Raw genomic sequence first — 57671 nt, 5'->3', positions numbered from 1 at the left:
GAGTTGGCGCCATGCTTCGTAGCTGATAATGGCCACCGCATTAGAAAGGTTCAAACTACGACTCGTTGCCGCCATGGGAATACGCAATCTTTGCTCGGTCGGAATTGACTCGATAATCGCCATCGGCAAACCACGGGTCTCAGGGCCAAATAACAGCACATCATCCTTGGCAAAACTCAGCTCAGTATGCGGGCGACTCCCCTTAGTGGTACAGGCCATAATGCGCTTGCCTGTCATCGCTTCAAGAAAGGCATCGAAATCTTTATGGCGAGTCACATTGGTTAAGTCTGCATAGTCCAAACCCGCGCGGCGTAGCTTTTTCTCTTCTAGATCAAAACCTAATGGCTCAATCAAATGGAGCTGGCAGCCATTGTTTGCGCAAAGGCGAATGATATTACCTGTGTTAGGTGCGATTTCTGGCTCATAGAGTGCGATATGGAACATACTGGCTCGCCTGTAAAAAATGACGCCCGATTATACGGCAAACGGCGCACAAACGCAGTGTCTGTTGTGAGTGGATTTGGCTCAGGTCATACAATAGAGGTTGTAAATAGGTGGAATTGTTATCTCAAGGCTTGCCTGCTTTATTATCTCAAAGTAACATATCTCAATATCAAGATACTTTTTAAGAAGCCATTATGCCCTTTGTGATTGCGTTACTCGCTCCTGTATTTTGGGGGACTACCTATGCGTTAGTGAGTCTCTACTTACATGATATGTCGCCCTACTGGGTGGCCGTGTGGCGCGCCTTGCCTGCGGGGATATTAATGTTAATGCTGCGTCCTCGTTTGCCAACGCTGGTGTGGTCAAAGCTTGGTTTGCTCGCTTTTTGTAATATCGGCGCTTTCTTCGCTTTGCTATTTATCGGAGCTTATCGTTTGCCGGGCGCAGTGGCGGGAACCTTAGGGGCGACGCTGCCACTCATCTTCTTAATGCTGGCTTGGCTTATTGATAAAAAAAGGCCAGGAATAAAGTGGTTACTATTAGGTTTGATGGGGCTCGGTGGAGTCATTTTACTGCTTAACCCGTCGGCGGATCTCGATCCTATCGGTGTACTTTGCATGCTGAGTGCCACCACTTTAATCGCTTTTTCTTCTCGCTGGATGCAAAAGTGGGATGTGGGTGACTTTTTAGTACTGACCGCGTGGCAGCTATTATTGGGCGGCTTGATGCTGATCCCACTGGCTTGGTTTATGGCAGGGCCACCGCAGCTACCGAGTATGACTTTGGTGCCGTCGCTGATATGGTTAGTGATTGCTAACACCGCCGTTGCCTATTGGGCTTGGCTGTGGTCGATGCGAAACTTAGGTCCAGAAATCATGGGCATGATGGCTTTAGTCAATCCAGTAGTTGCCGTATCATTAGGCGTATTAATTGTGGGTGAAACTTTAGATATGCGTCAATGGATGGGAATAGCGGTGATTTTATTGTCACTGTTATTGATGAAGTTGCCGCAGAATTTAAGGTTAAATCCATTTAAAAAAGTGCAACCCTAGCAACCCTAGCAACCCTAGCAACCCTAGTCATTATTTTGGTACGAATGAGGCATAGATGCTAAAACGTTTGGATCTGAATTTATTGCCCGTACTCGAAATCCTACTTGAGGAACAAAGCGTGACCGCCGCTGCTGCTCGGTTGCATTTGAGCCAATCGGCGGTGAGTAAGCAGCTCACACGTCTGAGGGAAGTGTTTGACGATCCTTTATTTGAGCGTACCGCCTATGGCCTAAAACCGACGCCCAAGGCCTTGTCACTCGCGCCTGAGTTGCGCCAATGCTTACAGCAGCTGGCGCAATTTACTCGCCCCAACACCTTTGAACCCGCCTTGAGCCAACGTCAATTTAGAATGCATTTGGTCGAAACCACCTATTCGCTGACCTTTCCCCATTTTATGCCCATGTTGCTTACCCAAGCGCCCGGTGTGAGTCTCAATTGCCAAACATGGCGACTCGATACTATGGACAAATTACTGCGCTGCGACATCGACTTAGCCATAGGTTGCCGCGAGTGGGATGAGCGTTCGCCCATGCATGTGAATAATATTCCCGATGACTTATGCCATGTTGAGTTAGTGCAGGATTATCCCGTGTGTTTGATGCGCCGTGATCATCCGGCGTTAACACAAGAATGGAATTTAGACACCTTCTTGAGTTATCGCCATCTGCAAGTGGCTTTTGGTGGTTTAGAGCATTGGTTGCTGGATGATGTGTTGCAACTCGAGGGCCGTAAACGGGATATTGCCGTGAATATGACCGACTTTCAGAGTGCTCTCACCCTGTGTGAACAGAGCGATTTGATCCTCTGTGCACCTTCGCGGTATGCCTTGGCTGTGATGAAGTCTTTTGAGCTTCAGTCTTTACCATCACCCATCAAGCTGATCCCCGGTGCGTATTTATTGATGTGGCACAAACACTTCGAACACGACTTAAGCCATAAATGGCTGCGAGAGTTGATTATCAATCGAGTGCATCAATCACACTCGCCTCAAACTTAGCCACCTTCAGGCTTCACTAGCCAAGTGAGCAAGGTGGGCAGAATAGCATTCCCATCGGTAAGCCCTTGCTGATAAACAGCGGTCACTTTATCAATATTACGATCAAGTCTTGATAAATTAAGTGGCTTGTCGGGACGGATCACAAAGGCTTTACCCGCGATAACGGCTTGGTCGATATCGAGTAACGCGCGGTTGTAAACTCGATGGCGCTCGCTTAATGCATGGGCAACTGCGGGATAGCGTTTATAGGTTTTGCGCGCTAACCAATTCATTTTCATGGGTGATTTTTGGTAGTGCTGATCTTGAGTCAAGATCACTACTTGGCGAGAATAACCGTCTTTTTGAGCCTGCAGCACAGGTATAGGTTCAGCAATCCCACCATCAAGGTAAGGATTGTGGTTGATTACGCAGGGTTTAGACATAAAAGGCAGGCTAGAGGAGGCAATAAGTACATCCAATAATTTATCATGGCAGCTAAAATCTACTCTGCTAAAGTAATCCGTTTTGCCTGTGTTGCAGTTAAAAGCCCCTACTTTAAATTCAGTGTCACTCTTTAAAAATGTCTTAAAATCAAATGGCAGCAACTCATAAGCCATACGACGGTAGGTAAAGTCAGTGTTGACATAGTTGCCTGTCGCCAGCCAATGACGAACGCCCATATAGCGTTTGTCATTAAGATATTGCTGCTGGATTTGGAGATTACGGCCAAATTGACGTGACACATAGGATGCAGGATAAATCGCCCCCGCCGACACACCAATCACATAACTAAAGTTGAGTGACTGCTGTAGAAACGCGTCTAATACACCTGCGGTATAAATGGCTCTGAGGCCGCCACCTTCTAATACTAAGGCCACATCTTTCATCTATTGGGTACATCTTTTTATTGATTCATATCAGCAGAATACCCCAGCTTGAGTAAGAAATGAATGTGCAAACTCTACACCTTCGCTGGCAACATAGTGACAAAACTTACACTCTCATCATAACGAATAGGCTAAGCGACTAACCTGTGCTCTTTACCACTTTTAATATGCTCTGTTTGATAACTCCCACCTTTCAATTGATCGGCATGGTTAAAATCAGTTTGACTAAAATATTGGCTGAGCGCGTTTAAGGCTTCTTTGACTTTAGCAGGCTGCCTATCCCGTGCAGATGTCACACTGTAAACACTGTAAGTATTGAATGACCATTCGGGTAACAAGGGGACTAATACACCTTTATCAAGATAATCAAGCACTTCAGGTTCGGGTAAGGCGGCATATCCTAACCCATCAAGCGTAAGCTGGATTAAGGTCTGCATATTGTTAACGCTGATCCGCTGCCCCGTGAGCTCAAAACACTCAAGACTAGGATGATGGGTTAAAAGTTCGCCTTTAGTGTAATTGTGATTGATTCGATTAAATGCCGCTAATTCAGATGGATGCTTGATATTATGATGCATAGGCAAGTAATCAGGTGAGGTACAGAGCAACATACGCCAATCGGCTAAGTGACGGGCAATTAAGTTTGAGTCTGAGAGTGGACCAATGCAAATCGCCAGATCGATACCGTCGTTGACTATATCTATGGGCCCATCCTGCATAACGAGGTTCAAACTTATTTGTGGATGAGTTGCAAGTAAATACTGAAAAGGTTCACTTAATAAACCACCACCAAATCCTACAGGCGCCGCAATCTTCAATTCTCCAGAAGGAATACCTTTTAAGTTATTAAGTTTTTGCTCTGTGCTATCAACGATACTGATCACTTTGCGGCAATTCTCATAGAACAAACTGCCTGCCTCGGTGAGCGTGAGGTTGCGGGTATTTCGGTGAAATAGACTTATCCCCATATCCATTTCGAGCTTGGTCACTTGCTGACTTACCGCAGACGAGCTGAGATTTAATTGCTGCGCAGCGGCACTCATCGATCCCTTTTCCGCAATAGTCGCAAAAACGATCATCCCCTTGATCATGTTTTTATTCATTCTTAAGTAACTCTTAAAAGTGATTACCCAAATTCTAACTTGAGTCAATTGTAACATAGGAATACATTTCCGTATTGAAAATTGTTCTCATTTGCAAAATGTTCTCTATGGAGACTTGTTGGTTATGTTGTTGAGTCGTAAGAAGTATCTCGCCCAAGTAATTAGTGTTTTATGTTTGTTACCCACAATACCTGTGACAAATGCCCTTGCGGATACCGCGCCTGATAAAGAAAAGATGATGGAAAGAATCGTGGTGACCGCCTCGGGATTTGAACAGCAAATTCGCGATGCGCCAGCTTCTATCAGCGTGATCACCCGTGAGGATCTGGATAACCGCTTCTACCGCGACTTAACCGATGCCATGTTAGAAGTGCCTGGCGTGGTAATTACGGGCGGTGCGGATCGTCAGGATATCAGTCTGCGTGGCATGGGTAGTCAATACACGTTAATTTTAGTGGATGGTAAACGTCAATCCTCGCGCGAGACACGGACTAACAGCGATGGTCCTGGTGTCGAAGGCGCTTGGACACCACCATTGGCTGCTATTGATAGAATTGAAATTGTCCGCGGCCCTATGTCATCACTTTATGGTTCGGATGCCATTGGTGGTGTGATCAACATTATCACCCGCAAAGTGCCGAACGAGTGGCAAGGTGAACTGCGACTTGACACAACTCTGCAGGAAAAATCAGACTCGGGAAATGTGTATCAAGGTAACTTTTTTGTTAACGGTGGCTTGATCAAAGATCTGCTAGGGATGCAACTTTATGGTCAATATACTCAGCGTGAAGAAGATAATATTTACGGAGGTTATCGTGGCCGCGATGCGACTAACTTGACCGCGAGATTTGCGCTCACGCCCAATGAAAATCACGATATCATGTTCGAAGTTGGTACCTCTAACCAAGAACTCGACAGTAGCTTAGGCAAAACCGTTGCACCTTTAGCACCAGGTGCAAGCTGTGGCCGTAATGGTTGCCCAGCCTCCTCTACCACTGAATATGAAAATAGCACTTTCTCACTTTCCCATACTGGTCGTTGGGACTTTGGTACTTCCGATACTTATATAAAGCATGAGGAATATGACAATAAATCCCGTAAGATGAAAATCACTAACACGGATGCGCAATCTAGCCTAATCACAACCTTAGGCCAAAGTCATACAGCGACCTTTGGCGCAGCATTCAATCATCAAGATCTCACTGACGAAACAGGTAACCAAGTGAGTGACTTAACCGATATTAGTCGCAAACAGTGGTCGGTATTTTCTGAGGATGAATGGCGCATTGTCGATAACTTTGCTCTGACCATGGGTCTGCGTTTGGATGACGATGAAAACTTTGGTAATCATGTCAGTCCGCGCGTTTATGGGGTGTGGGGATTAACCGACAGCACCACCTTAAAGGGCGGTGTGCCAACGGGCTTTAGGGCGCCGAGTTTGCGCCAGACAGTACCCGACTGGGGACAAGTCAGCCGTGGCGGCAATATGTACGGTAATCCGGATCTTGAACCAGAGACCTCCGTCAACTATGAGCTTGGTTTATATTCAGATCTGACCGAAAGCATTACCGCCAGTGCAGGTGTATTCTATAACGAGTTTAAGGACAAAATAACCCGCGTAGCCTGCCCTGCGACTCAATGCACTGAAGGCCCAAATCAATTTGGTTCCGATCCTACAACCTATGTGAATATTGACGAAGCAGTGACCCAAGGGATTGAACTGAGTATCGACTATCGCATTCGCTCAAACTTGAGTTTGACGGGGAACTATACCTATACGGACTCAGAGCAAAAGACAGGTGCTTATAAAGGTAGCCCATTGAATCAATTGCCTAAGCATTTGATCCAAGCGTCTTTCAACTACGAACCTATTGATAATTTAAGCACTTGGCTGAGAGTGAACTACCGTGGCGAAGAGAGCCAACCGACGACAGGCCCCTCATCGAGCAGTTTAATCGCACCTTCTTACACTCTGCTGGATTTGGGGGCTAACTATCAGTTGAACGATAGCCTGAAATTTAGCGCGGGTATCTATAACGCCTTCGATAAGGAAATTACCCAAGAAGAATACGGTTATATTGAAGATGGCCGCCGTTATTGGTTAGGTATGACCTATAGTTTTTAAATTGAAAATAGTGAGTTATAAAGAAGCCAGCTACATGCTGGCTTCTTTTTTGATTATTCAAAATTCGGTTTACGAATAAACAGGATGCTAAGATCTTGCTTTGGCGTGAACTGTTTTTGCTGGAATTCAAAGGTGAGTGGATCGGTTTTTTTGAGCTCGCCATCAAAACACAAGCTAATGAGATTTGTGGGCTGGGATTTTTTTAGGATGAGTTTGAAGTCCTTAATCGGCCCTTGCCAGTTATTAGCCGTGACCAAAATATAGCTAAGGTGGCTCCATTCCACGCCAATCTCCTGATCTTCACCGTCTTGTTTAACGATAAGGTTGCGCTTCCTAATGCCTTGCTTTGCACTTTCATCTAAACAGGCCAGTTCAGTGTAAGTATCAATAATACTACTGGCAGTATCGGGGATACCTGTTGAGAGGCTTGGCGTGTAGCTATGGCTGATAGCGACAGATTTACCCGCGGGAAAAGTTTGTTCCCACACAAAGTAATCACTTAGGGTAAAGGCGATTTGTTGGTTCTCATCCAACCATTGCTTGGGGAGCGCGGATTTACCCTTGGGGACTTCGGCATATTCGGCAAAGTAAGCGACTTCATCTACACCCCAGCCAAGCTGTTTCAACTCGGTTGAAATATCGGTTTTATCGGCGAGTTGGGCAACCAGCCTGTGCTGAGTTGGCTGGGTTTTGCCATTCACTTTAAGGGTGAAGTTATCAATGCTGCTGTGATCGGCGGAGCCAAAAAACATCGGTGGCATGGGGAAGGCGATGGGAACGATAAGATCATGCGAACTGGTGTTGGTAAACACATAATCGACCCTGACTTCGGTCTCGCTGATGAAGAGGGACTCTTTATCCATACTGATATTAGGCTGATATTTCAAGGTAATAGAGCCATTAGCATCGCCAAAACTGCTATCGTTGGCAGAGGCTGTTTCTCCGTAGACGAGTAAAACTATAGCAAAAAGGGGTATGGCTAAGTGTGCTGACATGAACTTCTTAACTCTAGTTGGATGTTTTAGTATCAATGGGAAACGATTATTGCGCGCGGGCGAGGTCGATGGCCGCACTTATCGCATTTCGCGCTTGTGGGCTATTTTTCCAGCAAGTAGTGCGCAGCATGCTGGCGACTAAGTTAGCAATATCATCCACTTCGTGTTGGGCGAGCTGATGCCAATTTCTTCGAAGCGTTTAATTACTGTCGGGCCAACGCCTTTGAGTGCCAATAAGGCTTGTTTTTCTTGTTCATTAAAACCCATAACGAATACTCCTTTATTACTGGGTAAGTGGCTCATGCGAGAGTTGTGGCAAGAATAAACTGAAATCACACTAACAAAAAGGCCCATAAAGGGCCTTTAGTGGTTAACTGTGCTTACATATCGCAAGGTTTGAGTGGTTTACGCAATTGAGCGCGTACGTTATCCATACCTGCGTAGAACTCTTTCATCATCAATAGCCCCATCATCTTGCCGTTATCGGTTACGATCAGATTGTCGGGATCCGTTGGGTCATTTTTAATCGCACCAATGAGTTTCATTGACGTCATTTCTTTAAATAAGGCAGTATCTAAATTGACGCCAAAGGTTTCGCGGAAATATTTACGCGATAAACGGCCAGAGAACATACCCAGCAAAAAGCGATATTGCATCACGTCTTTTTTACTGTAGTTCTTTTGTTGCTCGACACCCATTTGACCCGCTGCAATACGCTCTTGGTACTTACGTAGCGAGAAAGTGTTCACATAAAGCGTGTCATTCAAAAAGCTAAATGAACCTGAGCCGACCCCTAAATACTCATCGTAGTCGATCACATACTCATCAAAACCTTCGTCATTCGCTTTACCAAATGCCCATGCAGATAACTGATTATATTGACCATTGAGGCTGTTTAAGATCTGGCGATATTGGTTTGCCATATCCGCTTGCGGCGCCGCTAATTTGCCTTTAACGCTCTTACGGGTTTGATGAGTGATCATCAGCGGATAGGTGGTAATTTGTCTTGGATCTAAGCGCGATGCCATGTCGAGATCGTGTTGGATCACTTCATCAGTTTGGCCGCGGAAACCAAAAATCAGGTCGACGTTGATAATAGGGAACAACTCTTTGGCGCCCATGATCTTGTCGAAGGTTTGCTGACCCGTACCGAATTTATCGAGTCGGTCGGTCATTTTTAAAATATCGTCATTAAAGCTTTGCACGCCGATAGACATGCGATCCACTAAGCCTTTGAGTTGCTTAAAGCCTGGGCTGTCTAAATGCTGCGGATCGGACTCACATGAGACTTCTTTAATGCTAGGAAATAGGGTTTTAGCGTGTTCTATGGTGCAGGCTAATTCGTCTTCTAATACTGTGGTGGTTCCGCCACCAATGTACATAGATTCAAAGTCATAGCCGAGGGCTTTGACCATTTCCATCTCTTTCCGTAATGAGATGAAGTAAGCACGCGCCTTGTCTTCCTTAAACATAAAACGGTGGAAGGTACAGTAAGAGCACAGGGTATGGCAAAATGGAACATGAGCATACAACATGTATTTTTTGCCCTCAACAGGTGCAGGCATCATCTCTGCCGACAAGGTATCTAAGCGAAGATTCTTATCGACATAGTACTGCATGACCCGTTCCATCGAGCCGAGCATCCAGTTAGGGACGGTAATATTCGCTTGATAAGGCGTTGCGATAGCGCCGTTGAGCGTTTGAATAACTGATGACATAACGATTCCTATCTGAGAGTGCTAACCGTAAACACCGAAATAGCTTTAGGTAATTCACGACCACCTAGCGCAATTAGACTACCCTGTATGAAAAAGATAAAACGTGAACTGGTTATAAGTTACGGTTTCCTAACAAGGAAATCACGGTTTTTTTGTTAAGCAGCTCATGTTTTAGTAATCTTAAATACATTTATCGCAAAGCCGCTTTCACAAAATTGGTAGAAGTTTTGAATAGTTAAAACCAGACGTCAGTCGAAATACTGAAAATAATTTATTCAACCATATATCCGTATCTGATTTGCCCTTGTCTATCGGTAAGTGGACTGTCATTATCCAGCACAATAAAAATAACTTATTATTTTTAAAGGCTTACTATGCTATCTAATATGAACAGATTCTTCCCACTACTTGCACTATTAGGGGCATTCGTGGCATATCTGATGCCACATTGGTTTACTGATCTTAGATCCTCCATAGTTCCCCTGCTGATGATGATTATGTTATCTATGGGGCTTACCCTAAATCTGCAGGATTTTACTAATGCATTCAAACAGAAACGTGCCGTAGTCACGGGGCTTATATTACAATTCTCTGTGATGCCACTAAGTGCACTACTGATAAGTTTTTTATTAGGATTAGACAGAGATCTCACCATAGGCATGGTGTTAGTAGGTAGCGTTGCAGGTGGCACCGCCTCTAATGTGGTCTGTTACTTAGCAAAAGGGGATGTGGCTTTATCGATAACCATGACGGCATTGTCAACATTAGCGGGCGTGGTGTTAACACCACTGATTATTAAGCTGTTGGTTGGCGAAATGATCGATATACCCTTCGCAGATATGCTGCTGAGTTTAGTGAAAATGGTGCTAATCCCTGTCAGCGTTGGCGTGATTATCAATCATTTTTTTAAATCGCTGGTGGCTAAAGTCGCTCCTGCATTGCCATTGATTTCTATCTTGGCAATTGTGATGGCGATAACCATTATCGTAGCGTTAAATGCCAATCAGTTTGATAAAGTTGGCCCGTTTATTCTACTGGCCGTGTTCTTACATAATGGCCTTGGTCTCGCCTTAGGCTATTTCTGTTGCCGTTTATTAGGCTTTAACCACACTGTTTGTAAAACTATCTCCATCGAAGTTGGCCTACAAAACTCCGGTCTCGCCACTGCTTTATGTATCAAATTCTTTAGCCCAATCTCAGCCATCCCCAGCGCTATTTTTTCTATATGGCATAACCTGTCAGGCGCTATTCTGGCAAGTTATTGGGCCAATTTAAAAGAGAGCACAAAATCAAATCTATAGCCCGTAACCTATTGAGAAATTAGTGTTATACCAATCTAGAAGCGTAGATCGCTGGACGCTTACAGATAACTCGCGAATTGAGAGCAAACTAGACGTAATCTAACAAATCACAGACGCAAAAAAGCCAGCTTATTCAGCTAGCTTTGTTACATCTTTACAAGATAATTAGGCGCTTGGCGATGACCTACTCTCACATGGGGAGACCCCACACTACCATCGGCGCGATTGCGTTTCACTTCTGAGTTCGGGATGGGATCAGGTGGTTCCACAATGCTATTGTCACCAAGCATATTCGGTTTAAACAAGGTATCAGGGCGCGCTTTGCGCTTCTAGGAACTAGAACCTAGGACCTGCTGTACCTTATTTAATAATTCGGAAAGCTGATTGTTTTTTGAGTTCAAGTACACGGATGTACTGTGTGTCATAAATGCAGGAGCATTTTATGACCACACTTTATTAAGTGTTTATATTCTGTCTAAGGCTTCTTTGTAAAACCCATCTGGGTTGTATGGTTAAGCCTCTCGAGTCATTAGTACATGTTAGCTCAACGCCTCACAACGCTTACACACCATGCCTATCAACGTCCTAGTCTCGAACGGCTCTTTAGTGGACTTATAGTCCAAGGGATGACTCATCTTGGGGCTCGCTTCCCGCTTAGATGCTTTCAGCGGTTATCGATTCCGAACGTAGCTACCGGGCAATGCCATTGGCATGACAACCCGAACACCAGCGGTTCGTTCACTCCGGTCCTCTCGTACTAGGAGCAACTCCCCTCAATCATCCAACGCCCACGGCAGATAGGGACCGAACTGTCTCACGACGTTCTGAACCCAGCTCGCGTACCACTTTAAATGGCGAACAGCCATACCCTTGGGACCGACTTCAGCCCCAGGATGTGATGAGCCGACATCGAGGTGCCAAACACCGCCGTCGATATGAACTCTTGGGCGGTATCAGCCTGTTATCCCCGGAGTACCTTTTATCCGTTGAGCGATGGCCCTTCCATTCAGAACCACCGGATCACTATGACCTACTTTCGTACCTGCTCGACGTGTATGTCTCGCAGTTAAGCTGGCTTATGCCATTGCACTAACCGTACGATGTCCGACCGTACTTAGCCAACCTTCGTGCTCCTCCGTTACTCTTTGGGAGGAGACCGCCCCAGTCAAACTACCCACCAGGCACTGTCCCTAACCCCGATTAGGGGTCTAGGTTAGAACATCAAAACTACAAGGGTGGTATTTCAAGGACGACTCCATCAGGACTAGCGTCCCAACTTCATAGTCTCCCACCTATCCTACACATGTAGGTTCAATGTTCAGTGCCAAGCTATAGTAAAGGTTCACGGGGTCTTTCCGTCTAGCCGCGGGTATACGGCATCTTCACCGCAATTTCAACTTCACTGAGTCTCGGCTGGAGACAGCGTGGCCATCATTACGCCATTCGTGCAGGTCGGAACTTACCCGACAAGGAATTTCGCTACCTTAGGACCGTTATAGTTACGGCCGCCGTTTACCGGGGCTTCGATCATGAGCTTCTCTTGCGATAACCCAATCAATTAACCTTCCGGCACCGGGCAGGCGTCACACCGTATACTTCCTCTTGCGAGTTTGCACAGTGCTGTGTTTTTGATAAACAGTTGCAGCCACCTGGTATCTGCGACTCCCGTCAGCTTAGAGAGCAAGTCTCATCACCAACAGGAGCGTACCTTCTCCCGAAGTTACGGTACCATTTTGCCTAGTTCCTTCAGCCGAGTTCTCTCAAGCGCCTTGGTATTCTCTACCCGACCACCTGTGTCGGTTTGGGGTACGATTCCCGCTAACCTGAAGCTTAGAAGATTTTCCTGGAAGCATGGCATCAACTACTTCAGTCCCTTAGGACCTCGTCATCAGCTCTCAGTGTATAGCAACCCGGATTTGCCTAAGTCACCCACCTACCACCTTAAACGCGGACTACCAACGCCGCGCTAGCCTAGCCTTCTCCGTCTCTCCATCGCAGTTAGCGGAAGTACAGAAATATTAATCTGTTTCCCATCGATTACGCCTTTCGGCCTCACCTTAGGGGTCGACTCACCCTGCCCCGATTAACGTTGGACAGGAACCCTTGGTCTTTCGGCGAGGGGGTTTTTCACCCCCTTTATCGTTACTCATGTCAGCATTCGCACTTCTGATACCTCCAGCGTGGGTTACCCCTTCACCTTCAACGGCTTACAGAACGCTCCTCTACCGCGCAACCCTAATGGGCTGCACCCGTAGCTTCGGTGGTATGTTTAGCCCCGTTACATCTTCCGCGCAGGCCGACTCGACTAGTGAGCTATTACGCTTTCTTTAAATGATGGCTGCTTCTAAGCCAACATCCTAGCTGTCTAAGCCTTCCCACATCGTTTCCCACTTAACATACACTTTGGGACCTTAGCTGACGGTCTGGGTTGTTTCCCTTTTGACGACGGACGTTAGCACCCGCCGTCTGTCTCCCGAGTAGTACTCATTGGTATTCGGAGTTTGCAAAGGGTTGGTAAGTCGGGATGACCCCCTAGCCTTAACAGTGCTCTACCCCCAATGGTATTCGCTCGAGGCGCTACCTAAATAGCTTTCGAGGAGAACCAGATATCTCCCGGTTTGATTGGCCTTTCACCCCCAGCCACAAGTCATCCGCTAATTTTTCAACATTAGTCGGTTCGGTCCTCCAGTTGATGTTACTCAACCTTCAACCTGCCCATGGCTAGATCACCGGGTTTCGGGTCTACACCTTGCAACTAAACGCGCAGTTAACACTCGGTTTCCCTACGGCTCCGCTATTCGCTTAACCTCGCTACAAAATGTAAGTCGCTGACCCATTATACAAAAGGTACGCAGTCACGGTCTCAAGGACCGCTCCCACTGCTTGTACGTATACGGTTTCAGGTTCTATTTCACTCCCCTCACAGGGGTTCTTTTCGCCTTTCCCTCACGGTACTGGTTCACTATCGGTCAGTCAGGAGTATTTAGCCTTGGAGGATGGTCCCCCCATATTCAAACAGGATGTCACGTGTCCCGCCTTACTCGTTTTCATCTACGGTTAGTTTTCGTGTACGGGGCTATCACCCTGTGCCGCTGGACTTTCCAGACCATTCCACTAACACCCCATAGACTTAAGGGCTAATCCCCGTTCGCTCGCCGCTACTAGGGGAATCTCGGTTGATTTCTTTTCCTAAGGGTACTTAGATGTTTCAGTTCCCCTCGTTCGCCTCATGTAGCTATGTATTCACTACATGATGACCGCTTATGCGGCCGGGTTCCCCCATTCGGACATCGTTAGCTCAAATGCTTGTTACTAGCTCGCCAACGCTTTTCGCAAGTTACTACGTCCTTCATCGCCTCTGACTGCCAAGGCATCCACCGTATACGCTTAGTCGCTTAACCATACAACCCAGATAGGTTTCTTTTTCGCTTGCCACTCCTCTTGTTATGCGGCGTTGCAAGTCTCATTCCTCAATCATGTAGCGCTGCTACACTCATTCGTCATTCAACTTACGGCCTTGCCTAACAAGCGATTGGCTGCGCTTATCTTATCGAAATAAGAAAAAACACATCTCGAATTGTATTGCGACCAGCTTGGTTTTACTTGTCTCACTTCTGACCAAAGAAGTGGACGCGCCTTAGACTTGAATATTCAAGACACTTAATAAAGTGTTTGAGAACTCAATGTTCAATGCTTTCGCATTAAACTTTTTGTAATTAATCACATGACAGACTCATGCCATTAATTACTATCAGCTTTCCAAATTGTTAAAGAGCGGGCTTAAAAAAGCCAAAGATAATTTTTAAGTTTATCTTTGGCATCTCTAACCATAATGCAGTAAATGGTGGAGCTATGCGGGATCGAACCGCAGACCTCCTGCGTGCAAGGCAGGCGCTCTCCCAGCTGAGCTATAGCCCCATTTACATGCAGTGCGAGTAAATAAGATGTTCCAAACCTCTTAAAGGATTGGTTTGCCAATCATTTCTTATCAAGGCGGACAGTGGCGACGTTTAGTTCACTAAACGAGTCACTTTCCAACGCTGAGAAGGAAGGATTGGTGGGTCAGAGTGGACTTGAACCACCGACCTCACCCTTATCAGGGGTGCGCTCTAACCAGCTGAGCTACAGACCCATCTTATTGATAAATCTACAACCATCCAGAACCACCGACCTCACCCTACTCTTTATGAGGGGATTGGGGTGCTAACCAGTTAAGCTACAGACCCATCTTATTGATAAATCTACAACCATCTAGAACCACCGACCTCACCCTACTCTTTATGAGGGGATTGGGGTGCTAACCAGCTGAGCTACAGACCCATCTTTTACTCTTTCTTCTATCAAGCAAATCTGTGTGAACACTCAAAAGCATCGAGTTAGTCGTATAGGTAAGGAGGTGATCCAGCCCCAGGTTCCCCTAGGGCTACCTTGTTACGACTTCACCCCAGTCATGAACCACAAAGTGGTGAGCGCCCCCCCGAAGGTTAAGCTACCCACTTCTTTTGCAGCCCACTCCCATGGTGTGACGGGCGGTGTGTACAAGGCCCGGGAACGTATTCACCGTGGCATTCTGATCCACGATTACTAGCGATTCCGACTTCATGGAGTCGAGTTGCAGACTCCAATCCGGACTACGACGAGCTTTGTGAGATTAGCTCCACCTCGCGGCTTTGCAACCCTCTGTACTCGCCATTGTAGCACGTGTGTAGCCCTACTCGTAAGGGCCATGATGACTTGACGTCGTCCCCACCTTCCTCCGGTTTATCACCGGCAGTCTCCCTAGAGTTCCCACCATTACGTGCTGGCAAATAAGGATAGGGGTTGCGCTCGTTGCGGGACTTAACCCAACATTTCACAACACGAGCTGACGACAGCCATGCAGCACCTGTCTCACGGTTCCCGAAGGCACTAAGCTATCTCTAGCCAATTCCGTGGATGTCAAGAGTAGGTAAGGTTCTTCGCGTTGCATCGAATTAAACCACATGCTCCACCGCTTGTGCGGGCCCCCGTCAATTCATTTGAGTTTTAACCTTGCGGCCGTACTCCCCAGGCGGTCTACTTAATGCGTTAGCTTGAGAGCCCAGTGTTCAAGACACCAAACTCCGAGTAGACATCGTTTACGGCGTGGACTACCAGGGTATCTAATCCTGTTTGCTCCCCACGCTTTCGTGCATGAGCGTCAGTCTTTGTCCAGGGGGCCGCCTTCGCCACCGGTATTCCTCCAGATCTCTACGCATTTCACCGCTACACCTGGAATTCTACCCCCCTCTACAAGACTCTAGTTCGCCAGTTCGAAATGCTATTCCTAGGTTGAGCCCAGGGCTTTCACATCTCGCTTAACAAACCGCCTGCGCACGCTTTACGCCCAGTAATTCCGATTAACGCTCGGACCCTCCGTATTACCGCGGCTGCTGGCACGGAGTTAGCCGGTCCTTCTTCTGTAGGTAACGTCACAGATGAGCCGTATTAAGACTCACCCTTTCCTCCCTACTGAAAGTGCTTTACAACCCGAAGGCCTTCTTCACACACGCGGCATGGCTGCATCAGGGTTTCCCCCATTGTGCAATATTCCCCACTGCTGCCTCCCGTAGGAGTCTGGGCCGTGTCTCAGTCCCAGTGTGGCTGATCATCCTCTCAGAACAGCTAGGGATCGTCGCCTTGGTGAGCCATTACCTCACCAACTAGCTAATCCCACCTAGGTTCATCCAATCGCGGAAGGCCCGAAGGTCCCCTCCTTTCCCCCGTAGGGCGTATGCGGTATTAGCAGTCGTTTCCAACTGTTATCCCCCTCGACTGGGCAGATCCCTAGGCATTACTCACCCGTCCGCCGCTCGCCACCTCAGAAGTAAACTCCCTTGTGCTGCCGCTCGACTTGCATGTGTTAGGCCTGCCGCCAGCGTTCAATCTGAGCCATGATCAAACTCTTCAATTAAAGTTTTGTTGCTTCCGTCTTTCGACTTCAGCGGCTCAATGAATTCTGATTTTTTGTTTCCGCTTTTAAAAAGCGAAATCAAAATTATGTACATATTGCTATGAACACTCATTGTTACATTGATTAATTCTTTGACTGCCAACCCGAAGGCTAAGCAGTTTCGATTAACTCAACACCTGTGAGTGTCCACACAGATTTGCTTGATATATTGTTAAAGAGCGTTGACCATTCGCTTACACACTTCAGTGTTTTCAGCGGGTCAGGGCTGCGTATTCTACGCATTCCCGTTAGTGCGTCAAGTAGTTTTTTCAACTTTCTCAACACTCATCGTTTAGCTTGCTAACCGATGAACTGCTTGGCTTTCTTTGCTTAACTTGCGTTTCGCTGTCTGCCCTGTCAGTGGATGCGCATTATAGGGAGATTAACCAAGTCCGCAAGGGCTTTTTTGAGAAAATTAGATCTTTTTTTAATACTTTCAGTTAGTCACACTATACCCCCACTTTATCCTCAGACTTATCCACAAAATGGTTTTTAACGGTTAAATTTACGACCACGACAGGTTTACTTTAATGGCTATTGATAAGAGTGAAACTATGTTCAATGGGGAATAACAACGATTCGCTATAAAAGAAGAGTAAGAAAATACAATCCAGATGCAATCAGATTAAACGTAAGGTTTATTAAAGGAAAATAAAAAGGCAACTTCGATAAGTTGCCTTTAGTGTTCTAATCAATCTATTCGATAGAAGTAATGTCAGTAAGTCGTGCAGCAGATTAGCTTAACTTACCATGGCATTGCTTATACTTACGTCCTGAACCGCATGGACAAGGATCGTTACGACCCACTTTATCACCGTCACGGATCATCGGTGTATGTGCAGCGATAGATTCGTCATCTTCATCACCACCACCGACTAACGCTTCTGCGGCTGCATGTTGATAGTCGCGTTGGATCTTAGCATCTTCTTCACGACGACGCGCTTCCATTTCTTCAACATCTGACTGAGCTTGCACTTGAACTTTAGACAACACGCTAATCACGTCATGTTTCAGCGTATTCAGCAATTGTTGGAACAGCTCGAATGACTCACGCTTATACTCTTGCTTTGGATTCTTCTGCGCGTAACCACGTAAGTGGATACCTTGACGTAAATGATCCATTGCTGCTAAATGCTCTTTCCACAAGCCATCGAGGGTTTGTAGCATCACTGCTTTTTCGAATTGGCGCAGTACTGAGGCACCGACCATTTCTTCTTTCGCCTTATAAGCATCAGACCAAGAGGTGATAATACGCTCACGCAGACTTTCTTCATGTAAGTCGTCTTCTTTATCTAACCATTCTTGAATTGGCAGTTTAAGCATAAATTCTTGGTTTAGGCGCTGCTCTAAACCTGGAACATCCCATAACTCTTCTACTGATTGCGGTGGAATATACTGATCTATAACTGCGCCAATCACATCGTCTTGGATGTTTTTAATAGTATCTTCAATACTTTCAGCATCCATTAACTCGTTACGCTGAGCGTAAACCACTTGACGTTGATCGTTTGCTACATCGTCAAACTCAAGTAATTGCTTGCGGATATCGAAGTTACGCGCTTCAACTTTACGTTGTGCGTTTTCGATTGCGCGTGATACCCATGGATGCTCGATGGCTTCGCCTTCTTCCATGCCCAGCTTTTTCATCATGCCAGAGACACGATCAGAGGCGAAGATACGCATTAAGCTATCTTCCATAGATAAATAAAAACGTGAAGAACCTGCGTCACCTTGACGACCCGCACGTCCACGTAATTGGTTGTCAATGCGGCGAGATTCGTGACGCTCAGTACCTAAAATATGCAAACCGCCCGCAGCGACGACAGCATCATGTCGCACTTGCCAATCGGCTTTGATCTTGGCTTTTTGCTCTGGAGTTGGATTATCGAGGGCATCTATTTCCATATTCCAGTTGCCACCGAGCACGATGTCAGTACCACGACCCGCCATGTTAGTAGCAATAGTCACGGCGCCAGTACGACCTGCTTGCGCGACAATTTCCGCTTCTTTTTCATGGAACTTGGCGTTAAGCACTTGGTGCGGGATCTTTTCCTGCACCATTAAGCGTGCTAATAGCTCAGACTGTTCGATTGATACTGTACCCACCAATACTGGCTGACCACGTTCGCGGCAATCTTTAATATCTTTAATAATGGCTTGATACTTTTCATTGGCGGTTAAGTAAACCAAGTCGGCCATATCTTTACGGACCATTGGACGGTTGGTTGGTACAACGACTGTATCTAATCCATAAATGTGCTGGAATTCGAACGCTTCAGTATCGGCTGTACCTGTCATACCTGCCAGCTTCTCGTATTGACGGAAGTAGTTCTGGAAAGTGATTGAAGCTAACGTCTGGTTTTCGTTCTGAATATGCACGCCTTCTTTGGCTTCTACGGCTTGATGTAAACCTTCAGACCAACGACGACCTGGCATAGTACGGCCAGTATGTTCATCAACGATAATTACTTCGCCATCTTGAACGATATAGTCAACATCACGCTCAAATAGTGTATGTGCCCGTAGTGCTGCATTAACATGGTGCAGTAGAGAGATATTGGCAGCAGAATAGAGAGAGTCACCTTCTGCTAACATACCGCGCTCGATCAGCAAGTTTTCTACTTTCTCTTGACCGCGCTCAGTGAAATGCACTTGTTTGGCTTTTTCATCAATACTGTAATCGCCCTCTCCCACATACTCTTCGGAATCTTCTTTATCCTGACGAATAAGATTTGGGATAAGGGTATTAATCTTAGTGTATAACTCAGAGCTATCTTCAGCGGCGCCAGAGATAATTAATGGCGTACGCGCTTCGTCGATTAAAATTGAGTCAACTTCATCGATAAGGGCGTAGTGCAATGGGCGTTGTACGCGATCCTGTGGCGAAAATGCCATATTATCGCGCAGATAATCGAAACCAAATTCATTGTTAGTACCGTAGGTAATATCGGCATTATAAGCAGCTTTCTTTTCTTGCTGACCAATACCTGCGACGTTAATCCCAACGGTTAAACCAAGAAACTCAAATAATGGGCGGTTATTCTCAGCATCACGACGTGCTAAGTAGTCGTTCACAGTGATCACGTGAACACCTTTGCCAGTCAGCGCATTGAGATAAGCTGGTAAGGTTGCCGTTAGGGTTTTACCTTCACCCGTACGCATTTCAGCAATACGGTTGCTATCAAGCACCATACCACCAAGTAATTGCACATCGAAGTGACGCATTTCAAACACACGCTTGGATGCCTCACGAACTGTAGCAAACGCTTCTGCCATGATGTCATCGAGAGTTTCACCTGCAGCTAATCGCTCACGGAACTCAGCCGTTTTTGCTTTTAGCTCTTCATCGGTTAACTTTTCATAATCAGCTTCGAGTGCATTAATTTTAATAACGACCTTTTGCAACCCTTTAAGGGTACGATCATTACGGCTACCAAATACTTTTGTCAGTAATTTACCAAACATCTGAATCACTTATTCTCTGTAGGCCAAGTCCATGATGGAAACTAGAAGCCAATGTTTCAATTAACTTGCTTTGCGGTAGACAAACTTTTGTGGATCTATCTGTTGTCCGCCACGCAACACTTCATAATGCACATGAGCACCAGTAGAGCGCCCAGTGCTTCCCATACTGGCGATAGTATCGCCCTTTGCGACTACATCACCTACAGTCACTGACAAAGCTTTATTATGGCCATAACGAGTTCGAAAACCATTACCATGATCAATTTCAACTAATTCGCCATAACCAAACATATTCCCAGCCCAAGTCACCACACCAGCAGCAGTCGCCACGACTTTAGCACCTTCTCGACCCGTAAAATCAATTCCTTTGTGCACAGATCTGCGACCATTAAAAGGATCATTACGCAATCCATAAGGCGACGATAACCAACCTTTATCGAGTGGGATACCTGATATATAACGCTCATCATCTATATGGTGGTTAGATGACACAGTTTCAAGTAGTGAAAGTTGAACATTATTGTTGTCAATTCGTGAAGCCAACTTATCCATATCATCGATAAGCTGACCAAGCTCGATATTGGTGCCTAACTCGCTTAATCCACCCACACCAACTTCTGAGGAAAAATCAAAATCCTCAGCCAGTTTATTCTGTTGGGCAACCTGTTGGCCTAAAGCTTCGAGACGGGTGATTTTGGCTTGCATACGTGCAACATGAGTCGCTAGCATGGCTAGTTGAGACTCGGTGGCACTTTTTAGCTCTAAGACTTGTTTCTTTTGTTGTTCGCGTACGAGACGATCATTATCCACACTGGCTTGCTGATCTTCAAATCGAGCAGAGTTGTGCTGATAAATACCCGTCCCCGTTGCCAACAATAATATAGGAAGTAGCAACCAACGTTTACTGGGTTGCCAGCGTGTGACGCCATTCCGACCTTGAATAAATACTGTTACACTCATAGCCTAATTCAGCCATCTTATTATCATATGAAAAAGCCCCCTCAAGATCTCAGCCAATTACTACATCAATCAGGTAAATTACCTGACATCGCTGAGAAAGCGGAACTACTTTTATACCTGGATCAGCACGTGAAGCAAATTGTCGCAGGTCCTGTTGCGGAGCAGCTGAAAGTCGCTAATTTCCGCCAAGGTGTTCTTGTGATTGAAACTACTTCGGCGGCTTGGGCTGCACGAATTAATTTCCAAAAGCCGAAGCTATTAGCACAGCTTCAAGCAGAAACGCTCACAATCCTTACCGCAATTGAGGTTAAAGTCAACCCGAGATTAGCAATGTATGATGCAAAGCCTAAACAAGCGCACAAAGAACTGAGCCCTGCGGCCGCTGAACATATTGCTACACTTGCGGAAAATATTAGTGGAACGCTGGGTGAAAAACTAAAACGGCTGGCCTCATTGGCCAGCCGTAATAAATAAATCAACCCTTTTTAGGCAAATACTGCGCCACTAGGTACACTAAAGCTGACGGGAACATCAGCTTCTTTTTCAAAGCTAACCAATTCCCATGCATCTTGTTGTGCCAGCAATGCTCGTACTAATTGGTTATTTAACGCATGACCCGTTTTATAGGCCGTGAACTCACCTAAAATCGCGTGTCCTGCGACATAGAGATCACCAAATGCATCTAAAATCTTGTGCTTAACAAACTCATCCTCATAACGCAGGCCATCGGGGTTGAGGACGCGGTATTCATCAAGCACAACCGCATTTTCCATGCTGCCACCTAAAGCAAGGTTGTTCGCACGCAGATACTCAATATCGCGCATAAAACCAAAAGTACGGGCTCGACTGATTTCTTTTACAAATGCAGAGGTTGAGAAGTCCATCACCACATGCTGTTGACTACGAGCGATCTCTGGATGAGCAAAGTCAATTTTAAAATTAACTCTAAAACCTTTAAACGGTTTTAACTCAGCCCATTTATCACCATCTTCAACGCGCACAGGGCGTTTAATCTTTAAGTACTTCTTAGGTGCTGCCTGCTCTTTAATGCCAGCAGACTGCAATAAGAAGACAAATGGGCTCGCACTGCCATCCATAATAGGAATTTCAGGCGCGTCCACTTCGATTACGGCGTTATCTATGCCTAAACCCGCGAGTGCTGCAAATAAATGTTCAATAGTTGAAATTCGAATACCTTCGTCATTAACAAGAGCCGTGCACATCGTGGTTTCGCGAACTTGTTCTGCCTTCGCTGGAATAGCAACAGCAGGACTCAAGTCGGTACGCACAAGTACGATCCCTGTATTAACTGGTGCGGGCATAATGCTCAAGGTGACCTTGTTGCCAGAGTGTAATCCGACCCCAGTAGCTTTCACCATTTTTTGAACAGTTCTTTGAAATATCATTCAGTTACCCGTTTAAATTTCTATTATAGCGCTTAATATTTACACACTCAGCAGTGGCGAAACGGCCACACTGGTATGACATGGTAACATAACTTAACCATGTCATACAAATGCAGCTATGTTGTGATATTGCTCAATCAAACAATATCACCACATACACGCTGAACTCAAATACCGTCTTTAATCAGCTTGTTTACGCAAAAATGCTGGAATATCAAGATAGTCCAGTTCATGCTTTGTCGAGGGTGCTGGAGTCGGTGCTGGCTGTGCTGCCGTTGGTAACACGTTACCTTTCGGTGCAGCATAGTTTACATGAACTGCTTCTTCGACATAAGCTTCAACTTTTGGTTCCACAACCACAGGCTCTGGACGCGGCGCAGGTTTAGAAACCAATTGGATATCAGGGCGTTTTTCAGCGCCAATACCAGTAGCCACAACGGTTACACGCAGTTCGTCGCTCATTTCAGGATCGATAACCGCACCCACAACCACAGTCGCATTGTCAGAAGCATAAGCCTTAACATGATTACCGACAGTTTCGAATTCTTCGATGCTCATGTCCATACCTGCGGTAATGTTAACTAACACACCACGGGCACCGGCTAAGTCGATATCTTCTAATAATGGGCTGGCAACGGCAGCTTCAGCGGCTTCTTCAGCACGATCTTCACCACGCGCAACGCCTGTACCCATCATGGCATTACCCATTTCAGACATAACAGTCTTCACATCGGCGAAGTCGACGTTAATCAGACCTGGACGCGTGATAAGCTCGGCAATACCTTGCACCGCTCCGAGTAACACGTTATTCGCAGCAGCAAATGCATCGAGTAATGAAGTGCCACGGCCCAATACTTTTAATAATTTTTCGTTCGGGATCGTAATTAGCGAGTCCACGTGCTTAGCGAGCTCGGCAATACCTTGCTCGGCATAAACCATACGTTTTTTGCCTTCGAAGGGGAAAGGCTTAGTCACAACCGCAACGGTCAGAATACCTTCTTCACGGGCGATTTGTGCAACGACCGGCGCAGCACCTGTACCCGTACCACCACCCATACCCGCAGCGATAAAGATCATGTCTGAACCTTTAATTGCGGCACGAATGTTTTCGCGATCTTCTTCAGCTGCTGCACGACCCACATCTGGGTTCGCGCCTGCACCTAGGCCTTTGGTCACATCACGGCCTAATTGAATTGTTGAGCCAGCACTGGATTTACGCAGTGCCTGCGCGTCTGTGTTGGTAACGACAAACTCAACACCTTCAATGTTGTGTTTGACCATATGTTCGACAGCGTTACCGCCGCCGCCGCCAACGCCGATGACTTTAATCACCGCATCGTCTGAGTGAGTATCCATGATCTCAAACATTGTCTGATCTCCGTGTTGCCTGCGTTATGAAAATTAAAATTCGCCCTTAAACCAGCTTTGGACCCGATTCCAAGCGCTAGTTACCCCTTGGCGCTCAGGACGCTCGAATTGACGTTCAAGCACCCTTCTTGCACCGTAATGAAGCAGCCCAACTCCCGTTGAGTAAATGGACTGATCCACGTATTCATATAACCCTTTGATCGGTAACGGTGACGCTACCCGAACTGGCATGCCAAAAGTTGCTTCCGCAATATCCACCACACCTTGAATCGACGCGGTACCGCCCGTTAGCACAATACCTGCGGCGATTTGATCTTCTAAACCACTGTCTTTCAACTCTTTGAGCACTAGCTCAAACAACTCTTGATATCTTGGCTCCACCACTTCGGCCAGCGTATGACGCGACATGCTGCGCGATGGGCGACCACCTACCGATGGCACTTCAATACTGTCTTCGCGACTCACCATGGAGCTGCGAGCACAGGCGAATTGCACTTTAATTTGTTCGGCATGCGATGATGGCGTGCGAAAAATCTTCGCAATGTCGTTAGTCACTTGGTTACCCGCAACGGGCACGACCGCACAGTGGCGCAGCGCACCATTGGTATACACTGCAATATCGGTAGTGCCACCGCCGATATCGACGATACACACACCTAAGTCTTTCTCATCGAAGGTCAGCACAGCGTCGGCTGAAGCAATACCTGAAAATACTAAGTCATCGACTTTTAAACCGCAGCGTTCAACGCTTTTAGTGATGTTCTTTGCCATATCATTGGCACAGGTCACTATATGCACCTTGGCTTCCATCCGCATGCCTGACATGCCGATTGGGCTACGAATACCGTCTTGGACATCAATGGCATATTCCTGTGGCAGTACGTGCAATATCCGACGTTCAGTCGGGATCTTGACCGAGCGCGCAGTGTGGATCACATTGTCCACATCTTCCTGTGTCACTTCTTCATCGTTAATAGACACCATGCCGTTTTCGTTTTGGCAGGCGATATGTTTACCGGAAATGCTCAGGTAAACCGATGACACTTGGCAATCTGCCATTAATTCTGCTTGGTCGAGCGCACGTTGTACACTGCGAACGATGGAGTCTAAATCGTTAACGCCACCTTTATCCATGCCCCTTGAAGGATGATTGCCAAGGCCGACTATGCTGATTTCGCCATCGGGCAGAACTTCGCCTATGATCACTGCGACCTTAGAGGTTCCTATGTCCAATCCGACGATCAGATTTCTATCTTGGTTTTTGGTCATTAATTATCAGTTCTCTTGTTTGTGCATCGCCCCAGCCTACGGCCAACCCTGTGTCGTAGCGTAAATCCACTCTGGCAATCGGTTTATCTTGTTTTGCCAAAAGAGGATAAACAGTAATAAATCTTTGTATCCGAGCAATTTTATCTTCTCGACCCAAGTCTAAAACGATACCGTTCTCTAGGGTCGCGTGCCACGCATGACGCGGCGTTAAATTCAAGCTAGCTAAAGTAAAACCATTAATTTTAAGCAATGAATTAACCTGTGCATACGCGGTTAATACTTCGACTCCCATATCATCAGGCCCTGATAGCTGTGGCAAATACTCAAGCTCTGGGCGCGCTGGCGCTTCAAACACTTCACCATGCACATTTAACCACGATGCTCCATTCCAATGGGCGACGGGTTGTTGTTCTTGCAAATACACCCTGAGTTTAGCTGGCCACTCGCGCCTTACTGACGCACGATATACCCAAGGCAAGGCTTCTAATGCCTGCTGTACTAAGGAGATATCAGCACTAAAAAAACTTCGCTGCATCAAATCCTGTAGTGCTATTTGTATATCTCTATCTGTGGTGTAAGTCCGTTCACCTTTGATGGCAACCGCTTCTATCGGCAGTGTACTGGCATCATTCAAAAACTTATGTAATTGGTAACCTGCAAACACGAAACTACCAATCACTAAACTTAAAAAGCCAATCCCACTCCACAGATACCAATTGACCCGTGACATTCTCGCCCACCAGTGCCGCCTCTTATCACTCCAAGACACGTTTGATCCCACCTTTAACGACACTTACCAAAAACCACAGAAAACCGGCCATTATATAGAGCGAAACCTTTTGGTCAAAATTTCCTTTTAACCACAGTCCAAACACCATACATCACGCTGGTACCCGCGCGATTTCTACCTTTGCAAAGCCTAATTCTGTTACCGCTAACTGGCGCGACAGGGCGCCTATATTACCCGCACCTTGGGTCAACAATAAATCCCCCTCCTGCAACACATCGGGTAGCACTTCGGCTAGCTGATCTGGGCTGGCAATAAAGATGGGATCAAGCTGGCCGCGAAGACGAATCGAGCGGCACAATGCCCGACCATCGGCACCGGTAATGGGTGCCTCGCCTGCACTGTAGACATCGAGTAACAGCAAACAATCCACTTGAGATAACACCTCAATAAAGTCTTCGTACAAATCACGGGTACGAGTATATCGATGGGGCTGATAGGCCATGACTAAGCGTTTTTCTGGCCAGCCTGCTCGCGCTGCTTTAATGGTTGCAGCCACTTCACTTGGGTGATGACCATAGTCATCGACTAACATCACTTCACCCTTAGGTGTGGCAAACTTACCTAAGTGCTGGAAGCGACGACCAATGCCTTGGAACTCAGCCAATGCTTGAATAAGGGCGCTGTCATCAATTTCATCTTCAGTTGCTACCGCAATCGCAGCCAGCGCATTTAGCACATTGTGCTGACCTGGCAGGTTAAGCAGCAGATCTAAATCTTCCTTACCTTTGCGTCTTACCGTAAAACGGCATTGATGGCCTTGCTGGCTAAAGTTTAATGCTTGAACATCAGCGTCATCACTAAAACCATAAGTCACTAAGTGACGACCAATACGCGGCATAATTTCACGAACAACAGGATCATCAATACACACGACTGCCACACCATAGAATGGCAAATTATGCAGAAAATCCACAAAGGTCGATTTCAGTTTTTCAAAGTCACCGCCATAGGTATCCATATGATCGGCTTCAATATTGGTTACCACGCTGACCATAGGCTGCAGATGCAGGAAGCTCGCATCACTTTCATCAGCTTCGGCAATCAAGTAACGACTGGTGCCCAATCTTGCATTAGTACCTGCGCTATTAAGTAAGCCACCAATAACAAAGGTGGGATCCCGCCCAGCCTGACCATAAACACTGGCAATAAGACTGGTTGTGGTAGTTTTACCATGGGTACCCGCAATCGCCACACCATGGCGATAACGCATTAACTCCGCCAGCATTTCGGCACGGCGAACGATAGGGATCCGTAACTCTTTAGCGGCGATAATTTCAGGATTTTCAGCGTTTATCGCGGTCGAAACCACAACAACATCAACTTGCTGTACATTGTCAGCAGCATGACCAATTTGGATCTTCGCACCGAGTAAACACAATCTGTCGGTCACGGTATTTTGGGCGATATCCGAACCACTCACCTGATAGCCTTCGTTCACTAACACTTCAGCTATCCCGCCCATGCCCGCGCCGCCAATGCCGACGAAGTGAATACGCTTAATACGGCGCATTTCGGGGATCATGCTTCTTAGCTGTATGTATCTTTCTGTTTTAGTCATGCTTATCCTTTCTCAGCAAGGCTGATGCACACGGCTGCAACTTGTTCTGTGGCATCCAGTACTGCAACGTCTCTTGCTCTTTGGCCCATACGGGCTAATTCTGTTCTGTCATTAGCGAGCAATTGTAATTTACCCACTAGCTTATCTACGTCCAAGATGGCTTGCGGCAATAGGAAAGCAGCGCCAGCCTCAACCAATACTTGACCGTTACGTGTTTGGTGATCATCCACCGCATGGGGATAGGGAACCAAAATACTCGGTAATCCCACCGCGGCTAGCTCTGATACTGTTAGTGCACCTGCTCGGCATAGCACCACATCGGCCCAACGGTAGGCGGCTTCCATATCATCAATAAATTCAGCAATGTTGACCCCACCCTCTTGGCCTTGTTGCTGATATGCCGCTTTTACACCTGCTAAATTATCTTTACCTACCTGATGCCAAACGGTAATAGATTGCTGCTTACTTAAGGCCGCCACCACAGAAGGCATTAAATCGTTAAATATTTTGGCGCCTAGGCTTCCACCCACCACAAGCACTTTTAAAGCATCATCGGCAAGGGGTTTTGGCTCAGCGCCTAGCGCGATTAGCTCACGCCGAATGGGATTACCCACTACCTTGGATTTCACTATGGTAAAGGTGTTTTTAAAAGCACATAACACTTGAGTTGCGATACGAGAAAGCAACTTATTCGTCATACCAGGAATCGCATTTTGTTCATGCAACACTAACGGAATACCCGCAAGTCTTGCTGCAACGCCACCAGGCCCACTGGCAAAACCACCCATGCCGAGCACGACATCTGGTTTAAATTCCGCTATCACAGCTTTGGCCTGCAAGATAGAGCGGATCACTTTAAAAGGGGCAGCCAATTTGCGAACCAAACCATTACCACGAACCCCTTTGATATCAATAAAATCAATATCAAATCCGTATTGCGGTACTAAACGCGCTTCCATACGATCGGCCGTGCCCAACCAACGGACTTGCCATCCCTGTTGCGCTAAATACTTGGCCACCGCTAGTGCCGGGAAGACATGCCCGCCCGTACCACCTGCCATGACTAGAATACGTTTACCCTCTTGGGTCATTACTTCAATCTCCCTTGCACGGCCTGAACTAAACTCATGCGCCGTTCATAATCAATGCGTAGCAATGTCATTGCCGCCGCCGTCATGACCCATAAACTACTACCACCGTAGCTTACAAAGGGCAGTGTTAACCCTTTAGTAGGTAACATACCAATGCTTGCTCCCACATTAACGACGGTCTGAAAACAGATCCAAATGCCGATGGCATAGGCCAGATAACCTTCGAAGGCTTTGTCCATCACTAGGCATAAATTGCCGAGGCGAATGGCCCTCAATGCCACAAACAGCAACACGGATAACACTGCAATAATGCCGATAAAACCTAACTCTTCCCCTATAACAGCAAAGATAAAGTCGGTATGGGCTTCGGGCAAATATTCTAATTTTTGAATACTATTACCTAACCCCTGACCAAACCAATCGCCACGGCCATAGGCCATTAAAGATTGGGTTAACTGATAACCACTGCCAAAGGGATCTTGCCAAGGATCCATAAATGAGGTGACACGGCGCATACGGTAAGGTTCGAGTAATACCAGCGCAACGAAGGCTAAAACCCCAGTAAAAATCAGTGCAAAGAAATCGAGTAACCGCGCACCGGCAAGGAACAATAACCCCACTGTTCCAACGAATAGCACCACGACTGTACCTAAGTCAGGTTGCATTAAGATCAAAATGGCGTAAATCGCGAACACAGCTATCGGCTTATAGAAACCCTTCGCATTTTCACGAACTTCTTGATGCCGACGCACAAGATAACCTGCCATATACACAGAGAAAGCAAACTTAGCCAACTCTGCGACTTGAATACGAATAGGCCCGATAGATAACCAGCGCGTGGCACCATTAACTGTGGTCCCCACCAGTAACACTGCAACCAACATCAAACCGACAACTAACAGCATGATTGGACTCAAACGCTGCCAAGTTTGCATATCTACCCGTAGCACGAAAGCCGCAATGACAAAACAACCAATCAAATAACCCACATGGCGAGTCATAAAGTGAAACGGATTTCCGGTTAGCGTTTGAGCCTCTGGCATCGATGCCGACATCACCATCACAAAACCAAAAGCGATTAAAGACAATACAGCCGTGAACAAAGCACGGTCGTACAATTGCACGCCCGGCACTTCAGTGTCACGTTGCCAGTTTGGCATTGCGGATAGCAAGCGACCAAACAGGCTGAATTGCCTTGTATCACTCGCCATCGAGCTGCTCCACCAGATTGCGGAAATCATCGCCACGCGCCATAAAGTTACTGTACATATCTAGACTCGCACAGGCGGGAGATAATAAAACGATATCGCCTGAGGTGGCTAATGCAGCCGCCTTGGCAACGGCTGCAGCCATAGAGTCGACTTTAATAGCCCCTTCCTTCAGCGCAGCAATCTTATTGCCATCACGGCCTAAGGTAATCAGATGAGTCACCTTGCTCAGTGGCTCAACCAGCGGGCTGAAATCCGCCCCCTTGCCATCACCGCCAGCAATTAAAATAATGTCGCCTAAGTGATCGCTTAAACCATCAAGTGCGGCAACTGTTGCGCCCACATTGGTGGCCTTGGAATCGTTCACATAAGTCACACCGCCTTTTATCCCAACCACTTCACAGCGGTGTGAGAGCCCAGTAAAGGTGCGAGCTACCTTCGCCATCACTTGCTTATCTACACCCACGGCATAGACTAGAGCCATGGCTGCAAGTAAGTTAGCATGGTTATGACTGCCAATTAGCGACACTTCGGTAATTGGCATAATTTCGCTGCGACCATGATAAATCTTACTATCACAAATACCCCACTCGTCGCCCTCTGGCGGCGCTAAACCAAAGCTGTTTTGGTTCATAGGTTCGGTAGGTATAGTCAGCGCATCATCACGGTTAAAAATGATGGAGCGACTTTGATGGTACAGACGCAGCTTTGCTTTGCGATAGGCATCCATATCGCTGTATCTGTCCATGTGATCTTCCGTCACGTTCAAGCAAGTTGAAGCCACGCAATTCAAGCTGTGAGTGGTTTCCAGTTGGAAGCTCGACAGCTCAAGCACAAAAATCTCTGCATTCTCGCTCAGCAGATCTAGTGCAGGAACACCAATATTGCCCCCCACAGCAACAGCCATGCCTGCTTCACGCAGCATTTCACCGACTAAGGTTGTGACCGTCGACTTGCCATTAGAGCCAGTAATACCAATCACGCAGGGTTTTCGGTCTGCGATTTCTCTGGCAAAAAGTTCAACGTCACCAATGACCTCTATTCCCATATCTAACGCTGCACGCACTTCAGCGGTATCGAGAGCAATGCCTGGGCTAATAATAATTTGGCTGGCTTGTACTAAATAGCGACAATCAAAACCACCCGTAATTAACTGTACTTCAGGGAAAGAGGCCGCAAGAGTATCCGCCCCCGGAGGTTGTCTACGGCTATCCATCACCAGTGGCGTAATGCCCTTTCCACACAAATAGCGTACAACGGACAACCCCGTTGCGCCCAAACCTAACACTATGTGTGAATACTGACGTTGCATACCCTATTACCTTAACTTTAATGTGGCTAAACCGAGCAAAACGAGGAATATCGAGATAATCCAAAAACGCACTATCACTCGAGGTTCAGGCCAACCTTTCAATTCATAATGATGATGAATAGGTGCCATACGGAAAATTCGTTGCCCGCGTAATTTATAGGAACCCACCTGTAGGATCACAGACACCGTTTCCATCACAAACACACCGCCCATAATGACAAGTAGAATTTCTTGGCGCACAAGCACTGCGATAGCACCTAAAGCAGCACCTAGCGATAATGAGCCAACATCCCCCATAAACACTTGTGCTGGGTAAGTGTTAAACCACAAAAAACCTAAGCCAGCACCAACAATGGCAGTACACACAATCACGAGTTCACCAGAACCGGGCAAATGTGGAATATGCAGATAATTTGCAAACTGCACATGACCAGATAGATACGCAATTAACGCAAATGCGGCGGCAACCATCACAGTCGGCATAATCGCCAAACCATCCAAACCATCAGTTAAGTTCACCGCATTGCTCGAACCCACAATAGTGAAATACGCCAACACGATAAACACGCCGCCAAGCTGTGGCATCACATCCTTAAAGAAAGGAACCACTAACTGGGTTTCACCCGTGTTAGCCGCGGTTGCATATAAAAAGAAGGCGATTAACAATGCAGCTAAGGATTGCAGAATATATTTCCAACGCGCAATCAAGCCTTTAGTGTCTTTACGTACCACTTTACGGTAATCGTCGATAAAACCGATCAGACCAAAACTGCCCAGTACAAACAGCATCACCCACACATAGCGGCTACCAAGATCGCCCCATAGCAATACGCTAATGAAAATAGCGGCCAATATCAGTAAGCCACCCATAGTCGGCGTGCCACGCTTACTAAAATGTGACTCTGGACCATCGTTACGCACAACCTGACCAATTTGCAATAATTGCAAGCGTTCGATAAGTTTTGGTCCCCACCATAAACTAAAAATCAACGCGGTTAATAAGCCTAAAATGGCTCGAAAGGTCACATAGGAAAACACGTTAAACCCAGTATAAAAACGGGTTAAATACTCAGCCAGATATACCAGCATTTACACTAACTCCCCACGCCCGAAGGCTACTGTTAGGCCATCCACGACCCGCTCCATGGCGGCGCTACGTGAACCTTTGACTAAAACCGTCACCTGTCCCGGCAACTGGTTAATGTGCTTTATCAATTTTTCTACTAACACAGCCACGCTCTCATGGTGCTCCGCCCCAAAAGCTTGGCTCGTATGCTGACTCAACGCTCCTGTACAAAACAGCGCATCAATCCCCTGCTGTTTGGCCAGTTGTCCGAGTTCGGCGTGTAAAAGGGGCGCATTGTCGCCTAATTCGCCCAAATCTCCCAGTACCAAACAGCGATTTTCAGAAATTTCCTTTAACCAAGCGATAGCGGCGCCAACAGATACAGGATTTGCATTATAGCTATCGTCGATTAAACGAATTCGTCCTAATTGACTCGGCTGCATACGCCCCTTTACAGGCGTTAATTGGCTTAGGCCATGGGCGATATCAGTCAAACTTAATCCCAATGCAATACATACGCTTGCTGCAGCTAACGCATTACTGACCTGATGACGCCCCGCCAGCGGTAACTTAACGTCACAAGATTCACCTAAGTAGTTGAGCATAAAACGATAACAGCCATCGGCATCTGCTTTATGTCCCGTAGCAATAACGTCAATACGACGCTTTGCTGCGCCCTCTTGTTGAGAGAAATGCAATTGTTTATAAGGTCTTGCTTTAACACTCATCACATCGGCGAAAGCATCATCAGCATTGATAATTGCAGTACCGTCGGCCTGTAGATGGTTAAAAATTTCCGATTTAGCTTGGGCAACACCCGCTTGCGAGCCAAACCCTTCTAAATGGGCACTGCCAACATTATTGACTAACGCCACATTCGGACGGACTAGCCCAGAGGTGTAATCAATCTCACCTTTATGATTAGCGCCCAGCTCAAACACCCCATACTCATCCGCAGGCGTTAAGCGCAGCAAGGTTAAGGGCACACCGATCTCGTTATTAAAATTACCAGCGGTGTAAAGCACTTGGTGTTTAGCCGACAAAATAGTGGCGATCATTTCTTTTACGCTGGTCTTGCCGTTTGAACCCGTCAACGCCACACAAATGGGATTAATTTGGTCACGGACATAAGCCCCTATCGCGCCCATCGCTTTTTGACAATCTGCCACTATAAGTTGTGGAATATTCAGAGCGAGCTCACGTTCAACCATTAATGCTGCGGCGCCATTCTCAATAGCGGTTGCTGCGAAATCATGGCCATCGAAACGCTCTCCTTTTAAAGCGACAAATAGGGTTGCGTCGCCGACTTTGCGGCTATCACTGCTTAAATCTTGGATGGTAACGTCGTTACCGACTCGATGCGCACCTAAATGTTGACTTAGCACTTCGAGTGAAAGAGGGATCATTTTGATTGCTCCGCTAACTGGCGTGCCAAAGCGCGTTCATCATAGTTATGACGCACGCCTGCCGCCTCTTGGTAAGTTTCGTGGCCTTTGCCCGCAAGTAAGATCAGATCGCCAGATTTAGCCAATCCCACAACGTCTTTAATTGCTGTGATACGGTCAACCTGAGTCAATGCTCGTTCTGGAGTGACAAGCCCTTGGATAATATCGCTAATAATTTGTGCAGGATCTTCGCTGCGTGCATTATCACTGGTCACCATAATACGGTCTGCATATTGCTCAGCGGCACGCCCCATCAAAGGGCGCTTGCCCTTATCGCGGTCTCCACCGCAACCAAACACGCACCATAAATCCTCCGCACAATGGCGGCGCAAGGCCGTTAATGCCTGCTCTATCGCATCGGGTGTATGTGCATAATCGACGACTAAGGTGATGTTATCCGCCGTAGTAAAACGCTCCATACGACCCGCAACAGGCATTAAATACTGCACTTGCTCGGCTAAGGCTTCCATATCAAAACCTTGCAGATACAAGGCCGATAACGCCGCAAGTAAATTGGAAAGATTAAAAGCCCCCAGAAGTGGCGAGTGAATTTGAGTTTCGCCCTCGGGCCACACTAAAGTTGCACTTACGCCTTGATCGTCAAACTGAGTATTTTTGGTATAAAAAGCCGCGGCTTGGTGGCCTTCGATACTAAAGCCCCAGATCTGTGCAGCCATGTCTTTAAGCTCAATCAACCAAGATGCACCAACGGGGTCATCGAGATTCAATAAACCATGGCCTAAAGTGCTAAACCGAAATAGGCTTTGCTTAGCGGCAGCATAGCTTTCCATGTCGCCGTGGTAATCGAGGTGATCGCGCGTTAAGTTAGTGAACACGGCGACATCGAATGGTACTGCATCGACGCGGCCTTGCACTAGCCCGTGGCTCGACACTTCCATAGCACAAACGCTCGCGCCTTGGGCTTCAAATTCATGCAACTGACGCATTAGGGTAATCGCATCGGCAGTGGTATTACCGCTATCAACTAGTTCACCCCATAGGCCATTTCCCAATGTACCCATAACAGCAGCTTTTCGCCCCAATGACGTCACTAGCTGTGCAATGAGTTGACTAGTTGAGGTTTTACCATTGGTGCCGGTAATGCCGATAATGCCAAGGGATGGCGTAACGGCAAACTGGTGCGCTAAGGGATAACGCTGGGCGGCTATCGCTGATACCTGACGATTTAATTGGAAAAAATAAATCTGCACGCCACGCTCAGCATTATCGCCAAGCAACACTTTGCCATGTTGGTCAGCATCATCCGTGTGAACTAATACGCCTGCGGCACCTAAATCTAAGGCTTTATCAATAAACTGTCTGCCATCGACTCTATGCCCTGGCAACGCCAAAAACACATCGCCGCGGCGTATTGCGCGGCTATCTAAGGTCAACTCATTGAAAGATTGATCACCCGAATATATAAACCAAGGCGCTAACAGGTCCCGTAGCAACATCATTCTGCTCTCCCTGCAATTCCGGCCAATTGCACCTGTTCTTTATCGGAAATAGGTTCGACATTTAACATTTGCAGTGCGCCAGACATTACCTTGGCAAATGCCGGCCCTGCCACTGAACCACCATAATACAAATCACCCTTAGGCTCGTTGACCACAACAACTATGGCTAACTTGGGATTATTCGCTGGCGCAACGCCCGCAAATAACGCGACATAATCATCACCATAGCCACCCGCAACGGCTTTACGACTCGTCCCAGATTTACCCGCGACAGGATAACCATCAATATGCGCTAAGGTGCCTGTGCCACCTTTTTCAGTCACAGTCACCAGCATCTGTAATACATCGCGGGCAACCTTAGCTGAGATAACTCGCTCACCTTCAGGTGGTTTTTTCAATTTTAAAATCGACACTGGATACAAAGTGCCGCCATTGCCTAAAGTGGCATACATACGCGCAAGTTGTAGCGTTGTTGCCGTTAAACCATAACCAAAAGAAAGCGTTGCACGCTCAAAGTCAGACCAACGATGACGATCCTGAATAAGACCCGCACTTTCACCCGTAAGATTAATCCCCGAAAAACTACCTAACCCCATGGACTGATAAGTACCTAGCAGTTGTTGTACCGGAATGGACAGGGCTAACTTACTGATCCCTACGTTGCTGGATTTCGCCAGAATACGCGCAAGGCTCATATCACCATAATTATTAGGGTCACGCACTTGGCGCCCACCTAAACGCATCCAACCTGGAGAAGTCGGGATAATATCCGTTGCCTTAACAGTGCCAGCCTCAAGCGCCGCCGCCACGACAAAAGGTTTAATCGTCGACCCCGGTTCAAAAGTGTCTGTCATAGCGCGATTACGCATTCTGAAGGTTTGCAGATTATCGCGAGAATTGGGGTTATAAGAGGGGGTGTTTACCATGGCAAGCACTTCACCCGTATGGATGTCTAGTACGACAATCGAGCCAGAGGTGGCTTGGTTCATCTCTGTAGTACGTTTAAGCTCACGGTAGGCTAACTGCTGAATACGATGATCAATACTCAGTACAAGATCATTTGGACTCTCGCCTTCTTGTACTATATCGAGGTGCTCAACGACATGACCATCACGCGACTTACGCACCTTTTGTTTGGATGGCGTGCCTGTCAACCAACTATTGTAGGCATTTTCAACGCCTTCAATCCCAACATCATCAATGTTAGTGATACCAATAAGCTGAGCGGTAATTTCACCACCTGGATAATAACGGCGGGATTCTGATTTTAAAAACACCCCAGGTAACTTCAGCTGAGTAATGTAATCCGCCACTGCGGGGGTGACTTGACGTTTAAGATAGGTAAAGCGTTTAGTGGGGTTACTACGAACTCTATCTAGCACATCTGCTAACGGTTCATGTAACACATCGGCCAACGCTTGCCAGCGGCGCATATCGGCAAAACTATTGCTGTCATTAACTTGCTTTGGATCGGCCCAAACCGCACGCACTGGCACGCTCACGGCAAGCATATCACCATTTCGATCTGTGATTAACCCTCGCTGAACCTCACGGCTCGTGGTACGCAGAGTACGCATATCACTTTCATGGCGTAACTTATCTGGCTCGATAATTTGAATATAAGCAGCCCGCCCCACCAAGCTCGAAAATAGCGCAAACACAAACCCAACCACCACGTATAAACGCCAATGGATAAGTTGCGGTTTTTGCTTTTTACTCGCCTGTTTGGTTTTTGCTTGCCTAATCATATCTTCCCTATACTCACGGCACCTTTACCACAATTTCTTCGCTGGGTAACGGGCGACTCATGTTGAGTTCTTTCGATGCAATACGCGTAATACGGCTATGCTCTGTCTGCGTTTGTTCTTCCAACAATAAATTGCGCCATTCAATATCCAGCCTATCCCGTTCCTGTAACAGTTGATCCCACTGTGTCGCGAGATTACGGCTAGCGTGGCTGATATAAACAACAACAACCGCGTTACTGAGCACGAGTAAAGCCAGTAACAAAATCCATTTGTGTGACCACAAATCATGTAGTACCACTCGTGGTAAATTTAATGAGGGCTTACTCACAGTTCGCCCCTTAGTAATCTAAACGCTCGGCAATGCGTAATACTGAGCTGCGAGCCCTGGCATTGCGTTCAATTTCCTCATCGGATGGCATAATCGCCTTACCAATGGCGCGTAATTTACGCGACTTATTAATTTGATCTTCAGTGATCGGCAAACCGTACGGCACACTCTCACCTTGGCTATGACGACGGATAAAACGCTTCACGATACGATCTTCTAAGGAATGAAAGCTAATGATGGATAATCGCCCTTGGGGAGCGAGTACAGCTAATGCCCCTTCAAGCGCCTGATCAATTTGGTCTAATTCACTGTTGATATAGATACGTATCGCCTGAAACACTCGGGTTGCTGGGTGCTTATTACGTTCTTTATTCTTCGTGATACGCGCAATTAAATCGGCCAAATCTTTAGTGCGTAAAAATGGCGTTTTGTCACGGTCAGCAGCAATACAACGGGCGATATGACGGGCGTTTTTTTCCTCACCATAAGTCTTAAATACCCAAGCCATATCTTCAATTTCAGCGTGAGCCAACCATTGTGCGGCTGTTTGGCCTTGGCTGTTGTCCATCCGCATATCGAGTGGGCCATCTCGCAAAAAACTAAAACCGCGCTCGGCATCGTCAAGTTGAGGTGATGACACACCTAAATCGAGTAATACGCCATCAATTTTGCCCACAAGCCCAAGATCTTCGACGTAATCGGCTAATTGGCCAAAACCGCCATGCACAATTTGAAAGCGCGGATCATCACTAAATTGTTTTGCCGCCTCAATCGCTTGGGGATCGCGATCAATTGCAATCAATCGACCATTGTCACCAAGTCGCTGCAATATCTGTCTTGAATGACCACCGCGGCCAAACGTGCCATCGATATAGATGCCATCGTCTTTGATGTTTAAACCGCCAACCGTTTCTGCTAACAAAACGGATAAATGGGCAAATTCCTGACTCATACTCTCTTCTTAATATAATTAGCGCGACTCGTTAGAGTGAAAAATCTGCCAGGCGCTCGTTATTAGCAAGCTCCTCACTTCGAATAGTTTCCTGACATTCATCAATTTGCTGCAGCCAAGCTTGCTCATCCCACAGCTCAAACTTATTCAGTTGTCCCACCAGCATAATGCGCTTATCTAAATTGGCGTATTGCCTCAATGGTGGTGGCAGTAATATTCGCCCGTTACCGTCAAGCTCCACTTCGTGGGCATAACCCAATAACAGCCGTTTTAAAGATCTTTGGGTCTTATCGGTATCGGAAAGCTTCAATAATTTTGCTTCAATCAATTCCCATTCATGGATTGGATACAAGAGTAAACAGGCGGATTGAATATCAACGGTAATCACGATGCGGCCTTGGTGCTCAAGCTGCAAAGGTTCGCGGTATCGCACTGGAATAGCGATCCGTCCCTTTGTATCTAAGTTGATAGCACTGGCTCCACGAAACACGCTAATTCATCCCATCCTGTGATTTTTGATCCACAAATATCCACTATTTCCCACAACTGCTAAGTTTAGGGACAGTAGACAAGCATTGTCAAGGGATGGAATCCTTTTATAAAGCCAGTCGGCAAGCGGGTTAGCAGCATGTCATGCCTATGGCTTAGTGACAAAGTTTTGACAAAATATCGCACCCAAATTAGCTAAACGATGGAAAGCATAGGAATAAATAGAGTTGAAAAAAGCAGCAACCTTTAGCTTTCAGGTAGTTGAAAGATGAATTTGAGTATTTATCTCTATTTATTAATAAGGCAATCGACTAATAAAATGACCTTTAATCACCCATCAGCAGCAAATAGTTGCTTCAATGTGTAGATAGCGTTTTGAAGAATAACATCACATATAGTCTAAATATTAACCAACCTCTGCCGATATAAGGTTAAGATAGATAGAACTAAGGAGGCGTTATGAGTGGATTGGATAGCATTTATGCCATGCTGGCACAGCCAGTAAAAGCCGTATTGAACCCTAAACGGGTCGTCGACCAAGTGCATAGTGCCACAGCAAATGCCCCTGATAGCCATGAAGCACCGCAGTCACAATTGCCTCCGACGCTAGAGCGCCGAGATGCCAAAGTCAGAGATAGGCGCAAAGAGTCTGAAACCAGTAAGAACAAAAAACGGCGCGCATCAGATAAAGCTAAAGAGTTAAAAGAAGGCGCTGTACTTGAAGTCACTGATGATAGTGCTGAAATTAAAAAACCACAGACTCAACATATTATTGATGTTGAAGTATAAGTTCTTATTACACAAAAAGAAAAAGGCGCAATCCACAGGATTAGCGCCTTTTTCTTAGCAACAACCAAACAATACACCAAATCTAAGCATGCTAAAATTCAATGAGTTATGTTCGAGTTCTGGCCACCGCATCCTGCCAACCTGCATATAGCTGCACTCGAGTCTGGGCATCGATATTAGGGATAAAATGCTTATCGATGCAGGCTTTGTGCTCAAGCTCTATCACACTCTCCCAAAAGCCCACGGCCAACCCAGCTAAAAATGCCGCGCCCAAAGCGGTTGTCTCACAAACGCTTGGCCTTAACACTTCGACATCGGTAATGTCGGCTTGAAATTGCATCAAAAAATCATTAGCGACCGCGCCACCATCCACTTTTAAACGCTTAAGGCTGACGCCACTGTCTTTGATCATGGCATCGAGTAAATCTTTACTCTGGTAAGCGATAGATTCCAACGCTGCCCGAATAATATGATTACGATTCGCCCCGCGTGTCAGACCAAATAGCGCACCACGGGCATTGGGATCCCAATAGGGCGCACCGAGTCCCACAAAAGCGGGTACCAGATATACGCCATTAGTATCGGCGACCTTAGAGGCAAAGTATTCGGTATCACTGGCATCGCGAATAAGCCCGAGTTCATCCCGCAACCATTGAATGGTCGCACCGCCCATAAAGACTGAACCTTCAAGGGCATAGTTCACTTCACCCTTAGGCCCCACGGCAACTGTAGTCAATAAGCCATGGTTTGAGCGCACCGCTTTGGTCCCAGTATTCATCAACAAAAAACAACCAGTGCCGTAAGTATTCTTCGCCATGCCGGGCTCGACACATAACTGGCCAAAAAGTGCCGCCTGTTGATCGCCCGCCATTCCTGCAACTTGGATTTCACTGCCTTCGCCAGCAATCCGTGTCGTACCATACACGCTGCAGGAGGGTTTAACGTCAGGCAACATAGACAAGGGAATATCTAAGGCTTCGAGTAACTTATTATCCCAAGCCAGGCTATGGATATTGAATAGCAACGTGCGGGCAGCATTGGTGGGATCGGTGACATGCACCTTGCCCTCGGTTAACTTCCACACGAGCCAAGTATCAATAGTGCCGAACAACAACTCACCACGCTCGGCTTGCTCACGGGCATTTGGCACATTATCTAAAATCCATTTGATCTTAGTGCCTGAAAAATAAGGGTCGAGTAATAAACCGGTATTCTCACGCACATATTCTTCTAACCCTTGAGCTTTGAGTTGCTCACAAATCTCAGCGCTGCGACGGCACTGCCACACAATCGCGTTATAAATAGGTTTACCTGTGGCCTTCTCCCAAATAACGGTGGTTTCCCGCTGATTGGTTATGCCAATGGCTGCCACTTCATCGCTGTGAATACCCGCACGCGCCAGCGCTTCAACTAACACTGAACTTTGGCTTGCCCAAATCTCCATGGGATCATGCTCGACCCAACCTGGATTAGGATACAACTGGGTAAATTCCCGCTGGGACACGCTGACAATGTTTGCATCGTGATCGAACACTATCGCCCTTGAACTGGTCGTGCCTTGATCTAAGGCCACCACGTATTTTTTCTGCACGCTACTATCCTATCTGGATCCTCTGTCGACATTTATATCAGCGAGAATCGAAATGACTTACTACTTATGCAGTGAATATATTCGGAATTTTCCGCCGTGACCAGTAAGCTAACCCGACGAATTTTATTCTAGCCATAAAAAAGCCCTGAAGATTCAGGGCTTTTTTTAACATACCGAACTTACATCTTGTAGCTCATTTGAATACCCGCAAGCCATACATTGCCGCTCGCTTCGCCGTTAAAGTTAACTGTCGCTAAGTTTAATAGATTTTGCTGTTCGTTGATGGGCGCATCGCCTGTCGCTTTGATATACGTCACTGCAAAATCAACATTCAGATTTTTGGAAGCCTGATAACCTGCGCCCACAGAGAACCACAAACGGTCAGAGTCAGGAATTGTAGTGGTACGCCACTCATCTGTTGCCGCCGTTTTATCTAAAGCGACACCGGCACGCACTAACCAAGCATTATTCACTTGGTAGGTCGTTCCCAGCGCGAAACGCCAGTTATCTTCAAAGTGTTCTTCTTTCACTAAATCAGACTCTAAGTCACCCTTAGGTTTAACCTCGCCGGGGAAATATGCCACTAACTGATCAAATACACTCCAATCGGTCCAGTTTACACTCGCATGCATGGCCCAGTTATCGGTCAGTTGATGGTGGGATGCAATTTCTGCAAATGCGGGTAATTCAAGCGGTAAATAACCTTCGATAGACACATCTTGGCCACCCGTATAAATGACCCCTGAAGCATGACCATCAAGATCTAGCTTAACGCCGCTATGGTAAGCCAAACCTAAACGGTGAGCGGGGGTAATCTGCCAGCTTGCGCCTAACTGCCAGCCATAGCCAATATCATCACCCTTCATACTCTTCAGCTCAGTACCGCCTGGGGGCAACATGGCAGCCACTTGCGCAGGTAAACTCGGTTTAATACCATCGACCCAACCGGGTAATGAAGCACCGATTTCACCTTCACCATAAACGATTCGCACACCACCGCCTACACTGACTGCATCATTGATGCGATAAGCAACATTAGGATTAAACTCAACGGTCGTTACCGAGGTCTTATTACCAAAAATGGCCGCTGCGTGGGTTGCAGGTAATTCTGTGGCGAGGCCATAGTTAGAGTTTACCGCTAGGCCCCAAGTCCATTGATCATTTAACTGATTTGAATAATAAAAGTTTGGCACCAACGCGCTATCGGCCACATCCAGAGCATCGCCGCCTTGCATTTTAACGGGATCTGGCCCCAGTAACGGCGAGCTTAGGCTCACATCACCTTTCACATCGACGTTTGGCATCACATAAATACCACCCGCAGAAAGCTGACGTCCTTCTAAATAAGTGAGCATGGCAGGATTTCGACCTTGGGCAGAGGCGTTATCCGCCATAGCAGCTTCCCCTGCAAAGGCGCGGCCTAAGCCAGTAGAAGAATATTCGGCCAATTGGAAACCAGCGGCATGGAGTTGAGTCGTTGAACTTAACAAGGCTGCAGTGACAGCCAAAGTCAGAAGACGTTTTTGCATTATCATTCTCTAATTATCTTATTGTTATCTGTACTACTTAAATAAGTACTACGGCATTCAGGCAAAATAGAGTAAACACTCCAGATTGAATGCGCTGCAGTTTACTTATGCAGAAGATGTTTGCAACCAGAGGAGATAAAACAGATAAAAAAACTACAAACACTTGCTCGATTAAAATTTTTAGTGATAAAAATCACTTTTCAGATCAAAAACAACTAACAAATTGGCTAGACACGTTCGCTCAATGTAGTTCCAAAAATGCAACAAAAATAAAATAATTGAATACAAACAAATAGATAGCAAAAAAAACAACAGCACAAGCGTTTATCATTATTCATTGGCAATATCAGCACAAATCACTACCTCTTTTTAAAATTAGACATCCATAATAACAAATAAATAAATTATCAATTTAATACATGCACTTAAATTAAGGCTCAACAAATGTGCTAACAAAAACGCCTAGACTTTCGTCAAGGCGTTTTATTATTGCATCATCATAGGTACAAGTGTTCGCTGAAATTTTAACTCCGCCAGCCTTGGATTTGGGTTTCGTACTGACTGATTTGCGCAGCATGGGACAAGGTCAGCCCAATGGCATCTAACCCATTGAGTAGCTTATGTCTCGCCGACTCTGCCAGCGTAAAACTAAACTCGGCACCTGACGGTGAAATCACTTTACAGCTTGTGAGATCGACCGTGATTTGCGCACCTTCTTCTGCCGCCACTTCATCCATCAACTGACGCACCTGCGCATGGGTTAACGCCACAGGCAATAGGCCATTATTGATTGAGTTGCCGTAAAAAATGTCGGCAAAACTCGGCGCTATAATGGCGCGCAAACCAAAGTCCGCCAGCGCCCAAGGCGCATGTTCGCGGCTTGAACCACAACCAAAGTTTTCCTGTGCCAATAAAATCGACGCGCCTTTATAGCGGCTTTGATTCAATGAAAACTCAGGATTGGGCACATCGCCCGCATCATCTAAATAACGCCAGTCATGAAATAAGTGCACGCCAAAACCATCGCGCGTCACTTTAGACAAAAACTGTTTCGGAATGATCTGATCCGTATCGATATTGGTGCTGTCGATCATGACCGCAAGCCCGGTATGGGTCGTAAAAGGTTGCATTAACTTCTCCTCTTGGGTTTACGGTAATTAGTAAGGTTTACGAATATCGACAAAATGCCCAGCCACCGCAGCGGCGGCGGCCATTGCAGGGCTCACTAAATGGGTGCGACTGCCGCGGCCTTGGCGACCTTCGAAATTACGATTACTGGTCGAAGCGCAGCGATCACCCGCTTCTAATCTGTCATCGTTCATCGCTAAACACATAGAGCAACCCGGTAAACGCCACTCGAATCCGGCTTCGATAAAGATTTTATCTAAACCTTCGGCTTCGGCTTGGGCTTTCACTTGACCAGAACCAGGTACGACAATCGCGGTGACGCCACTCGCGACTTTGCGGCCTTTAGCATGTACGGCGGCGCTGCGTAAATCTTCAATCCGTGAGTTAGTGCAAGAGCCGATAAATACCTTGTTGATACTGATGTCTGTCATCGGCGTGCCCGCACTCAGGCCAATGTATTCTAAAGCCTTCTCCATACTGGCACGGGTGCTTGGGTTGGCTTCATCAAGAGGATTAGGCACTTTACCATCGATCGCTACGACTTGGCCGGGGTTAGTGCCCCAAGTCAATTGCGGTGCGATATCAGCGGCATCTAATTCAACGACAGCATCAAATACGGCGCCGTCATCGGTTTTAATGGCTTTCCAGTAAGCGACTGCCTCAGTCCAATCTTCGCCCTTAGGTGCAAATTCACGGCCTGCTAAATAATCGAAAGTGGTTTGATCCGGCGCGACCATGCCCGCCTTAGCGCCCATCTCAATTGCCATGTTGCACACTGTCATGCGGCCTTCCATCGACAGGGCTTCAATCGCCTCACCGCAGAACTCCACCACATAACCCGTGCCGCCATCCATGCCGATTTTGCCAATAATAGCGAGTACGATATCTTTGGCGGTCACGCCATCGGTGAGATGACCACGCACTTCAATCTTCATGGTCTTAGCTTTTAACTGACGCAGAGTTTGCGTCGCTAAAACGTGCTCAACTTCAGATGTGCCAATCCCAAACGCCAGCGCCCCAAAGGCGCCATGGGTCGCGGTATGGGAATCACCACAGACAATCACAGTGCCGGGTAAGGTAATACCCAACTCAGGGCCCATCACATGCACAATCCCTTGATTAGGATGATGAATGTCGTATAAACGCACGCCAAAGTCTTTACAGTTTTGCGCTAGGGTTTCAACCTGTGTGCGCGCCATTGGGCTTAGGGCATCCAAGCTGGCGCTGCGGGTCGAAGTATTATGATCCATAGTGGCAAAGGTTTTTTCCGGTGCACGCAGTTTGCGGCCCGCCACTTTTAAGCCACTAAATGCTTGGGGAGAAGTCACTTCATGGACTAAATGTCTATCGACATAAATGATCGGCGCTTCACCTTCAGGAGTCGCTACAACGTGGGCATCCCATACTTTTTGATACAGCGTTTTTGCCACCGAGTTTTTTGGCACAGTCGTCATTACACACCTTCCTTTATAGCATTGGCGATAAAGTCACCCATCTCGGCGGTTGATTTAGCTTGGCTACGCTTGTCGCTGCTCAATAGCTCACCGGTTAAGTAGCCAGAATTTAATGCTTTGCTTACGGCACGCTCAATCGCACACGCAGCTTCTTCTTGCTTTAAGCTGTGACGCAACATTAATGCCGCCGACAGAATTTGGGCGATAGGGTTTGCAATGCCTTTGTCCGCGATATCGGGCGCACTGCCACCCGCTGGTTCAAATAAACCAAAGCCAGTGCTGTTCATGCTCGCCGATGACAACAAGCCCATAGAGCCCGTTAACATGGCGATTTCGTCGGATAAAATGTCGCCGAACAGGTTAGAACATAGCATCACATCGAACTCATCGGGACGACGTAGCAACTGCATGGTCGCATTATCGATATAAATGTGTTCAAGCTCGACATCGGGGAAGTCCACCGCCACTTCTTCGACCACTTGGCGCCATAAGACTGAACAAGCCAGTACGTTGGCTTTATCCACTGAGGTCACTTTTTTACGGCGACCACGGGCGGCTTCGAAGGCAATGCGGGCGATACGGCTAATTTCGCGGCGGCTATAACGCATGGTATCGAAGGCTTCTTCATTTTCGCCTTCGCCTTGACGACCCTTTGGCTTACCAAAATAAATGCCGCCGGTTAACTCGCGTACACATAAGACATCAAATCCACGGGCAGAGATATCGCTACGCAGCGGTGACATATGTTCTAAGCCATCATGCAATTTAGCTGGGCGCAGATTACAAAACAGTTCGAAGTGACCACGCAGTGGCAATAGCGCGCCGCGCTCAGGTTGTTCATTTGGCGGTAACTTTTCCCACTTAGGGCCACCGACTGAACCAAATAGGATCGCATCGGCCGCTTCACAGCCCTTTAGTGTGGCATCGGGTAAGGGACAACCGTGGTTATCAATGGCAATACCGCCAACATCGAATTCAGTGTATTCGATATTCAAATCGAAACGCGCTTCAACCTCACGCAACACTTTACGCGCCTCTGCCATCACTTCTGGGCCGATCCCATCCCCTGCTAATACTGCTATTTGATAACTCATACGCCAGCCAACTCCTTTAAATGTAAATGCTTTATGCTCGACCTTGCTATTCTTTGGATGCTTTTAGCGACTAGACGCCGCCTAGCTCTCGATTTTTTTGCATGCTTTGTTTGTAATCGGCGACCTTGTCTGCGCGGCACGTTAAGTTCATCACATGCACTAAAGCGCGCGCCGAGGCTTCGACCACATCGGTCGCTAAGCCTACGCCGTGAAAGTTCTGCTCGTGGTAAACCGCGGTAATGTCCACTTGGCCTAAGGCATTTTGACCTACGCCCTTAGCACCTAACTTATAGCTGATGATATCGATTCGACGATCGGTTGCGCGAGCAATCGCGTTATAGGCAGCATCAACAGGACCATTACCCGTTGCGGCTTCGGTTTTAATTTCGCCGCCCACTTCGATACGCACAGTCGCCGTAGCAACGCCTTCAGTTGAGTCGGACTGCACCACTAATTGCTGCAATTGATAGTGATTGTCTTCTTCGGCCTGTGCTTCCATAAAGGCTAAGGCTTCTAAATCATAATCAAATACTTGGCCTTTTTTATCTGCCAATTTTAGAAACTCTTCATACAGAGTATCCATATTGTAATCGTGCTCGCTATAGCCCATTTCCTCCATGCGATGCTTGATCACATGGCGACCCGAGCGCGAGGTCATATTCAAGTTGTTGCGATTCAAACCTATACTTTCTGGCGTCATGATTTCATAGGTATTTTGTGCTTTTAACATGCCATCCTGATGGATGCCCGACGAATGGGTAAAGGCATTGGCACCGACAATCGCCTTGTTCGCCTGCACTGGCATATTGCATAACTGGCTGACTAAATTAGAAGTACGGTGAATTTCTTTGGCATTAATGCCCGTTTCTAGCCCTAACATTCCCTTACGCGTCGCTAAGATCATCGCGATCTCTTCCAGTGAACAGTTACCCGCACGCTCACCTATGCCATTGATGGTACATTCAATTTGACGCGCACCGTGCTGTACAGCGGTAATCGAGTTAGCCACAGATAAACCTAAGTCATCGTGGCAATGCACTGAGATCACCGCTTGGTCGATATTCGGCACCCGATTAAACAAAGTCTGAATGATATTGCCAAACTCGCTTGGTACTGTGTAACCGACCGTATCGGGAATATTAATGGTGCGCGCGCCAGCAAGAATGGCGGCCTCTACCATGCGACATAGATTATCGATGGGCGTACGCCCCGCATCCTCACAGGAAAACTCCACGTCATCAGTAAAACGGCGGGCATACTTCACTGCGCCCACGGCCATTTCTAACACTTGATCAAACGAGCGCTTCAACTTGCTCTCAACGTGAATAGTCGAGGTCGAGATAAAGGTATGGATACGGAATTGGTCAGCAACGGACAAAGCCTGCGCCGCAGCATCTATATCCTTTTCCAATGCGCGGGATAAGGCACAAACACGGCTATTTTTGATGGTGCGCGCTATGGTCTGCACCGATTCAAAATCACCGGGCGAAGAAACCGGAAAACCCACTTCCATCACATCCACACCGAGACGTTCCAGCGCCATAGCGATCTGTAGCTTTTCTTTGACCGACAAACTTGCGGCTAACGCCTGCTCACCATCACGCAAGGTGGTATCAAATATTATGACTCTGTTAGACATCTCGCTTCTCCATGGAACGTCACCGTTCGTTAGTTAATTTTTGCCGTATTCAGATACAAAAAACCCCGCAACATTTGTGCGGGGTTTGTGAATGCTTTGCCTCTTTATCGAGCGTGCAACACTAAGACCTCCGCGTATAAACCGCGAGGAGAGAGAGGAGGAGGTCGAGTTTGCGGCTAATAATATTCATTTAATCTGTATATTTATTCTGTTTGAATTATTGAGGACGGTTAATATTTAACTTGCCTAGCCGATAGTGTCAACCCCAATTTTTTCATGCTCTACTGATTTGACTTGTCATCAGCCAACTAATTGTGAGTTTTATCCTTCAATTAGTGATCGTTCCCACAGAATTAACCCGCTGTTTGGATTCAGAAATCATTCAGATGTGTTAATTTATCTCACTTAGAAAAAAATAGTTTTTTATGCAAAAAATGATTAAGAAAAGTTATAATCCAGCCTCACTGATTATGGATAATAGAGTTTACGCATTCTATGGAGCACAAAATGGATTTTCGCGTCTTGGCACTGAGCATGCTCTTATGGCTTGTTACTCTTAATGCCTGTGCTAACAGTCAACTCGATGAATTGACCGAAATCATCTACCAATATCCGACTAAAGCCTTTAATCAAATAGCAACCCTTGAAAAACAACCCGTAACGGAAAAAGCATCAGACATTGATCAGCTCCGTCTCAGTATTTTGAAGTGCCAAAACTTGCTGCAATTAGGGGAAAATAAAGCCGCGATTAATCTCGCCCAGTTGGGTGAAGCAAAAGCTAAACGACTGAAACTCGATCAAGCTCGTCCCTACTTTTTAACATGCCAAGCCGAAGCACACCTTAATAACAATAATATCCAGAATGCTCTGCCATTACTCGATTCAGCCATTACACTCGCTAGACGCTACCAACAACCTCAGTCTTTAATTGATAGTTTAAGATTACGAGGACAACTCGATACAGATACAGACAACTTCTCATCGGCCATCGAAGATTTACGACTTGCGATTGATATTTATCCTGATATTCATAGCCAAACACAAAACTGGATTTGGCCGCCGCAGGCTTACATATATGCCGCTATGGGTAATTTACTCTATGCCACCCATGATTTTCCACAGGCCATGTATTACACCAATTTAGCGCTGCAAAGTTCTGATGCAAAAGGAAAAGTACTGCATGTCATTCTTCGTAATGCCTCACGTATTGCATTCGATAATCAAGAATTTGACTATAGTGACCAACTCGAAAAACAAGCAAAAGCCTTACTTCCTGAAATAGGCTCCCCCTTAGAACTCGCTTACAGCTATGCAATTTTGGCCTCTATCTCCTTAGATAAAGGACGTATAGATACAGCCGAAGAATATATTTCCATCAGTATCAATAGCTTTCAAAAACAAAACCAGCTCGTTGCCGTGATGCGCTCTACTCGTCTCTTGGCACAGATCCGTTTCGCCCAATCTCAAGATGAGGCAGCATTAACCCTAATGCAATCCGCAATTGAACAGGGAGAAAGTTTAAAGCAATACTCAGATTTAAAAGAATTCTACCGAATATTAAGTGACTATTACGTAGATAAAGGAGATTTTAAACAGGCATATGACTTTCTACTAAAACGTCATCAGGCTTCAGAATTCGCAAATGAAGCGATGAACAATACTCGTATATTGCAGTTCAAAGCACGCATCAATCAACAAGATTTACCGCAGGAAACTGCGCCTAACACGCAAAATCCTAACATCCTTGATGAACTCAATCTAGATTGGGCATATAGCACTCTTTTTTTACTTGCGATGACAATACTGGGCGGTGCTATTTGGTATTTTATTGATAAACAAAATAATCGCGCCCCAGCAACGGATAATGACAGCCAGTCATTATCCCCAATACAACAATTGGAATCGGCCCTAAACAGCGCAAAACAAGGCAACTATCCCCTGGCACTACTGCTCTTTAATGCCAGCCAGATCCGTCAAGTGGACCTGCCACCACTGCAAGATGAGCTACAACATAAATTACGTGAGCACGATAAACTCATCCGCTATTCCATGGATGAAATAGTAATTGTATTACCCCATACCTCAGCGATAGGGGCGCAGCGTGTTGTCAATCAGTTAACGGCAGCGATTCAACCTTGGCAGGGGTCGAATAGAGTTTATATTGGCATTGCCGCATTGCAGCAGTTTGACACTTTAGAATCTCTGATTAAGCGCGCTGGCATCAATCAATTAGGTAAGATTAAGATCAGTGAAAATAGTCAGGATAATCACTCTCCAGCTAAATAAGCTGCAATCTCATCAAGGAAATCGTCACCAAAACGGCTGAGTTTACGCTCGCCAACCCCGTTAACCGCGAGCATTTCACCCGCACTCGTTGGCATCATGGCCGCCATTTCTGCGAGTGTCGCATCGTTAAACACTAAATATGGCGGCACGTCCTGCTGTTCGGCAATGGTTCTTCGCAACAATTTTAGCCGCGCAAATAACTTACGGTCATAATTAAGCGGTGCTTTAGACTGACTCGCCTTACGTTTTGTGGTTGTTAACTGAATACGCGGTTCAGCAAGCATTAACGCCACTTCCCCTTTGAGCACAGGTCGTGCCGATGGGTTTAAGGTAATAGAGGAGCCACGAGTCACATCTTGGCTTGCTAATCCCAGATGAATGAGTTGACGGATCACACTCAGCCAATATTCATGGCTTTTATCTTTACCAATCCCCCAAGTCGTGAGTTTGTCATGCCCTCGATCGACTATCGGTGCGCCTTTCGAACCGCGTAACACTTCAATTAAGTGATTGATACCAAATCGCTGTCCTAGTCGATAAATACACGACAGCACCTTTTGCGCATCTTCGGTGCCGTTATAGCGCTTAGGCGGATCGAGGCAAATATCGCAGTTACCACAGGGCTCTAATGCACTTTCATCAAAGTAATGCAGCAGCACTTGGCGGCGACAGGTTTGCGCCTCAGCAAAGGCCGCCATGGTATTGAGTTTGTGGAATTCGACCTGTTGCTGCGGCCCCGGCTCGGACTGTTCAATCAAATGTCGCACTCGGCCAATATCGGCCGGATCAAATAGCATAAAAGCTTCAGCGTCGAGCCCATCACGCCCAGCTCGGCCCGTTTCCTGGTAATAGGCTTCGATGCTTTTCGGGATATCGTAATGCACCACAAAGCGCACGTTCGACTTATTGATCCCCATACCAAACGCCACGGTCGCAACGACGATATCAATTTGATCTTTAAGGAAACTGTCCTGTACTGCACCACGGTCTTCCTGCGTCATCCCCGCATGGTAAGCCTTGGCATTAAAACCTTGCAGGCATAAACGATCGGCCACCTCATCAACACGGCGACGGCTACTGCAATAAATAATCCCGCTGCTACCATTTTGTTGTAGTAGAAAATGTCGTAACTGGTTAGCGGCATTTAGTTTTTCGGCAACTGTATAGCGAATATTCGGCCTATCAAAACTCGATAATAGTCGGTAAGGCTCAATACCTAAACGCTCACAAATACTTTGGCGCGTTGCCTGATCTGCTGTTGCAGTCAGCGCCATCATAGGCACATAGGGGAAGAGTTGTTTTAACTGGCCTAGCGCCGCATATTCAGGGCGAAAATCATGGCCCCACTGACTAATACAGTGCGCCTCGTCGATGGCAAACATCGCCAGCTGCAGCGACTGCATACGCTCAATAAAATCAGCGGTTAATAAGCGCTCAGGTGACACATAAAGTAGTTTTAACTCACCGTGGCGTAGCTGCCTTAATACCTCGGCACTCTGCTCTCGCGGCAAAGAAGAATTCAGATAAGCCGCAGCAACACCGGTTTGCAATAAGCTATCGACTTGATCTTTCATCAAAGAAATCAATGGGGAGACGACAATAGTGATGCCATTCATCATCAAAGCGGGTAACTGATAACACAGGCTCTTACCGCCGCCCGTTGGCATGATCACTAAGCAATCTTGCCCGCCGCAGACACGTTCTATCACCTCCCGCTGACCGTCCCTAAAGTCACGGTAACCAAACACCTGTGCTAAGCGTTGCGAGAGCGGATCATCATGCGTGTCGAGTACGAGCTTTTCCATGGATCTTCTATGTCAAAAGTGAGGGGGCCTATTCTATACCCAAACGACCTCAAAATGCAGGATTCAGCGGGAATTTAAAGTACCTTAAAATCCGCCATGGCCTCATCAGAGTCACTTAGCCTGAGCACTTAGCATTAGTGGCACAGTTGCATTCGTAGTGAGGTTCACTGTAGATTAATTGCTCTAAGCCGCACTTTCCTAATCTAAGTGTTGATAACAAATCCAATTACGCCTAATACCGTCACTCAGTGACAAGGACCAGAAACCATGACAAGCCCAATCCAAGCCGAAATATTAAGCCGAGTGGCAGAAGTCTTTGATCAACATGTCCCTTTTCATAATCTGCTCGGGCTCGATATTAAACGCTACGATGTCGACGGTGTCGAAGTGGTCATCAATATGAAACCAGAACTTATTGGCAATATCCATCAACAGATCCTCCACGGCGGTGTCACAGCTACAGTACTGGATGTGGTCGGCGGACTCACCGCATTTGCAGGACTGGTCGCCAGCCGTGAAGATTGGACGATTGAAGAATTACAACAACGCCTCCAAACTTTAGGAACGATTGATATGCGCGTCGATTATCTGCGGCCGGGACGCGGTCTCACCTTCACGGGTACGGGCAGCGTCATTCGTGCGGGTAATCGAGTTTCAGTATGCCGCATGGAACTGCATAATGAGCAAGGTACGCATATCGCTTTTGGAACAGGGACTTATATGGTTGGTTAGGAGATTAACTCTAGATGTTTATTGCTGTCTTATGGTTCAAAACGGACTAAGGTAAACATCTTGATGATGACTTTAATCGTCCATTCAATCTCTGGCAGAGATATTCTGTAACGAAAAGAACGCGGCGATGCCCTTGAGTCAGCGGTCAGACACACCTACAATCGCCACCTTGTTGTTCTTCGAAGATGTCTCATGCCAGATCGTGAATACCGCAAAGGGATCCTACTTGCCGTCAGTGCTTACTGTATGTGGGGTTTTGCGCCTTTATATTTCAAATTACTCAACCATGTTTCCGCCACCGAAATTTTGCTTCATCGGGTGATTTGGTCATTCGTATTTATGCTGATCATTATGCAATTTATCGGCGGTTTTTCTCGTTTACGCTTACTGTTTAAACAGCCTAAGCAGCTTATCGTCCTCGTCATTACCTCCATCCTGATTGCGGGAAACTGGCTACTATTTATCTGGGCGGTAAATAACGACCACATGCTCGATGCCAGCCTAGGCTACTTCATCAACCCTCTACTTAACGTCTTGCTCGGTATGCTATTTCTAGGTGAGAGGCTGCGTAAATTACAATGGTTCGCGGTCGCACTCGCCAGTGCTGGCGTATTGATCCAGTTAATCTCTTTTGGCTCAATTCCCATCGTCTCACTGGCACTCGCTGGCACTTTTGGCTTTTATGCACTGCTGCGAAAAAAGGTCAATGTAGATGCCAAAGCAGGCTTATTAGTCGAAACCGCAGTGCTATTACCGGTTGCACTGGTTTATCTCGTCGCAACCTTAGACACGGCCACGGCGAGCATGCTGACTAACGATTGGCAATTGAATCTGATGTTAATGGCTGCGGGGATAGTTACCACGATTCCTTTGCTGTGTTTTGCAGGGGCAGCGGTACGTATTCCATTGTCTATGCTCGGCTTTTTCCAATATATAGGCCCGAGTATTATGTTTATCCTCGCGGTGAGTCTGTTCAATGAGCCCTTCGATGCCGAAAAAGGCGTGACCTTCGGTTTTATCTGGAGCGCGCTGTTAGTCTTCACCTTAGATATGGCCTATAAACGCAAACCAGCGTAAACATTATCACGCCAATAAACACAGTGGCAGAAGTGATGACTGATGATTACTTCTGTAACTGTGCTAAAAACTCACTCCCTTGTGGTACTGTCAGTAATAAACTGCAGCCTTTAGTCGTTGGCACTAACACTAACTGCGATTTATCTGTTATCGCCAAAAATGCTTTAGTCTTCCCCTGTAAGTTAAACCAACCTAATTGAAATCCAGGCATACCTATACCATTCGTTTTAAAGCTCGGTGTTAAATCTGCCTCTTGCTGCAAATCGACTATGCGCGCCTCGGCAGGTAATAAATCCGCGCGGGATAACTGCACTTTATAGAAAGGAACATCCAATGTGAGCTCTGTATCGGTTAACACTAATTCGGCGCTATTGGATTGATAAAAGACCCAAGAAAATCCGCCCATCATCACCAGCAATATGCCTAAACTCGCTGATTTTGCTATTTTAGGCATGTTTTTTAGCCACAACATCAGCAAGATACCTGCGATCCCGAGCAATAAGATGATAAAGCTGAAGATAGAAGTCTGGGTTAAAGGGGCGAGTTCAAAAAATTGAGGGCTCATTGGCAGCATCTCCCGTACAGTGAAGCCTTAATCTGCCAACAAAGACATATTATGTCAATAAAAATGCCAGCGCTAATATGAGTACTAGGCTGGCATTGATTGAATGTTGAATAACTTAGAGATCGAGTGCGAGAATTTTTGAGCGGCGTTGATAGTTATACAACTGCTTTTTCTTCTGCGGCAATGCATCAACATCTTCAATCACAAAGCCATGTTCTAAAAACCAGTGAATGCTGCGAGTCGTCAATGCAAACAAACGGGAATAACCACGGCTACGAGCCTGGCCAATAATATTCTTCAGCAGTAGGCTACCTCTGTCGGCATCACGATAATCAGGATGTACCACAAGACAAGCAAACTCCCCGGCATTATCCTCTTCAAAAGGGTAAAGCGCGGCACAGCCAATCACTAAGCCATCACGTTCAATCAGCATAAACTGTTCGATTTCAATCTCGAGCTGCTCACGGCTGCGACGCACCAGAATACCTTGCTCTTCCAATGGGCGAATAAGGTTCAATACGCCACCAATATCGGCGATAGAAGCACGGCGTAAACGCTCGGCACTCTCGGTCACTATTTGCGTGCCTATGCCTTCACGGGAAAACAATTCTTGCAGTAAGGCGCCATCTTCAAGATAACTCACTAAATGACAACGCGGCACGCCATTACGACAGGCATCAATACTCGCCTTCAAGAAGGCCATAGTGCCCACACAGGCAGAACCTTGTTCGGCCAGCTTGTTCATAATGTTTTGCGCATCATTTGGCATCAGCTCGGCAATCACATCGCCGTTACGATCGAGAATACCGTTCTGAGAGCTAAAACCTATCATCTTGTCGGCTTTAAGCTTAATCGCCACTTGAGTCGCGATTTCCTCAGCGGTGAGATTAAAACTTTCACCAGTAACCGAAGCCGCAATCGGCCCCATCAATACGATGCAGTGATTATCTAACTGACGTTTTAAGCCTTGCACATCGATACGACGCACTTTGCCACTCAAGCAAAAATCCACACCATTATCCACACCCAGTGGTTGAGCAATCACAAAGTTGCCACTCACTAAGTTAATTTGCGCACCTTGCATCGGCGTATTACTTAAACTCATGGATAAACGCGCGGTGATATCGAATTGCAGTGCACCCGCAACTTGCTTAATCACTTTGAGCGAATCTTCATCCGTGATACGCACACCTTCGTGGTAGGCAGGCGCAATACCGTTAGCGGCCAATGCAGCATCAATCTGCGGCCGAGCGCCATATACCAACACCACTTTAATCCCTAAACTGTGCAGCAGGGCGACATCATTTAAGATGGCGCGGAATTGATTTTGAGCCAAAGCTTCACCACCCAGCATGACCACAAAAGTTTTACCTCTGTGAGCATTAACATAGGGGGCAGAATGACGAAATCCATCAACCAGTTCAGTGGTACGCACGCGTTATTTACACCTCATTTTGTGCTGGCAGCATCACGATGACGCGCCAAGAGTGAATCGCTAATTTTCGCGTATGGTATTGCATTTTAATTCACATATAAAGAATTTATTCTCACTAAAATACAGTTTTAATGAATTAAAGTGCTTATAACCGCACTATTTTATATTTTCCGCGAGTATTCACAATTTTTTAACTTCACAGGAGATGATTCAGCAGCTTAAGTTTGCGAGGAAATAATCTCAACTTGATGACGAACCACTAAAAAAACGCAAAAAAAAGCCCCTTAAATAAGGGGCTTTTCTCGAAACACTAACCAAGGATTACTTGATTTTGGCTTCTTTGTAGATAACGTGCTGACGAATAACTGGATCAAATTTTTTGATTTCCATTTTTTCAGGCATGTTACGCTTGTTTTTTTCAGTTGTGTAGAAGTGACCAGTCTTAGCGCTTGAAACTAATTTGATCTTCTCACGATTACCTTTAGCTTTAGCCATGATCTATTATACCTTCTCGCCACGGGCACGAAGTTCAGCAACAACAACTTCAATACCTTTCTTATCGATCAGACGGATACCTTTAGTAGATACACGTAACTGTACGAAACGCTTTTCTTCTTCTAACCAAAAACGGTGGTTTTGTAGGTTAGGTAAAAAACGACGACGGGTCGCGTTTTTTGCGTGCGAACGGTTGTTACCAACCATCGGCTTCTTGCCAGTAACTTGGCATACTCTTGACATGTCAATCTTCTCCAAAAACAATTTTAACGCTCGAGCATTAATGTGCCTCGTATGGCCGTCGCCCGAGGCACAAAGAGGGCGCATTTTATACACGATCACAGAGTGAAGATCAAGTGTTAGATTAATTAATCCAGCCTCGTTCCGCAAAAGAAACTATCTCTCGATCACCTACAACCATATGATCCAATAAGGATACATCTATGGTTGCTAACGCATTTTTTAATCGCTCAGTTATTCGTCTGTCAGCCTGACTGGGCTCGGCAATACCAGACGGATGATTGTGACACACTATAACGGCAGCTGCCTTTTTTTCAAGCACTAAGCTCACCACTTCACGTGGATACACTGAGGCTGAGTCTATTGTGCCGCGGAATAATTCGACAAACTGAATCACTCTATGCTGGCTATCTAGCAGCAAAATTGCGAACACTTCATAGGAGCGGTCAGTTAATTGTCTCATTAAATAGTCCCGAGTTAAATCGGGATTTGTCAAAACCTGACCTCTTTGTAGATTTTCTTGTGCGACACGCCGCGCTAATTCAGCTGCAGCTTGAAGCTGAGCATATTTTACAGGCCCTACGCCAGGAAGTCGACACACCTGATTTTTAGGGGCGCAAAGTAGATTTCTTAATCCTCCAAACTCACTGATCAACGATCTAGCTAGATCGACAGCGTTAAGACCCGCTAAACCATTACGCAGCAATACGGCCAGTAACTCTGCATCCGATAAATAGGCAGCTCCTTTTTGTAGTAGTTTATCTCTAGGCCCCTCTCCCTCTGGCCAATCTTTGATGCCCATGTGACCTCCTTGTTACCTCACATATTTTCACTTTACTGAGTATGGACGAGATTTTTTGAACTGGGATAGTCACTAAAATTCACCGCGTTGTGGTATCGTTGGTGGCATTATTTCAATCTCGGATGATGTCTGTGAGTCTCACAAATAAAAACGTCCTGCTGGGCATTGGCGGCGGCATTGCCGCCTATAAAAGTGCCGATTTAGTGCGACGCTTAAAAGAGCGTGGTTTTGATGTGCGCGTCGTGATGAGCCAAAGTGCGATGGAATTTATCACGCCTCTCACGCTGCAAGCGTTATCTGGACATCCTGTGGCATCTAGCCTACTGGATCCTGCGGCAGAAGCTGCTATGGGCCATATAGAGCTTGCTCGTTGGGCCGATTTAGTGATTATCGCCCCCGCTACGGCCAACTTACTCGCCCGTATCAATGCAGGCATGGCAGATGAGTTAATTACCACAACCTGCCTAGCTACCGAAGCCCCCATCGCTCTGTGTCCAGCGATGAATCAACAGATGTATCGTAA

Annotated in this window: 44 protein-coding genes, 2 tRNA genes, 3 rRNA genes and 1 pseudogene (2 of these 50 cut by a window edge); 10 read left to right on the top strand and 40 right to left on the bottom strand. The window is 46.6% G+C overall.

Annotated elements, in window-relative coordinates; genetic code table 11:
* Positions 1 to 444: the 5' portion of a tRNA (uridine(34)/cytosine(34)/5-carboxymethylaminomethyluridine(34)-2'-O)-methyltransferase TrmL gene (gene trmL, locus MZ182_RS01910; RefSeq protein WP_011787831.1), read on the bottom strand. It extends 21 nt beyond the left edge of the window; the window shows 444 of its 465 coding nt (coding positions 1-444); the start codon lies at positions 442 to 444; its stop codon lies beyond the left edge, outside the window.
* 194 nt (positions 445 to 638) lie between these two features.
* On the opposite strand from trmL, the gene MZ182_RS01905 reads away from it, so the two are divergent.
* Both MZ182_RS01905 and MZ182_RS01900 read left to right on the top strand, forming a co-directional pair.
* Entirely contained in the window at positions 639 to 1496 is an 858-nt protein-coding gene (locus tag MZ182_RS01905; protein WP_248068968.1) for a DMT family transporter, read from the top strand.
* 55 nt (positions 1497 to 1551) lie between these two features.
* A complete protein-coding gene (locus tag MZ182_RS01900) occupies positions 1552 to 2493 on the top strand; it encodes a LysR family transcriptional regulator (protein WP_014609699.1) in 942 nt (313 codons plus the stop codon).
* Here MZ182_RS01900 and MZ182_RS01895 read toward each other — a convergent pair.
* Both MZ182_RS01895 and MZ182_RS01890 read right to left on the bottom strand, forming a co-directional pair.
* The gene (locus tag MZ182_RS01895) at positions 2490 to 3359 is read right to left on the bottom strand and encodes a patatin family protein (protein WP_248068971.1); all 870 of its coding nucleotides are present in this window, start codon (positions 3357 to 3359) and stop codon (positions 2490 to 2492) included. The two genes, MZ182_RS01900 and MZ182_RS01895, sit on opposite strands and share 4 nt — an antisense overlap.
* A gap of 131 nt (positions 3360 to 3490) precedes the next feature.
* Positions 3491 to 4462, bottom strand: coding sequence for a LysR family transcriptional regulator (locus MZ182_RS01890; protein ID WP_248068973.1), 972 nt, complete (start codon positions 4460 to 4462; stop codon positions 3491 to 3493).
* A gap of 124 nt (positions 4463 to 4586) precedes the next feature.
* Between MZ182_RS01890 and MZ182_RS01885 the strand changes: the two genes are divergently transcribed.
* Positions 4587 to 6587 carry a ligand-gated channel protein gene (locus MZ182_RS01885; RefSeq protein ID WP_248068976.1) on the top strand — a complete coding sequence of 667 codons (2001 nt, stop codon included), beginning with the start codon at positions 4587 to 4589 and terminating at the stop codon, positions 6585 to 6587.
* A gap of 53 nt (positions 6588 to 6640) precedes the next feature.
* Here MZ182_RS01885 and MZ182_RS01880 read toward each other — a convergent pair whose 3' ends face one another.
* The 3 genes and pseudogenes from MZ182_RS01880 to MZ182_RS01870 form a co-directional block, all read right to left on the bottom strand.
* On the bottom strand, positions 6641 to 7582 hold the full coding sequence (locus MZ182_RS01880; RefSeq protein ID WP_248068979.1) for a DUF4424 domain-containing protein: 942 nt from the start codon (positions 7580 to 7582) through the stop codon (positions 6641 to 6643).
* 46 nt (positions 7583 to 7628) lie between these two features.
* A pseudogene (locus MZ182_RS01875) lies at positions 7629 to 7849 on the bottom strand (helix-hairpin-helix domain-containing protein).
* 113 nt (positions 7850 to 7962) lie between these two features.
* Entirely contained in the window at positions 7963 to 9300 is a 1338-nt protein-coding gene (locus tag MZ182_RS01870) for a coproporphyrinogen III oxidase family protein (protein ID WP_248068982.1), read from the bottom strand.
* Between the two features lie 374 nt (positions 9301 to 9674).
* On the opposite strand from MZ182_RS01870, the gene MZ182_RS01865 reads away from it, so the two are divergent.
* Positions 9675 to 10601 carry a bile acid:sodium symporter family protein gene (locus MZ182_RS01865; RefSeq protein WP_011920064.1) on the top strand — a complete coding sequence of 309 codons (927 nt, stop codon included), beginning with the start codon at positions 9675 to 9677 and terminating at the stop codon, positions 10599 to 10601.
* 171 nt (positions 10602 to 10772) lie between these two features.
* On the opposite strand, the gene rrf is transcribed toward MZ182_RS01865, so the two are convergent.
* The 7 genes from rrf to MZ182_RS01830 form a co-directional block, all read right to left on the bottom strand.
* Positions 10773 to 10888, bottom strand: a 5S ribosomal RNA gene (gene rrf, locus MZ182_RS01860).
* Positions 10889 to 11109: 221 nt separating this feature from the next.
* Positions 11110 to 14002: ribosomal RNA gene (locus MZ182_RS01855) — 23S ribosomal RNA — on the bottom strand.
* Positions 14003 to 14443: 441 nt separating this feature from the next.
* Positions 14444 to 14519: transfer RNA gene (locus tag MZ182_RS01850), tRNA-Ala, on the bottom strand.
* A 137-nt stretch (positions 14520 to 14656) separates the two neighbouring features.
* Positions 14657 to 14733, bottom strand: a tRNA-Ile gene (locus tag MZ182_RS01845).
* A gap of 257 nt (positions 14734 to 14990) precedes the next feature.
* A 16S ribosomal RNA gene (locus MZ182_RS01840) occupies positions 14991 to 16533 on the bottom strand.
* Together the 16S, 23S and 5S rRNA genes with 2 tRNA genes alongside form the textbook arrangement of a ribosomal RNA operon.
* Positions 16534 to 17307: 774 nt before the next feature.
* On the bottom strand, positions 17308 to 20037 hold the full coding sequence (gene secA / locus MZ182_RS01835) for a preprotein translocase subunit SecA (RefSeq protein ID WP_011787791.1): 2730 nt from the start codon (positions 20035 to 20037) through the stop codon (positions 17308 to 17310).
* Between the two features lie 60 nt (positions 20038 to 20097).
* Positions 20098 to 20997: a M23 family metallopeptidase gene (locus tag MZ182_RS01830; protein WP_025008066.1), complete on the bottom strand. Its 900-nt coding sequence runs from the start codon at positions 20995 to 20997 to the stop codon at positions 20098 to 20100.
* 27 nt (positions 20998 to 21024) lie between these two features.
* Here MZ182_RS01830 and MZ182_RS01825 point away from each other — a divergent pair, with 27 nt between their 5' ends.
* Complete coding sequence (locus MZ182_RS01825) at positions 21025 to 21471, top strand: DUF721 domain-containing protein (protein WP_248069062.1); 447 nt, start codon at positions 21025 to 21027, stop codon at positions 21469 to 21471.
* 11 nt (positions 21472 to 21482) lie between these two features.
* On the opposite strand, the gene lpxC is transcribed toward MZ182_RS01825, so the two are convergent.
* The 15 genes from lpxC to mraZ all read right to left on the bottom strand — a co-directional run bounded on the left by lpxC (position 21483) and on the right by mraZ (position 38488).
* Positions 21483 to 22403 carry a UDP-3-O-acyl-N-acetylglucosamine deacetylase gene (lpxC, locus tag MZ182_RS01820; RefSeq protein WP_011787788.1) on the bottom strand — a complete coding sequence of 307 codons (921 nt, stop codon included), beginning with the start codon at positions 22401 to 22403 and terminating at the stop codon, positions 21483 to 21485.
* Between the two features lie 180 nt (positions 22404 to 22583).
* The gene (ftsZ, locus tag MZ182_RS01815) at positions 22584 to 23771 is read right to left on the bottom strand and encodes a cell division protein FtsZ (protein ID WP_011787787.1); all 1188 of its coding nucleotides are present in this window, start codon (positions 23769 to 23771) and stop codon (positions 22584 to 22586) included.
* Between the two features lie 33 nt (positions 23772 to 23804).
* Positions 23805 to 25040 carry a cell division protein FtsA gene (ftsA, locus tag MZ182_RS01810; protein ID WP_011718494.1) on the bottom strand — a complete coding sequence of 412 codons (1236 nt, stop codon included), beginning with the start codon at positions 25038 to 25040 and terminating at the stop codon, positions 23805 to 23807.
* Entirely contained in the window at positions 25021 to 25770 is a 750-nt protein-coding gene (locus MZ182_RS01805) for a cell division protein FtsQ/DivIB (protein WP_011787786.1), read from the bottom strand. The genes ftsA and MZ182_RS01805 overlap by 20 nt, the downstream gene beginning before the upstream one ends.
* Positions 25771 to 25921: 151 nt before the next feature.
* Positions 25922 to 27388, bottom strand: a complete 1467-nt coding sequence (gene murC, locus MZ182_RS01800) for a UDP-N-acetylmuramate--L-alanine ligase (RefSeq protein WP_248069059.1) — start codon at positions 27386 to 27388, stop codon at positions 25922 to 25924.
* A 2-nt stretch (positions 27389 to 27390) separates the two neighbouring features.
* Positions 27391 to 28479 (bottom strand): undecaprenyldiphospho-muramoylpentapeptide beta-N-acetylglucosaminyltransferase, encoded by a 1089-nt coding sequence (gene murG / locus MZ182_RS01795; protein WP_248069057.1) that lies wholly within the window; start codon positions 28477 to 28479, stop codon positions 27391 to 27393.
* Entirely contained in the window at positions 28479 to 29690 is a 1212-nt protein-coding gene (ftsW, locus tag MZ182_RS01790; RefSeq protein ID WP_025008065.1) for a cell division protein FtsW, read from the bottom strand. Before ftsW ends, murG begins: the two co-directional genes overlap by 1 nt.
* Entirely contained in the window at positions 29680 to 30999 is a 1320-nt protein-coding gene (murD, locus tag MZ182_RS01785) for a UDP-N-acetylmuramoyl-L-alanine--D-glutamate ligase (protein ID WP_014609686.1), read from the bottom strand. The genes ftsW and murD overlap by 11 nt, the downstream gene beginning before the upstream one ends.
* Positions 31000 to 31005: 6 nt before the next feature.
* A complete protein-coding gene (gene mraY, locus MZ182_RS01780; protein WP_248069055.1) occupies positions 31006 to 32088 on the bottom strand; it encodes a phospho-N-acetylmuramoyl-pentapeptide-transferase in 1083 nt (360 codons plus the stop codon).
* A complete protein-coding gene (locus tag MZ182_RS01775; RefSeq protein WP_025008062.1) occupies positions 32089 to 33471 on the bottom strand; it encodes a UDP-N-acetylmuramoyl-tripeptide--D-alanyl-D-alanine ligase in 1383 nt (460 codons plus the stop codon).
* On the bottom strand, positions 33468 to 34970 hold the full coding sequence (gene murE / locus MZ182_RS01770) for a UDP-N-acetylmuramoyl-L-alanyl-D-glutamate--2,6-diaminopimelate ligase (protein WP_248069045.1): 1503 nt from the start codon (positions 34968 to 34970) through the stop codon (positions 33468 to 33470). The genes MZ182_RS01775 and murE overlap by 4 nt, the downstream gene beginning before the upstream one ends.
* The gene (locus MZ182_RS01765) at positions 34967 to 36718 is read right to left on the bottom strand and encodes a peptidoglycan glycosyltransferase FtsI (protein WP_011787778.1); all 1752 of its coding nucleotides are present in this window, start codon (positions 36716 to 36718) and stop codon (positions 34967 to 34969) included. The genes murE and MZ182_RS01765 overlap by 4 nt, the downstream gene beginning before the upstream one ends.
* A 13-nt stretch (positions 36719 to 36731) precedes the next feature.
* Positions 36732 to 37046, bottom strand: a complete 315-nt coding sequence (gene ftsL / locus MZ182_RS01760; protein ID WP_011787777.1) for a cell division protein FtsL — start codon at positions 37044 to 37046, stop codon at positions 36732 to 36734.
* 10 nt (positions 37047 to 37056) lie between these two features.
* Complete coding sequence (gene rsmH / locus MZ182_RS01755; protein WP_011787776.1) at positions 37057 to 37998, bottom strand: 16S rRNA (cytosine(1402)-N(4))-methyltransferase RsmH; 942 nt, start codon at positions 37996 to 37998, stop codon at positions 37057 to 37059.
* 31 nt (positions 37999 to 38029) lie between these two features.
* On the bottom strand, positions 38030 to 38488 hold the full coding sequence (mraZ, locus tag MZ182_RS01750; RefSeq protein ID WP_011787775.1) for a division/cell wall cluster transcriptional repressor MraZ: 459 nt from the start codon (positions 38486 to 38488) through the stop codon (positions 38030 to 38032).
* A 458-nt stretch (positions 38489 to 38946) separates the two neighbouring features.
* Between mraZ and MZ182_RS01745 the strand changes: the two genes are divergently transcribed.
* Positions 38947 to 39276, top strand: a complete 330-nt coding sequence (locus MZ182_RS01745; RefSeq protein WP_014609682.1) for a hypothetical protein — start codon at positions 38947 to 38949, stop codon at positions 39274 to 39276.
* A 106-nt stretch (positions 39277 to 39382) separates the two neighbouring features.
* Here the strand turns inward: MZ182_RS01745 and glpK are convergent, their stop codons facing one another.
* The 6 genes from glpK to leuA form a co-directional block, all read right to left on the bottom strand.
* Positions 39383 to 40867 (bottom strand): glycerol kinase GlpK, encoded by a 1485-nt coding sequence (gene glpK, locus MZ182_RS01740; RefSeq protein WP_115016452.1) that lies wholly within the window; start codon positions 40865 to 40867, stop codon positions 39383 to 39385.
* 179 nt (positions 40868 to 41046) lie between these two features.
* On the bottom strand, positions 41047 to 42396 hold the full coding sequence (locus tag MZ182_RS01735; protein WP_248069043.1) for an outer membrane protein transport protein: 1350 nt from the start codon (positions 42394 to 42396) through the stop codon (positions 41047 to 41049).
* 524 nt (positions 42397 to 42920) lie between these two features.
* Positions 42921 to 43526 carry a 3-isopropylmalate dehydratase small subunit gene (leuD, locus tag MZ182_RS01730; protein ID WP_248069040.1) on the bottom strand — a complete coding sequence of 202 codons (606 nt, stop codon included), beginning with the start codon at positions 43524 to 43526 and terminating at the stop codon, positions 42921 to 42923.
* A gap of 27 nt (positions 43527 to 43553) precedes the next feature.
* Positions 43554 to 44954 carry a 3-isopropylmalate dehydratase large subunit gene (gene leuC / locus MZ182_RS01725; RefSeq protein ID WP_248069071.1) on the bottom strand — a complete coding sequence of 467 codons (1401 nt, stop codon included), beginning with the start codon at positions 44952 to 44954 and terminating at the stop codon, positions 43554 to 43556.
* 23 nt (positions 44955 to 44977) lie between these two features.
* Complete coding sequence (gene leuB / locus MZ182_RS01720; RefSeq protein ID WP_248069037.1) at positions 44978 to 46072, bottom strand: 3-isopropylmalate dehydrogenase; 1095 nt, start codon at positions 46070 to 46072, stop codon at positions 44978 to 44980.
* A gap of 70 nt (positions 46073 to 46142) precedes the next feature.
* Complete coding sequence (gene leuA, locus MZ182_RS01715; protein ID WP_011787768.1) at positions 46143 to 47711, bottom strand: 2-isopropylmalate synthase; 1569 nt, start codon at positions 47709 to 47711, stop codon at positions 46143 to 46145.
* A 507-nt stretch (positions 47712 to 48218) separates the two neighbouring features.
* Between leuA and MZ182_RS01710 the strand changes: the two genes are divergently transcribed.
* Positions 48219 to 49997: a diguanylate cyclase domain-containing protein gene (locus MZ182_RS01710; protein WP_014609677.1), complete on the top strand. Its 1779-nt coding sequence runs from the start codon at positions 48219 to 48221 to the stop codon at positions 49995 to 49997.
* Here MZ182_RS01710 and recQ read toward each other — a convergent pair.
* A complete protein-coding gene (gene recQ / locus MZ182_RS01705; protein WP_248069034.1) occupies positions 49979 to 51802 on the bottom strand; it encodes a DNA helicase RecQ in 1824 nt (607 codons plus the stop codon). The genes MZ182_RS01710 and recQ overlap by 19 nt on opposite strands.
* A gap of 267 nt (positions 51803 to 52069) precedes the next feature.
* Between recQ and MZ182_RS01700 the strand changes: the two genes are divergently transcribed.
* Both MZ182_RS01700 and rarD read left to right on the top strand, forming a co-directional pair.
* Complete coding sequence (locus MZ182_RS01700; protein ID WP_248069031.1) at positions 52070 to 52534, top strand: thioesterase family protein; 465 nt, start codon at positions 52070 to 52072, stop codon at positions 52532 to 52534.
* A gap of 192 nt (positions 52535 to 52726) precedes the next feature.
* Entirely contained in the window at positions 52727 to 53611 is an 885-nt protein-coding gene (rarD, locus tag MZ182_RS01695; RefSeq protein WP_011787764.1) for an EamA family transporter RarD, read from the top strand.
* A 46-nt stretch (positions 53612 to 53657) separates the two neighbouring features.
* Here rarD and MZ182_RS01690 read toward each other — a convergent pair whose 3' ends face one another.
* The 5 genes from MZ182_RS01690 to radC all read right to left on the bottom strand — a co-directional run bounded on the left by MZ182_RS01690 (position 53658) and on the right by radC (position 57148).
* Positions 53658 to 54176 (bottom strand): PH domain-containing protein, encoded by a 519-nt coding sequence (locus MZ182_RS01690; RefSeq protein WP_248069029.1) that lies wholly within the window; start codon positions 54174 to 54176, stop codon positions 53658 to 53660.
* A 115-nt stretch (positions 54177 to 54291) separates the two neighbouring features.
* Positions 54292 to 55611 carry an amino-acid N-acetyltransferase gene (argA, locus tag MZ182_RS01685; RefSeq protein ID WP_011787762.1) on the bottom strand — a complete coding sequence of 440 codons (1320 nt, stop codon included), beginning with the start codon at positions 55609 to 55611 and terminating at the stop codon, positions 54292 to 54294.
* A 321-nt stretch (positions 55612 to 55932) separates the two neighbouring features.
* Positions 55933 to 56106, bottom strand: coding sequence for a 50S ribosomal protein L33 (rpmG, locus tag MZ182_RS01680; RefSeq protein ID WP_007651290.1), 174 nt, complete (start codon positions 56104 to 56106; stop codon positions 55933 to 55935).
* A 6-nt stretch (positions 56107 to 56112) separates the two neighbouring features.
* A complete protein-coding gene (gene rpmB / locus MZ182_RS01675) occupies positions 56113 to 56349 on the bottom strand; it encodes a 50S ribosomal protein L28 (RefSeq protein WP_006079870.1) in 237 nt (78 codons plus the stop codon).
* A 121-nt stretch (positions 56350 to 56470) separates the two neighbouring features.
* Entirely contained in the window at positions 56471 to 57148 is a 678-nt protein-coding gene (radC, locus tag MZ182_RS01670) for a RadC family protein (protein WP_011787734.1), read from the bottom strand.
* A 122-nt stretch (positions 57149 to 57270) separates the two neighbouring features.
* Here radC and coaBC point away from each other — a divergent pair, with 122 nt between their 5' ends.
* On the top strand, positions 57271 to 57671 hold the 5' end (the start) of the coding sequence (coaBC, locus tag MZ182_RS01665) for a bifunctional phosphopantothenoylcysteine decarboxylase/phosphopantothenate--cysteine ligase CoaBC (protein ID WP_248069068.1). The gene runs 820 nt beyond the window's last position; the window shows 401 of its 1221 coding nt (coding positions 1-401); its start codon is at positions 57271 to 57273; the stop codon falls past the right edge of the window.

This window comes from Shewanella sp. JNE2 (assembly GCF_023159115.1).
Taxonomy (GTDB): domain Bacteria; phylum Pseudomonadota; class Gammaproteobacteria; order Enterobacterales; family Shewanellaceae; genus Shewanella; species Shewanella putrefaciens.
The sequence above is the reverse complement of the archived record's forward strand: the minus strand, read 5'-3'. Positions and strand labels throughout refer to the sequence as shown.

Coding starts and splice junctions, on each gene's coding strand:
- MZ182_RS01905 (WP_248068968.1), top strand. CDS start 639: ATGCCCTTTGTGATTGCGTTACTCGCTCCTGTATTTTGGGGGACTACC.
- MZ182_RS01900 (WP_014609699.1), top strand. CDS start 1,552: ATGCTAAAACGTTTGGATCTGAATTTATTGCCCGTACTCGAAATCCTA.
- MZ182_RS01895 (WP_248068971.1), bottom strand. CDS start 3,359: ATGAAAGATGTGGCCTTAGTATTAGAAGGTGGCGGCCTCAGAGCCATT.
- MZ182_RS01890 (WP_248068973.1), bottom strand. CDS start 4,462: ATGAATAAAAACATGATCAAGGGGATGATCGTTTTTGCGACTATTGCG.
- MZ182_RS01885 (WP_248068976.1), top strand. CDS start 4,587: ATGTTGTTGAGTCGTAAGAAGTATCTCGCCCAAGTAATTAGTGTTTTA.
- MZ182_RS01880 (WP_248068979.1), bottom strand. CDS start 7,582: ATGTCAGCACACTTAGCCATACCCCTTTTTGCTATAGTTTTACTCGTC.
- MZ182_RS01870 (WP_248068982.1), bottom strand. CDS start 9,300: ATGTCATCAGTTATTCAAACGCTCAACGGCGCTATCGCAACGCCTTAT.
- MZ182_RS01865 (WP_011920064.1), top strand. CDS start 9,675: ATGCTATCTAATATGAACAGATTCTTCCCACTACTTGCACTATTAGGG.
- secA (WP_011787791.1), bottom strand. CDS start 20,037: ATGTTTGGTAAATTACTGACAAAAGTATTTGGTAGCCGTAATGATCGT.
- MZ182_RS01830 (WP_025008066.1), bottom strand. CDS start 20,997: ATGAGTGTAACAGTATTTATTCAAGGTCGGAATGGCGTCACACGCTGG.
- MZ182_RS01825 (WP_248069062.1), top strand. CDS start 21,025: ATGAAAAAGCCCCCTCAAGATCTCAGCCAATTACTACATCAATCAGGT.
- lpxC (WP_011787788.1), bottom strand. CDS start 22,403: ATGATATTTCAAAGAACTGTTCAAAAAATGGTGAAAGCTACTGGGGTC.
- ftsZ (WP_011787787.1), bottom strand. CDS start 23,771: ATGTTTGAGATCATGGATACTCACTCAGACGATGCGGTGATTAAAGTC.
- ftsA (WP_011718494.1), bottom strand. CDS start 25,040: ATGACCAAAAACCAAGATAGAAATCTGATCGTCGGATTGGACATAGGA.
- MZ182_RS01805 (WP_011787786.1), bottom strand. CDS start 25,770: ATGTCACGGGTCAATTGGTATCTGTGGAGTGGGATTGGCTTTTTAAGT.
- murC (WP_248069059.1), bottom strand. CDS start 27,388: ATGACTAAAACAGAAAGATACATACAGCTAAGAAGCATGATCCCCGAA.
- murG (WP_248069057.1), bottom strand. CDS start 28,479: ATGACCCAAGAGGGTAAACGTATTCTAGTCATGGCAGGTGGTACGGGC.
- ftsW (WP_025008065.1), bottom strand. CDS start 29,690: ATGGCGAGTGATACAAGGCAATTCAGCCTGTTTGGTCGCTTGCTATCC.
- murD (WP_014609686.1), bottom strand. CDS start 30,999: ATGCAACGTCAGTATTCACACATAGTGTTAGGTTTGGGCGCAACGGGG.
- mraY (WP_248069055.1), bottom strand. CDS start 32,088: ATGCTGGTATATCTGGCTGAGTATTTAACCCGTTTTTATACTGGGTTT.
- MZ182_RS01775 (WP_025008062.1), bottom strand. CDS start 33,471: ATGATCCCTCTTTCACTCGAAGTGCTAAGTCAACATTTAGGTGCGCAT.
- murE (WP_248069045.1), bottom strand. CDS start 34,970: ATGATGTTGCTACGGGACCTGTTAGCGCCTTGGTTTATATATTCGGGT.
- MZ182_RS01765 (WP_011787778.1), bottom strand. CDS start 36,718: ATGATTAGGCAAGCAAAAACCAAACAGGCGAGTAAAAAGCAAAAACCG.
- rsmH (WP_011787776.1), bottom strand. CDS start 37,998: ATGAGTCAGGAATTTGCCCATTTATCCGTTTTGTTAGCAGAAACGGTT.
- MZ182_RS01745 (WP_014609682.1), top strand. CDS start 38,947: ATGAGTGGATTGGATAGCATTTATGCCATGCTGGCACAGCCAGTAAAA.
- MZ182_RS01735 (WP_248069043.1), bottom strand. CDS start 42,396: ATGCAAAAACGTCTTCTGACTTTGGCTGTCACTGCAGCCTTGTTAAGT.
- leuD (WP_248069040.1), bottom strand. CDS start 43,526: ATGCAACCTTTTACGACCCATACCGGGCTTGCGGTCATGATCGACAGC.
- leuB (WP_248069037.1), bottom strand. CDS start 46,072: ATGAGTTATCAAATAGCAGTATTAGCAGGGGATGGGATCGGCCCAGAA.
- leuA (WP_011787768.1), bottom strand. CDS start 47,711: ATGTCTAACAGAGTCATAATATTTGATACCACCTTGCGTGATGGTGAG.
- MZ182_RS01710 (WP_014609677.1), top strand. CDS start 48,219: ATGGATTTTCGCGTCTTGGCACTGAGCATGCTCTTATGGCTTGTTACT.
- recQ (WP_248069034.1), bottom strand. CDS start 51,802: ATGGAAAAGCTCGTACTCGACACGCATGATGATCCGCTCTCGCAACGC.
- MZ182_RS01700 (WP_248069031.1), top strand. CDS start 52,070: ATGACAAGCCCAATCCAAGCCGAAATATTAAGCCGAGTGGCAGAAGTC.
- rarD (WP_011787764.1), top strand. CDS start 52,727: ATGCCAGATCGTGAATACCGCAAAGGGATCCTACTTGCCGTCAGTGCT.
- MZ182_RS01690 (WP_248069029.1), bottom strand. CDS start 54,176: ATGAGCCCTCAATTTTTTGAACTCGCCCCTTTAACCCAGACTTCTATC.
- rpmG (WP_007651290.1), bottom strand. CDS start 56,106: ATGGCTAAAGCTAAAGGTAATCGTGAGAAGATCAAATTAGTTTCAAGC.
- rpmB (WP_006079870.1), bottom strand. CDS start 56,349: ATGTCAAGAGTATGCCAAGTTACTGGCAAGAAGCCGATGGTTGGTAAC.
- radC (WP_011787734.1), bottom strand. CDS start 57,148: ATGGGCATCAAAGATTGGCCAGAGGGAGAGGGGCCTAGAGATAAACTA.